Annotated in this window: 59 protein-coding genes (2 of these 59 cut by a window edge); 37 read left to right on the forward strand and 22 right to left on the reverse strand. The window is 64.3% G+C overall.

Translation table 11 applies throughout. The features are described from left to right. From FJW06_RS00525 to FJW06_RS00560, 8 genes are all read right to left on the reverse strand, one after another. Positions 1-1,875: the 5' portion of a Tex family protein gene (locus FJW06_RS00525; protein WP_140746366.1), read on the reverse strand. 444 nt of this gene lie to the left of the window's left edge; the window shows 1,875 of its 2,319 coding nt (coding positions 1-1,875); the start codon lies at positions 1,873-1,875; its stop codon lies beyond the left edge, outside the window. 121 nt (positions 1,876-1,996) lie between these two features. Next, positions 1,997-3,175, reverse strand: coding sequence for a serine hydrolase (locus FJW06_RS00530; protein WP_140746369.1), 1,179 nt, complete (start codon positions 3,173-3,175; stop codon positions 1,997-1,999). Between the two features lie 26 nt (positions 3,176-3,201). After that, positions 3,202-4,398, reverse strand: a complete 1,197-nt coding sequence (locus FJW06_RS00535) for a serine hydrolase (RefSeq protein WP_140746372.1) — start codon at positions 4,396-4,398, stop codon at positions 3,202-3,204. A gap of 124 nt (positions 4,399-4,522) precedes the next feature. Then, positions 4,523-5,551 (reverse strand): extracellular solute-binding protein, encoded by a 1,029-nt coding sequence (locus tag FJW06_RS00540; RefSeq protein ID WP_181178099.1) that lies wholly within the window; start codon positions 5,549-5,551, stop codon positions 4,523-4,525. Between the two features lie 45 nt (positions 5,552-5,596). Further along, positions 5,597-6,409 (reverse strand): ABC transporter permease, encoded by an 813-nt coding sequence (locus tag FJW06_RS00545; protein ID WP_140746375.1) that lies wholly within the window; start codon positions 6,407-6,409, stop codon positions 5,597-5,599. Beyond that, on the reverse strand, positions 6,402-7,349 hold the full coding sequence (locus FJW06_RS00550; RefSeq protein ID WP_140746378.1) for an ABC transporter permease: 948 nt from the start codon (positions 7,347-7,349) through the stop codon (positions 6,402-6,404). The genes FJW06_RS00545 and FJW06_RS00550 overlap by 8 nt, the downstream gene beginning before the upstream one ends. Continuing rightward, on the reverse strand, positions 7,349-8,452 hold the full coding sequence (locus FJW06_RS00555) for an ABC transporter ATP-binding protein (RefSeq protein ID WP_140746381.1): 1,104 nt from the start codon (positions 8,450-8,452) through the stop codon (positions 7,349-7,351). The genes FJW06_RS00550 and FJW06_RS00555 overlap by 1 nt, the downstream gene beginning before the upstream one ends. A gap of 139 nt (positions 8,453-8,591) precedes the next feature. Continuing rightward, positions 8,592-10,259, reverse strand: coding sequence for an amidohydrolase (locus FJW06_RS00560; protein ID WP_140746384.1), 1,668 nt, complete (start codon positions 10,257-10,259; stop codon positions 8,592-8,594). 147 nt (positions 10,260-10,406) lie between these two features. Between FJW06_RS00560 and FJW06_RS00565 the strand changes: the two genes are divergently transcribed. The 4 genes from FJW06_RS00565 to FJW06_RS00580 all read left to right on the forward strand — a co-directional run bounded on the left by FJW06_RS00565 (position 10,407) and on the right by FJW06_RS00580 (position 14,148). Continuing rightward, entirely contained in the window at positions 10,407-11,165 is a 759-nt protein-coding gene (locus FJW06_RS00565; protein ID WP_246674486.1) for a TetR/AcrR family transcriptional regulator, read from the forward strand. Positions 11,166-11,205: 40 nt separating this feature from the next. After that, positions 11,206-12,237, forward strand: coding sequence for a histone deacetylase family protein (locus FJW06_RS00570; RefSeq protein WP_140746387.1), 1,032 nt, complete (start codon positions 11,206-11,208; stop codon positions 12,235-12,237). Between the two features lie 433 nt (positions 12,238-12,670). Continuing rightward, the gene (locus FJW06_RS00575; RefSeq protein ID WP_140746390.1) at positions 12,671-13,381 is read left to right on the forward strand and encodes a helix-turn-helix transcriptional regulator; all 711 of its coding nucleotides are present in this window, start codon (positions 12,671-12,673) and stop codon (positions 13,379-13,381) included. A gap of 20 nt (positions 13,382-13,401) precedes the next feature. Further along, complete coding sequence (locus FJW06_RS00580; protein ID WP_246674487.1) at positions 13,402-14,148, forward strand: helix-turn-helix transcriptional regulator; 747 nt, start codon at positions 13,402-13,404, stop codon at positions 14,146-14,148. A 160-nt stretch (positions 14,149-14,308) separates the two neighbouring features. Here FJW06_RS00580 and FJW06_RS00585 read toward each other — a convergent pair whose 3' ends face one another. The 6 genes from FJW06_RS00585 to motA are packed head-to-tail and all read right to left on the reverse strand — an operon-like array spanning position 14,309 to position 19,193. After that, on the reverse strand, positions 14,309-14,746 hold the full coding sequence (locus FJW06_RS00585) for a hypothetical protein (protein WP_140746396.1): 438 nt from the start codon (positions 14,744-14,746) through the stop codon (positions 14,309-14,311). A 17-nt stretch (positions 14,747-14,763) separates the two neighbouring features. After that, a complete protein-coding gene (gene flhB / locus FJW06_RS00590) occupies positions 14,764-15,846 on the reverse strand; it encodes a flagellar biosynthesis protein FlhB (protein WP_140746399.1) in 1,083 nt (360 codons plus the stop codon). Positions 15,847-15,870: 24 nt separating this feature from the next. Beyond that, complete coding sequence (locus FJW06_RS00595) at positions 15,871-16,890, reverse strand: flagellar motor switch protein FliG (RefSeq protein ID WP_140746402.1); 1,020 nt, start codon at positions 16,888-16,890, stop codon at positions 15,871-15,873. Between the two features lie 43 nt (positions 16,891-16,933). Then, positions 16,934-17,314, reverse strand: coding sequence for a flagellar motor switch protein FliN (fliN, locus tag FJW06_RS00600; RefSeq protein ID WP_140746405.1), 381 nt, complete (start codon positions 17,312-17,314; stop codon positions 16,934-16,936). 30 nt (positions 17,315-17,344) lie between these two features. Then, positions 17,345-18,283 (reverse strand): FliM/FliN family flagellar motor switch protein, encoded by a 939-nt coding sequence (locus FJW06_RS00605; RefSeq protein WP_140746408.1) that lies wholly within the window; start codon positions 18,281-18,283, stop codon positions 17,345-17,347. Positions 18,284-18,317: 34 nt separating this feature from the next. Beyond that, complete coding sequence (motA, locus tag FJW06_RS00610; RefSeq protein ID WP_040989940.1) at positions 18,318-19,193, reverse strand: flagellar motor stator protein MotA; 876 nt, start codon at positions 19,191-19,193, stop codon at positions 18,318-18,320. Between the two features lie 148 nt (positions 19,194-19,341). On the opposite strand from motA, the gene FJW06_RS00615 reads away from it, so the two are divergent. The 33 genes from FJW06_RS00615 to FJW06_RS00775 all read left to right on the forward strand — a co-directional run bounded on the left by FJW06_RS00615 (position 19,342) and on the right by FJW06_RS00775 (position 49,666). Next, on the forward strand, positions 19,342-20,463 hold the full coding sequence (locus tag FJW06_RS00615) for a DUF1217 domain-containing protein (protein ID WP_140746411.1): 1,122 nt from the start codon (positions 19,342-19,344) through the stop codon (positions 20,461-20,463). 7 nt (positions 20,464-20,470) lie between these two features. Further along, positions 20,471-21,193, forward strand: a complete 723-nt coding sequence (gene flgF, locus FJW06_RS00620; protein WP_140746414.1) for a flagellar basal-body rod protein FlgF — start codon at positions 20,471-20,473, stop codon at positions 21,191-21,193. A gap of 4 nt (positions 21,194-21,197) precedes the next feature. Beyond that, positions 21,198-22,604 carry a flagellar protein export ATPase FliI gene (gene fliI, locus FJW06_RS00625; RefSeq protein WP_140746417.1) on the forward strand — a complete coding sequence of 469 codons (1,407 nt, stop codon included), beginning with the start codon at positions 21,198-21,200 and terminating at the stop codon, positions 22,602-22,604. Beyond that, positions 22,585-23,373 (forward strand): hypothetical protein, encoded by a 789-nt coding sequence (locus tag FJW06_RS00630; protein WP_140746420.1) that lies wholly within the window; start codon positions 22,585-22,587, stop codon positions 23,371-23,373. Before fliI ends, FJW06_RS00630 begins: the two co-directional genes overlap by 20 nt. Before the next feature lie 83 nt (positions 23,374-23,456). Next, a complete protein-coding gene (flgB, locus tag FJW06_RS00635; protein WP_140746423.1) occupies positions 23,457-23,837 on the forward strand; it encodes a flagellar basal body rod protein FlgB in 381 nt (126 codons plus the stop codon). A 2-nt stretch (positions 23,838-23,839) separates the two neighbouring features. After that, a complete protein-coding gene (flgC, locus tag FJW06_RS00640) occupies positions 23,840-24,256 on the forward strand; it encodes a flagellar basal body rod protein FlgC (RefSeq protein WP_140746426.1) in 417 nt (138 codons plus the stop codon). Beyond that, the gene (locus FJW06_RS00645) at positions 24,256-24,585 is read left to right on the forward strand and encodes a flagellar hook-basal body complex protein FliE (RefSeq protein ID WP_140746429.1); all 330 of its coding nucleotides are present in this window, start codon (positions 24,256-24,258) and stop codon (positions 24,583-24,585) included. Before flgC ends, FJW06_RS00645 begins: the two co-directional genes overlap by 1 nt. A gap of 7 nt (positions 24,586-24,592) precedes the next feature. Beyond that, on the forward strand, positions 24,593-25,381 hold the full coding sequence (gene flgG, locus FJW06_RS00650; RefSeq protein ID WP_140746432.1) for a flagellar basal-body rod protein FlgG: 789 nt from the start codon (positions 24,593-24,595) through the stop codon (positions 25,379-25,381). Between the two features lie 6 nt (positions 25,382-25,387). Further along, positions 25,388-25,909, forward strand: a complete 522-nt coding sequence (gene flgA / locus FJW06_RS00655) for a flagellar basal body P-ring formation chaperone FlgA (protein WP_181178100.1) — start codon at positions 25,388-25,390, stop codon at positions 25,907-25,909. Continuing rightward, complete coding sequence (locus FJW06_RS00660) at positions 25,906-27,147, forward strand: flagellar basal body P-ring protein FlgI (RefSeq protein WP_140746437.1); 1,242 nt, start codon at positions 25,906-25,908, stop codon at positions 27,145-27,147. Before flgA ends, FJW06_RS00660 begins: the two co-directional genes overlap by 4 nt. An 8-nt stretch (positions 27,148-27,155) precedes the next feature. Beyond that, positions 27,156-27,761 (forward strand): MotE family protein, encoded by a 606-nt coding sequence (locus FJW06_RS00665; RefSeq protein ID WP_140746440.1) that lies wholly within the window; start codon positions 27,156-27,158, stop codon positions 27,759-27,761. Then, positions 27,758-28,462, forward strand: coding sequence for a flagellar basal body L-ring protein FlgH (gene flgH / locus FJW06_RS00670; protein ID WP_140746443.1), 705 nt, complete (start codon positions 27,758-27,760; stop codon positions 28,460-28,462). The genes FJW06_RS00665 and flgH overlap by 4 nt, the downstream gene beginning before the upstream one ends. Positions 28,463-28,480: 18 nt before the next feature. Continuing rightward, positions 28,481-28,975, forward strand: coding sequence for a flagellar basal body-associated FliL family protein (locus FJW06_RS00675; protein WP_140746446.1), 495 nt, complete (start codon positions 28,481-28,483; stop codon positions 28,973-28,975). After that, positions 28,972-29,703, forward strand: a complete 732-nt coding sequence (fliP, locus tag FJW06_RS00680; RefSeq protein ID WP_140746449.1) for a flagellar type III secretion system pore protein FliP — start codon at positions 28,972-28,974, stop codon at positions 29,701-29,703. Before FJW06_RS00675 ends, fliP begins: the two co-directional genes overlap by 4 nt. 222 nt (positions 29,704-29,925) lie before the next feature. Beyond that, positions 29,926-30,921 carry a flagellin gene (locus FJW06_RS00685; protein ID WP_140746452.1) on the forward strand — a complete coding sequence of 332 codons (996 nt, stop codon included), beginning with the start codon at positions 29,926-29,928 and terminating at the stop codon, positions 30,919-30,921. Between the two features lie 365 nt (positions 30,922-31,286). Next, a complete protein-coding gene (locus FJW06_RS00690; RefSeq protein ID WP_140746455.1) occupies positions 31,287-32,357 on the forward strand; it encodes a flagellin in 1,071 nt (356 codons plus the stop codon). A gap of 181 nt (positions 32,358-32,538) precedes the next feature. Beyond that, on the forward strand, positions 32,539-34,200 hold the full coding sequence (gene fliF / locus FJW06_RS00695; RefSeq protein ID WP_140746458.1) for a flagellar basal-body MS-ring/collar protein FliF: 1,662 nt from the start codon (positions 32,539-32,541) through the stop codon (positions 34,198-34,200). 3 nt (positions 34,201-34,203) lie between these two features. Continuing rightward, entirely contained in the window at positions 34,204-34,830 is a 627-nt protein-coding gene (locus tag FJW06_RS00700) for a hypothetical protein (RefSeq protein ID WP_140746461.1), read from the forward strand. Then, a complete protein-coding gene (locus FJW06_RS00705; protein ID WP_140746464.1) occupies positions 34,827-36,242 on the forward strand; it encodes a MotB family protein in 1,416 nt (471 codons plus the stop codon). The genes FJW06_RS00700 and FJW06_RS00705 overlap by 4 nt, the downstream gene beginning before the upstream one ends. After that, complete coding sequence (locus FJW06_RS00710) at positions 36,239-37,672, forward strand: chemotaxis protein MotC (RefSeq protein WP_140746467.1); 1,434 nt, start codon at positions 36,239-36,241, stop codon at positions 37,670-37,672. Before FJW06_RS00705 ends, FJW06_RS00710 begins: the two co-directional genes overlap by 4 nt. Next, positions 37,669-39,036, forward strand: a complete 1,368-nt coding sequence (locus FJW06_RS00715) for a flagellar hook-length control protein FliK (RefSeq protein WP_140746470.1) — start codon at positions 37,669-37,671, stop codon at positions 39,034-39,036. Before FJW06_RS00710 ends, FJW06_RS00715 begins: the two co-directional genes overlap by 4 nt. Beyond that, a complete protein-coding gene (locus FJW06_RS00720; RefSeq protein WP_246674488.1) occupies positions 38,966-39,556 on the forward strand; it encodes a transglycosylase SLT domain-containing protein in 591 nt (196 codons plus the stop codon). Before FJW06_RS00715 ends, FJW06_RS00720 begins: the two co-directional genes overlap by 71 nt. Positions 39,557-39,778: 222 nt before the next feature. Next, complete coding sequence (locus tag FJW06_RS00725; RefSeq protein WP_140746473.1) at positions 39,779-40,447, forward strand: response regulator transcription factor; 669 nt, start codon at positions 39,779-39,781, stop codon at positions 40,445-40,447. Positions 40,448-40,539: 92 nt separating this feature from the next. Next, positions 40,540-41,796 (forward strand): flagellar hook protein FlgE, encoded by a 1,257-nt coding sequence (locus FJW06_RS00730; protein WP_140746476.1) that lies wholly within the window; start codon positions 40,540-40,542, stop codon positions 41,794-41,796. A gap of 29 nt (positions 41,797-41,825) precedes the next feature. Further along, positions 41,826-43,280, forward strand: a complete 1,455-nt coding sequence (gene flgK, locus FJW06_RS00735) for a flagellar hook-associated protein FlgK (RefSeq protein WP_140746479.1) — start codon at positions 41,826-41,828, stop codon at positions 43,278-43,280. Positions 43,281-43,284: 4 nt separating this feature from the next. Beyond that, positions 43,285-44,334: a flagellar hook-associated family protein gene (locus FJW06_RS00740; protein ID WP_140746481.1), complete on the forward strand. Its 1,050-nt coding sequence runs from the start codon at positions 43,285-43,287 to the stop codon at positions 44,332-44,334. A gap of 31 nt (positions 44,335-44,365) precedes the next feature. After that, positions 44,366-44,713 carry a flagellar biosynthesis regulator FlaF gene (gene flaF, locus FJW06_RS00745; protein WP_140746484.1) on the forward strand — a complete coding sequence of 116 codons (348 nt, stop codon included), beginning with the start codon at positions 44,366-44,368 and terminating at the stop codon, positions 44,711-44,713. Next, complete coding sequence (flbT, locus tag FJW06_RS00750; RefSeq protein ID WP_140746487.1) at positions 44,710-45,147, forward strand: flagellar biosynthesis repressor FlbT; 438 nt, start codon at positions 44,710-44,712, stop codon at positions 45,145-45,147. Before flaF ends, flbT begins: the two co-directional genes overlap by 4 nt. Before the next feature lies 1 nt (position 45,148). After that, complete coding sequence (gene flgD, locus FJW06_RS00755) at positions 45,149-45,556, forward strand: flagellar hook assembly protein FlgD (protein WP_027165132.1); 408 nt, start codon at positions 45,149-45,151, stop codon at positions 45,554-45,556. 23 nt (positions 45,557-45,579) lie between these two features. After that, positions 45,580-45,846 (forward strand): flagellar biosynthesis protein FliQ, encoded by a 267-nt coding sequence (gene fliQ, locus FJW06_RS00760; protein WP_140746490.1) that lies wholly within the window; start codon positions 45,580-45,582, stop codon positions 45,844-45,846. Between the two features lie 163 nt (positions 45,847-46,009). Continuing rightward, positions 46,010-47,329, forward strand: coding sequence for an asparagine synthase (glutamine-hydrolyzing) (asnB, locus tag FJW06_RS00765; RefSeq protein ID WP_140746493.1), 1,320 nt, complete (start codon positions 46,010-46,012; stop codon positions 47,327-47,329). After that, entirely contained in the window at positions 47,299-47,874 is a 576-nt protein-coding gene (locus FJW06_RS30760; RefSeq protein ID WP_140746496.1) for an asparagine synthase C-terminal domain-containing protein, read from the forward strand. The genes asnB and FJW06_RS30760 overlap by 31 nt, the downstream gene beginning before the upstream one ends. A 148-nt stretch (positions 47,875-48,022) precedes the next feature. Beyond that, complete coding sequence (locus FJW06_RS00775; protein ID WP_140746499.1) at positions 48,023-49,666, forward strand: MFS transporter; 1,644 nt, start codon at positions 48,023-48,025, stop codon at positions 49,664-49,666. Between the two features lie 59 nt (positions 49,667-49,725). On the opposite strand, the gene FJW06_RS00780 is transcribed toward FJW06_RS00775, so the two are convergent. From FJW06_RS00780 to FJW06_RS00815, 8 genes are all read right to left on the reverse strand, one after another. Beyond that, on the reverse strand, positions 49,726-50,094 hold the full coding sequence (locus FJW06_RS00780) for a cupin domain-containing protein (protein ID WP_140746502.1): 369 nt from the start codon (positions 50,092-50,094) through the stop codon (positions 49,726-49,728). 68 nt (positions 50,095-50,162) lie between these two features. After that, complete coding sequence (locus tag FJW06_RS00785; protein WP_140746505.1) at positions 50,163-51,548, reverse strand: FAD-binding oxidoreductase; 1,386 nt, start codon at positions 51,546-51,548, stop codon at positions 50,163-50,165. Positions 51,549-51,628: 80 nt separating this feature from the next. Continuing rightward, positions 51,629-52,741, reverse strand: a complete 1,113-nt coding sequence (locus FJW06_RS00790) for an ABC transporter ATP-binding protein (RefSeq protein ID WP_140746508.1) — start codon at positions 52,739-52,741, stop codon at positions 51,629-51,631. Continuing rightward, positions 52,738-53,535, reverse strand: coding sequence for an ABC transporter permease (locus FJW06_RS00795; RefSeq protein WP_140746511.1), 798 nt, complete (start codon positions 53,533-53,535; stop codon positions 52,738-52,740). Before FJW06_RS00795 ends, FJW06_RS00790 begins: the two co-directional genes overlap by 4 nt. After that, positions 53,535-54,404 carry an ABC transporter permease gene (locus FJW06_RS00800; protein WP_140746514.1) on the reverse strand — a complete coding sequence of 290 codons (870 nt, stop codon included), beginning with the start codon at positions 54,402-54,404 and terminating at the stop codon, positions 53,535-53,537. Before FJW06_RS00800 ends, FJW06_RS00795 begins: the two co-directional genes overlap by 1 nt. 24 nt (positions 54,405-54,428) lie before the next feature. Next, the gene (locus FJW06_RS00805; RefSeq protein WP_140746517.1) at positions 54,429-55,502 is read right to left on the reverse strand and encodes a PotD/PotF family extracellular solute-binding protein; all 1,074 of its coding nucleotides are present in this window, start codon (positions 55,500-55,502) and stop codon (positions 54,429-54,431) included. A gap of 38 nt (positions 55,503-55,540) precedes the next feature. Beyond that, on the reverse strand, positions 55,541-56,209 hold the full coding sequence (locus FJW06_RS00810; RefSeq protein WP_140746520.1) for an XRE family transcriptional regulator: 669 nt from the start codon (positions 56,207-56,209) through the stop codon (positions 55,541-55,543). 140 nt (positions 56,210-56,349) lie between these two features. After that, on the reverse strand, positions 56,350-57,201 hold the 3' end of the coding sequence (locus tag FJW06_RS00815) for a chloride channel protein (protein WP_140746523.1). Its footprint extends 930 nt past the window's final position; the window shows 852 of its 1,782 coding nt (coding positions 931-1,782); its start codon lies beyond the right edge, outside the window; its stop codon occupies positions 56,350-56,352.

The raw sequence follows: 57,201 nt of genomic DNA on the forward strand, positions 1-57,201 counted from the left end.
TTCCAGCTCCGAAATGATGTCGCGAACCGTCGGCAGGCCGAAACGCTCGTCGACGAAGACGCGCGGGTCAAGCGCCTTCAGCGCGGCGCTGTCGCCCATCAGCGCGCGCACGTCGCGGCCGCAAGCGGCGACGATTTTCTTCGCCACGCCATAGGCTTCCGGATGCACTGATGACGCATCGAGCGGCTCTGTCCCGTTCGGGATGCGCAGGAAGCCGGCGCTTTGCTCGAACGCGCGCGGCCCGAGCCGCGCCACCTTGAGCAGGTCCTTGCGGCTGGCAAACGGCCCGGCCGCATCGCGATGCGCGACGATCGCCTCGGCGAGCGACGGCCCCAGTCCCGACACGCGCGCCAAAAGCGGCGCCGAGGCCGTGTTGAGATCGACACCGACCGCGTTCACCGCATCCTCGACCACCGCTTCGAGCGAACGGCCGAGCCGGTACTGATCGACATCGTGCTGGTACTGGCCGACACCGATCGACTTCGGCTCGATCTTGACCAGCTCGGCCAGCGGATCCTGCAGCCGCCTGGCGATCGACACCGCCCCGCGCAGCGAGACATCGAGGTCCGGGAACTCGGCCGCCGCCGTCGCAGACGCCGAATAGACCGAGGCGCCCGCCTCGCTGACGATAACCTTGAGCGGCTTCGGCCCGGCGCCGGCCGGCAGGTCCGACAGCATGTCGGCCACCAGTTTCTCGGTCTCGCGGCTGCCGGTGCCGTTGCCGATCGAGATCAGCTCGACCTTATGCTGGCGGATGAGCGCCGCGAGTTCCGCCTGCGTGCCGCGCACGTCGTTCTTCGGCGGAAACGGATAGACGGTCGTCGTCGCCACCAGCTTGCCGGTACCATCGACCACAGCGACTTTGACGCCGGTGCGGATGCCGGGGTCTAGCCCCATGGTCGGCCTGGAACCGGCGGGCGCGGCCAACAGCAGGTCCTTCAGGTTGCGGGCAAAGACGTGGATCGCCTCTTCCTCAGCACGCTCGCGAAGATCGCGCATCAGGTCGAGCGTCAGATGCAGCGACAATTTGATCCGCCACGTCCAGCCCACCACCTCCATCAGCCATTTATCGCCGGGCAGCGTCGCACCAATCACATAAGCATTGGCGATCATGCGCTCCACCGGCTTCACCGGCGACTGATCGTCGGCATCCACCTCGATATCGAGCGACAGCACCTCTTCGTTGCGGCCGCGCAGCATGGCCAAGGCACGGTGGCTTGGCACGCCTGACCAGCGCTCGACATGGTCGAAATAGTCGGAGAATTTTGCGCCGGCCTCCTGCTTGCCGTCGACGGCTTTTGACCGCAGGAAGGCGCGTTCCTTCATATAGGCGCGCAGCTTGCCGATCAGGTCGGCATTCTCCGCGAACTGCTCCGACAGGATATCGCGCGCGCCTTCGAGCGCCGCCTTGGCATCCGCCACCTCTTCCGTGACATAGGCGAGAGCAAGTTCGGCCGGAACTTTCGAGCGATCGGCCAGGATCGCCTCGGCGAGCGGCCCAAGCCCGCGCTCCTTGGCGATCTCCGCCTTGGTGCGCCGCTTCGGCTTGTAGGGAAGGTAGATATCCTCGAGTTCCGCCTTTGTGGCGGCCGCCGCGATCTTGGCTTCCAACTCCTCGGTCAGCTTGCCCTGCTCGCGGATGGAGCTGACGATCGTCTCGCGCCGCGCATCGAGCTCGCGCAGATAGGCGAGCCGCTCGGAAAGGTCGCGCAACTGCGTGTCGTCGAGCCCGCCGGTGACCTCCTTGCGGTAACGCGCCACGAAAGGCACCGTCGCCCCCTCGTCCAGCAGCCCGATCGCCGCCACGGCCTGTTCCGGCCGCGCGCCGATCTCGGCCGCGATGATTGCTGCGATGCGCTTGATGTCCGATGCCATGCTGGTCCCTGCAGAAAAGAGCGGCGACCATAGGCCGGGAGAACCGCTACGCCAACCGCAACGGTTTCATCATGCGTCGAAGGTCCACAGAAAACAGCCCTTGGAACCGGCGCCAGCTAGCTCAGACCATGCCGCTCAGCGCCTCGAAGAACGCCACGAGGTCCCCATCCAGCTTGTCGTCCACCGGCTCCGGCTGCGACGACATCTTGGCGATGACCACTTCCGCCTTCGGATTGACGTAGAGCCACTGGCCGTGAATGCCGATGCCGCAGAAGGCGCCGCTGACGTGGCCGGTCTGGTACCATTTGTTGCGGTAGCGTCCCTTCGGAAACAAAAATACCATCGTGCCGCGCTGCCAGGCTTCATGGCTGCCGCCGGCGGCGACCGTGTCGTGCACCCAGGCTTCCGGAACGATGCGGCGGCCGTTCGCCGTGCCGCCCTGCCGCATCATTTCGCCGATGCGGGCAAGGTCGCGCGGCGTCATGGACATGCCGCCGGCCGTGCGCGCCGTGCCTTCCATGTCGACCGTCACCGACATGTCGCTCGCGGCGCCTAGCGGTAACCACAGTTTTTCGCGGAGCAATTCGCTGACGCGCATGCCCGACGCCCGCTCGACCAGGATGCCGAGCACGTCGGAATTGGGCGAGCGGTAGCGGTAGGTCTGGCCATGCGGCTCGGCGAGCCGCTGGATCGTCATCAGGAAGGCCGTGAGGCTCTCCGAGCCGCCGCCGGGATTCCACAGCGTCGAGCGGCGGTAGCGGGCGAAGGCGCTTTCCGGATCGAGATAGGCTTCCTCGAAATCGAGGCTGACCGTCATGTCGAGCACGTTGCGCACGCTCGCATCGCCATAGGCCGAGCCCTTGGCCTCGGGGATGTATTTCGTTACCGGGGCGTTGGGATCGAACACGCCTTCGCCTTCCAGTATGCCCGCGAGGATCGCCGTCACCGACTTGCTGATCGAAAATATGATGTGGCGGGAGCCGAACGGCATATGCGGCGCCGACCAGTCGCCGACAAGCTTGCCGGCCTTCAGGATCGTCAGCCCGTCCGTGTCGGAACGCTTCAGGAAACCCTCGACGGTCTCACTGCCGCCAGCGAACGAAACCTTCTCGTCGAGCAACGCGCCGAGCGATTTCGCCTGGCTCTCGCCGCCGGGCGCCGCCGCGACATGCGCGCTCGGCACCAGTTCGCCGACATTCTGGAACGACCATCGGTTGAACGGCGAAAGCCGCCAGGTTTCGAGCCACACATCCTTGCGGGCAAAGCCGTATCTGGCCTCGAAGGCGCTCTTGCCGGTCACGACATTCTCCGAATCTGTTTGCGGTTTCAGGCCAGCGCGGCGGCGATGGCATGCACCGCCTTCTGCGTCGCCACTGAATAGGCCAAGTTGAGGAAATCCGGATAGGTCGAAAGCTTCACCACGACCATCCTGTGCTCCCAGCTCATATGGATCAATTGGCCGAACACGCCGCGGCACATTAGCGAGCGTGAGCGAGAATCCTCGATCCAGAACTGGTTGCGGTAGCTGCCGTCCGGAAGGCTCGGGCTGAAATTCGGCCCATGCTTGCCGCTGCGCGTCGCCTCGATCCAGTCGGCCGGGATCACGCCGCCGCCATTGTCGAGGATCAGTTGCCCGAAGCGGCCATAGTCGCGCAGCGTCGCGTTGAAGCCGCCATCGGCCAGCGCATAGCCGGCGCTGTCTACGGTGAAGCAGGCGCTCTCGTCGGCGCCGAGCTTTTGCCAGAGCTCTTCCGAGACGAGCTGCGCCAGGCGCTTGCCGCTCACCCGCTCCATGATGAAGGCGAGTACGTCGGTCTCGATCGAACGGTATTCAAAGGCCTCGCCATGCGGGCGCACTTGGTCCTTCAGCCGCAGGATCAGCTCGAACAGGTGCGAGGGCCACGCAAAATCCGGATCGCTGCCTGGCGGGATCGGCTTCCAGCCGGTCGCGACATCGACTTGGCCGATCTCGGAATAGCGGTCGGTGTATTCCTCGGAAAAGCGCACGCCCGTCGTCATGTCGAGCACGTGCTGGACCGTGGCGCCGGCCCAGCCGGTCTCGCCGAGCTCCGGCAGGTAATCCGTCACCTGTCTGCCCGGATCGATCAGGCCGCGCCCGACCAGTATGCCGCACACCGATCCGGTCACCGATTTCGCCATCGACTGCGACAGATGCAGCGTGCGCTCGTCCATGCCGTTGAAATAGCGCTCATACGCAACCTTGCCGTTCTTCAGCACCAGGAAGCCGTCGGCATAGGTTTCGTCGAGCAAGCCGGCGAGCGTCGTCGGCTCACCGGTGCTGTCGACCACCGGCAGATCGTCGAGATCGACCTCCGCGCGCTCGAGGCGATGGCGGTGGCCGTTGCCGCGCCACACTTCGACCGTCGGCAGGAATTCGCGGATATGCTGGAAGGCCCAGCGATTCCATGGCGGCCTGTCCCAATCGAGCTTCGGCGGTACCAGCTTCGGCGGCGAGCCCTGCATGATCGGCGGCCGCGGATCGGAATTGCGATAGGACGACAAGATTTCCTCCCCGATGCATGCTGCTCAAAAGTGCGTGAGCGGTTTTTCGCAGAATGCATGCACAGAAACAGTCACAAGAAAGGGAGGCCGGAGCCTCCCCTCCTTTCATGCGTTTGCGCGAAGATTACTTGCGCAGATTGGTCCAGATTTTGTTGTAGATCTCCACCACTTCCGGCGGACAGGGCGGCACAAATTCGGGGGTAGGCGAACCCGCGGGCGGAGTGATCTCAGGCGAGTTGGCGAACTCCGGCGACAGGAACTTGTGGCTGCCCGCGATGCCGTTGTCATAGCCCGCGAATTCCGAGATCAGCGCCGCGTTTTCCGGAGCCATGATGAAGTCCTGGAACAGCTTGGCGTTCTCGAGATTTTTGGCGCCCTTCAGCACCGCGACATTGTCCATCCAGCCTTCAACGCCTTCCTTCGGATAGGCATATTTGATCGCCGGGATCTTCTGGCGCGAGCGATAGGCCGCGCCGTCCCACTGTTCGGTCACGATCACGTCACCGGAAGTGATCTTGGTGATGGTGTCGTAGCTGAAGGTCTTCCACGACGGCTTGGCGGCCATCAGGATGTCGTTGACCTTTTTCAGATTGGCCTTGTCGGCGCCGCACCGCGGCACGCCGGCATAGCGCTCGGCCGCATGCATGACGGTGTTGACGTCATCCAGCATGTTGATCTGGCCCTTCAACGCGTCCGGCGGGTCGAACAGGATCGCCAGCGTGTCGATGTTGCCTTTGAACTTGTCCATATTGACCGCGAACGTCGTCGTGCCGAACTGCCAGGGCACGGTGTAATGGCGGCCGTCGTCCCAATAGACGTTGAGGAAACGCGGATCGATGTTCTTGCCGTTCGGCATCGCATTGGGCTCGGTCTTCTCAAGCAGGCCCTCCTCGATCATGATCTTCACGGTGTAGTCGGACGGCACCACAATGTCATAGCCGGAATTGCCGGCGCGCACCTTGGACAGCATGGTTTCATTGGAATCGTAATCGTCCAGCGTCACCTTGATGTTGTACTGCTTCTCGAATTTGTCGATCAGCTTTGGGTTCGTATAGTCACCCCAATTGTAGATGTGCAGTTCACCGTCGGCGAGCGCCGGCACTGCCCACAGCAGAACGGCCGCGGAAACGGCCGCCATCAGTTTTCCAGACATTTCATATTCTCCTTGCCTTCCCATTGTTGTGTTGGAGCTCTCAAGTCATTTTGCGCGTCGCCGCGCGATCAGGAACGAGACCGAGACGAACAGGATCGACACCAGAAGCAGGATCGTGGAGATGGCGTTGATCTCCGGCGTCATCGGCCGCCGGATCTGGTTCCAGATATAGAGAGGCAGTGTCGTCTGGCCTGGGCCGGCGACGAGCTGCGTTATGGTGAAATCGTCGAAGGAGACGATGAAGGCCAGCGCCGCGCCCGACATGATGCCGGGGACCAAGAGCGGCAGAGTGATGCGCTTGAAGGCATTCCATGGCGTCGCGTAGAGATCGGCCGCCGCATATTCCAGTGTCAGGTCCATATCCTCGAGCCGTGCCCTGATCGGCATATAGGCGAAAGGGATGCAGAATACGGTGTGGGCGAGGATCAGATTGCCGATGCCAAAGTTCAGTCCGAACACGCCGGCGATCAGCGCGAAGAAGGAGAGCGTCGCCACCGCCGTGATGATCTCCGGCACCATCAGCGGCAGGTTGATGACCATGAAGGCCGCGGCGAGCCCTCGCCACGGCTTCACGCGCGTCATGCCGATCGCGGCAAGCGTCGCGCAGATGGTCGAAACGATCGTCGCGGTCACCGAGATGATCAGCGTGTTCTTCGCCGCGCTGTGGAACTCCTCGTTGAGGAATGCGCTGCCGTACCATTTGAGCGTGACGCCTTCCCAATGCGTGACCAGCGAGCCGCTGTTGAACGAGAAGATCATCAGGATCAGCACCGGTATATAGAGCACCAGCAGGCAGATGACCGCGATCGAGCGGAAGCCCGGCTGGTCCTTGATGTCCATGACACGGGGCTCAGCCATGCTGCACCTTCCCCGACGTGTTGCGGACATAGAAGAACAGCGCCACCAGCACCGCCGCCATCAGGATCAGCGCCTGCGCGCAGCCGAGCGGCCAGTTGCGGCCCGAACCGAATTGCTGCGCGATGAGGTCGCCGATCATCAGGTGCACGCCGCCGCCCAGGATCAGCGGCGTCACATAGGCGCCGAGCGCCGGGATGAAGACGAGCAGGCAGCCGGCGATGATGCCGGGCTTGGACAGCGGGATGATCACCCGCCACAGCACCTGCCGGCGCGTCGCGTAAAGATCGTAAGCTGCCTCGACCAGGCGGAAGTCGAGCTTTTCCAGGCTCGAATAGAGCGGCAGCACCATGAACGGCAGGAAGGCGTAGAGCAGGCCGAGTTGGATGGCGAAGTTGGTATAGAGCATTGTGATCGGCTTATCGATCACGCCGAGCGCAAGGAGCGCGTCGTTTATCAGCCCCTCGTCGCGGATGATGAACATGATCGCCAGCGTGCGGACCAGGAGGTTCGACCAGAACGGAATGGTGATCAGAAGCACCCACCAGTTGCGCTGCGCCGGCGGCCGCGTCGCCATGAAATAGGCGGTGGGGAAACCGAGCAGCAGGCAGATGATCGTCGTCACCACCGCGAACAGGAAGGAGCGTAGATAGATGATCAGGAAATCCGGCGTGAACTGCAGCGTGTCGTCGAAGATGTCGCGCTGGAACAGGAAGTTGAAATAGGCGTCGGTCGAGAACTGCCACTGCACGCCGCCATAGGGCGCGGCGACGAGGAATGAATAGACGCAGATGATGATCAGTGGCAGCACGCCGAAAACGCCGATGATGATCAGCGCCGGCAGCGAAAGCAGCCGGTTGCGCCGCGCACTGGTTTTCACCGCCTGGGCTTCGAACAAAGCGGCCTTGGAAAGCGTGGTCGGGGAGAGCGTGGCCGTTGTCATCAGTCTTTCAGGACGCGGGCGGCGTCCTCCTCGAACTGGACGCCGACTTTGATGCCGGTCTCGTAGGTCACCGCGCTCGAACGGCTGTTCTGGTGACGCACGATGAAATTCTCGCCGCCGCCGTCGAGCTTGACGTGGTAATGCGTGTCGGTGCCGAAATAGACGATGTTGGAGAGCGTGCCGGTGATCGTGCCCTTGGCCGGATCGGGAACCAGATCGGCATGCTCGGGACGCACCACCAGCGTCACCTCGCCGGTCGGATCGAAGCCTTCCGGATAGCCGGCGCTGATCGTGGCGCTGCTGGCGAACTTGACCGTCGCCACGCCGGCCTGTTTCGACACCACCGTGCCGGGCAGGAAATTCGTTTCACCGATGAAATCGGCGACGAAGCGTTCGGCCGGCCGGTCGTAGATGTCGCGCGGCGTGCCGACCTGCAGGATCTTGCCGGCCGACATCACCGCGATGCGGTCGGACATGGTCAGCGCTTCCTCCTGGTCGTGGGTGACGAAGATGAAGGTGATGCCGGTCTCGTTCTGCAGCCGCTTCAACTCGATCTGCATTTCCTTGCGCAGCTTGTAGTCCAGCGCCGACAACGGTTCGTCGAGCAGGAGCACCTTCGGCTGCGGCGCCAGCGCCCGGGCCAGTGCCACGCGCTGCTGCTGGCCGCCCGAAATCTGGCTGGTGCGTCGCGCCTTGAGCGCTTCCATCTTGACCAGCTTCAGCATCTGCGCGACGCGCGCCTCGATCTCGTCTTTCGGCTTGCCGAGCATCTCCAGTCCGAAGCCGATGTTCTGCGCCACCGTCATGTGCGGGAAGAGCGCATAGCTCTGGAAGACAGTGTTGACCGGGCGTTTGTAGGGTGGCAGCGGCGCAATGTCCTGGCCGTGCAGCAATATCTCTCCGGCGGTTGGGAAATCGAAGCCGGCAATCAACCTCAGCAGCGTCGTCTTTCCGCATCCGGACGGGCCGAGCAAAGTGAAAAACTCGTTCTCGCGGATCGACACCGAAACGGTGTCGAGAGCGGCTACCTGATTTTCGCCGGTACCAAAGACCTTGCGAACACCGCGAACTTCGATCGCGTTCTTACCCGGTTGTTCCGGCACGATTACCCCATTGAGAGCGCCTGCTCTTGTCGGCAGGTGTGTTCCTGTTTGATTGTCACCACAAGCTGGTCGGCTTGGCAACTGCGCAGCAGTGACTCGATCCGAGTCCCCGTTCAATTAAGCAATTCCTATGCCATCGTTAGGCTTGGTAGGTGATCCTCCCCCCACAGATGGTGGTCACCGGATGCACGGTGTGCAACGCTTCGGGCGCGGTCGCCTCGATATCTGCCGACAAGACGACGATGTCGGCGAGATACCCGGTTTTCAGGCGACCCTTGCGATGCTCGTTGAACTCCGCGTAAGCGCCCTCGACCGTATAGCCCTCGATCGCTTCCCGCAATGAGAAGCTCTGGTCCGGCATGCCTTCTGCCCAAGGTTTGCGCATCACTGCCGTCTGGATCGACAGGATCGGATCGACCGGCGAAACCGGCCAGTCGGACGCGAACACCACGCGCGCGCCGGCGTTCTTCAACGTGCGCCAGGCATAGCTCAACGGCCACTTGTCGCGGCCGATGCGCGAGATCGTCGGCTCCATCGGGAAGTTCAGCGCGCCCGGCGGATGCGCCGGCTGCATCGAGGCGAGCACGCCGAGCTCGGCGAAGCGCGGTACGTCGGAGGCCGTGATCACCTCGATATGCTCGATGCGGTGCCGGCTGTCGCGCCGGCCGTTCTTCCTCAGCGCCGCCTGGTAGCCGTCGAGCACCGCCCGCACGGCGCCGTCGCCGATCGAATGCACGGCGATCTGCAGCCCGCGCCTGTCGGCCTCGACCGCCACCTCGGCGAAATGCTCGGGTGAAAACAGCGGCTCGCCGCGCCATCCCGGCCGGTCGTCATAGTCGTCGACCATCACCGCCGTCCAGGAATCCAGAACGCCGTCATAGAAAACCTTGACCATGCCGGATGTCAGCCATTCGGAATTGTAGGTCGCGGCCATTCGCGAAGCTTTTTCCAGCATGTCCAGCTTCATGAAGTTCTTGAAGTGGAATGGGATCTTGGTGCGGCAGAGCAGCCGCCCCTCTTTCTCCAGACCGGCCAGCAGCTCGAGCTGATAGAGATTGCCGTCCATGTTCTGGATCGAGGTGATGCCGTGCTTGGCGCACCATTCAAGACCGCGGTGCATCAGGTCGCGATCGGCTGCCAGTTCCTTCGCCGAAGGATAAGGATCGGGCTCCGCGCCCTCCAGGCCAAGCCGTGTCCGGTTCGCTCCGTAATAGTCGAGAAGCGGCCCGAAGGCCTCGCCTTCGCGCAGCTCGCCGGCGGCGAGCCCGTCGGCGCCCATGACGATCTCGTTGCCTTGTCCGACCTCCCTGCCGTTGAGCAGCCCGGCCTCTTCCAGCGCCTTGGTGTTCGCCCACATCGTGTGATGGTCCGAAGCCGACATCGCGAAGGGACGGTCGGGAATGATACGGTCGAGATCGTGGCGCGTCACCGGCTCCGGCAGGATGGCGTAGTCGACCCCGGCGCCGATCAGCAGCCTGGCGTCTGGGCGCTTGGCCGCAAAATCCTGGATCGCGTCGCGCAGCGCGTCGAAGCCGTGCACGCCCGCCAGATGCAGGTTGTCGAGCTCGGCCGCGCCGCCGAACAGATGCATATGCGCTTCGATGAAGCCCGGCAGAACGGAGCCGCCCTGCGCATCGACGATCTTTGTCGTCGGACCTTTGAGCTCCTCGATGGAAGCGCGGCTGCCGATGGCGATAATGGCGCCGTCCTTGACGGCGACAGCTTCAGCGGCGGGATTGTCGTCGTCCATGGTCAGCACACGGCCGTTGACGACCACCAGATCCGCACCACCACCCGCAACCGACATCGCGACTCCACATTTTGCTGAAGAACCGACAGCGCCAAGGTCCAACGAGCTGCCGCTCCATCGGGCAGCGCCATGGGACAAAAGTCGGTGCCGGTGCGCCGTCTTCGAAATTCCCCTTGTTATCATTGAAGACAGCGTGGATAAAGAATGCGACTGTTTAGTCGCGTTTGTCAACAGCCGGAATTTGCAATGCATAGTGGACTGCACCGCGCGCCGATGGTGGGGTCGAGCGGGGAACGGGGGCAACGAGCAGTGAAGCGCAGTCTCGGCCGCAAGACCAAAATAGCGCTCGAACCGCGCAAGCAGCCGCGGCAGCAACGGTCAAGCAAGGTGGTCGACAGGATTCTCGACGCGGCCCTGATCCTGACGCGGGAGCAGGGAACCAGGACGCCGACGACGCTCGCCATCGCGCAGCGCGCGGGCCTGTCGGTCGGTTCGGTTTATCAGTACTTTCCCAACAAGGAAGCCATTCTTCTGGATCTCGCCCGGCGCTGGCTGTCGTCTTTTCCTCAGGTGATCCAGAAGCGTATCCACGCCCCCCGGCCAACCAACCGTGACGAGTTTCGGCGTGAAGTGCGCAAGCTCTTCATCGACACGTCAAGGCTCTATCTGGACAACGTCACGTTGATGCCGGTGATCGAGGCCATATCCGGCAACGCCGATCTGAGGCCGATCCAGGACGAATACGACAAAGAGATCATCGCCCTCTATGCTGCCTGGCTGCAGCATGTGAACCCGGCCCTTGAGGAAAGGACCGCCAAGCGATTGGGCCTGGTGATGATGGAGGTCGGGCACGCCTGCAGGCTTGTCGGACTGAAGCGGGATCGCAAGACATTCGACCTCATCGAGGACGATGTGGAAGCCATGTGGCTAGCTCTCGTAAACCCCTATCTCAACCTCGACTGATTTCGCATTTCCAACTGATCTCGCACTCCAGGGGAATTCCATGAAAACTGTCTTTTCACCTCTCCACGCCGGCCATTCAGGCCAGATGGAACTGGTCACGTCGGCAATCGTGCCGGGTTTCGAGAAACCGTCGCGGGCCGAATTCATCAAGGCGCGGGTAGAGAGCGAGAAGCTCGGGCCGATTATCGGTCCGGTCGAGCATGATCTTGCCGCCGCCAAGCGCGTCCATGAAGCTCACTACATCGATTTCCTGCCGACGGTGTGGCCGGAATGGGTGGCCGCCGGTTTCACCGGATCGGCCATGGGCTTCACCTGGCCGACACGCGGCCTGCGCGGCGACGTGCCGCCGAAGCGCATCGATGCCTTGCTCGGCTATTACTCCTTCGATGCCGGCGCAACCTTCGTCGAAGGCACATGGGCGGCGATCAAGTCCTCCTATGACGTCGCGCTGACGGCGGCGGCCCTGGTCAAGGGCGGCGAGCGCACCGCCTTCGCGCTCTGCCGTCCGCCAGGCCACCATGCGGGCGCTGCCTTCATGGGCGGCTATTGCTTCATCAACAACGCCGCCGTCGTCGCGCAATGGTTTCGCGACCAGGGCGCGAAGCGCGTTTCGATCCTCGATGTCGACTACCATCACGGCAACGGCACGCAGGAGATCTTCTATCGCCGCGGCGACGTTCAGGTGCTCAACCTGCATGGCGATCCGATGGTCGAGTATCCCTTCTTCCTCGGCCATGCCGACGAGCGCGGCGAAGGAGAAGGCGAAGGTTTCAACATCAATTACCCGATGCCCTTCGGCACCAACTGGGACGGCTGGGGCGCATCGCTGGAGGACGCCTGCGCCAGGCTCGCGGCCTATGCCCCAGACGTCGTCATCGTCTCGCTCGGCGTCGACACCTTCGAGAAGGACCCGATAAGCCAGTTCAAGCTGAAGAGCATCGACTATCCCAAGATCGGCCGCCGTATCGCCAGACTCGGCCTGCCGACGCTGTTCGTCATGGAAGGCGGCTACGCCGTCGAAGAGATCGGCATCAACGCCGTCGGCGTGCTGACCGGCTTCGAGGACCGCTGAGCCGCACCGAATGGACATGCGCCTCCGGGATGCACCGGGGGCGTATTTTTGCGCCCACGCCGCGAAATCGTCGGCTCAATTCAGCTTTGAAATCACCACCAAATAACGCGAAGACCGGCTGCTGAGTCGCAATGCGAGTCCACCGGATTCGATTTTGTCAAATCGCGTTTGATGTCGGATTCATCTGCGGGTAGATTACACCCGAATCAGCCGGTCCACGGGGGGCGCGGCGACCAACCCAAAGTCTCAAGTTCCGGCGCCAGGCCGGTACCAGACGCGGACGGTTTCGCGTTCCCTAGAGGGATTCGGCGCGATTGGGCGCCGTTCGCGCCCGCGAGTGTGTCTTCGTAAACGTGACGCGTTTCGGTCCGGCCGTTGGCTTCGCCAGCACCGGGCACAAGGATCGATTCCGGCAAGAACCCCAAGAATTAAAATGAGCAGTTCCGCCGCGCTTCTCCAACCCGATGCTTCAGGCTCGCGCCTGACGTCCCGCGGCGATCTCACCAGTTTCTTCATGCAGCTTGCCGCCGATATCGGCGCCGACAGCTATATGCTGGTCGCCATAGTGCACGACCAGGACCGCAACGATGCGCGCATCGTCTCCTCGAACTGGATATTCGACGGCATAGAGCTGATCGGCAAAAGGCTGATTGCCAATTTGGCACTGGGCCCCTTGACCGTGGCTCCGGGCGTGCGCCCGAGGCCGTTGGTGGCGGCGCACGCGCCCGACGCCGGCGCATTACTGACCGGCGAGGAAGCCCGCCTGCTCGACGTGCTCGGCCACGCCGAAATCTATTCGCTGCGGCTCAACGTCGGCCGGCAGCGCCTGTTCGTCCTGTTCTCGGCCGCAGAGGCGGGCAAGATCGACCTCACCGCCCTGATGAAGGCGCAGATCAAATGCTGCTATGCGCTTTCCAGCATTCCGCAGCTGATCGCGGCGGCATCCATGCAGGATCCGCTGTCGGACCGCGAGCGCGAATGCCTGTTCTGGGTCTCGGAAGGCAAGACCACCGACGAGGTCGCCGTCATCCTTGGTGTCTCGTCGAACACCGTCAACAGCTACATCACCCACGCCATCCAGAAGTTCGCGGCCTCGAACCGCGCGATGGCGATCGCAACGGCAATCAGGAGCGGCATCATTTGAGGCACGCACAAGTCAGAGAGGTGGCAGCCGCCCTTCTCAACGATCAGCGCAGTCCCTTCGGCGCCTTCCCGCTCGGCTCCGAGACCCATCACACCGCCACCATTCCCGACGCGGTGCGCCGATGCCGCTGGATCGCCGTCGATATCAACGCGTCGGCCTTCGGCCTCTATTTCGTCAATCCCTCGCCCGAGCGCGCGCGTCTCGTGGCGTGTTTCGATTCCGACTATCCCGGCACCGCAGTCGCGACCAAATTCATCTCCGGCGCCAACGGCGAGGATATGGTGCGCCACAGCCGCCTCTCGACGGCGCCGCGCTGGTGGACCGACGACGGCGCCGCCGGATCGCGGCAGGTCTTCCAGTCGCTCGCCTGGGCTGAGCCGACCGCGCCGCTGGCGCCCGGCACCAACGGCATCGCCTTTCCGGTGCATGCCGATCGCGGTCAATGCGGGCTGGTCGTCTTCCTCGGCACGGAGATCGCGCTGTCCGACGACACGCTTTGCGAGATCCACGCCCGCTCCTTCGAGCTCTTCGCGGCCGTCGCCCGCATTCGCCCCAGCGACACCGGCCGAATGCGGACGATCTCCAAGCGCGAGCTCGAATGCCTGAAGCTGACCGCCAACGGCAACACCAGCGAGGAGATCGCCAAGCTCCTCAAGCTGTCGGTGCATACCGCCAACCAGTATCTCACCCAGTCGACGCAGAAGCTCAACGCGGTCAACCGCAACCAGGCCGTCGCCAAGGCCCTGCGGCTCGGCCTGATCGAGTGACGTCACGCCGGCGGCGCTGAACGTGCCGCGGCTAAAGCATGTCACCCGAAAGTGGGAACCGGTTTCGGGGCAAAGACATGCGCAAATCAAAAGCCTAAAGCGCAGAGCGAATCTGAAAGATCGCGACGCGCTTTAGATCGGCTCGCCGCTTCTCAAATCATCAGGGAAATGCCAGCGGCTCGGTCCTGCGGATACGAGCCTCTTCGATCGCGCCCTCGAGCAAGGTCGTGTTGTGCTCCGGCGTCTCGCCGGGCTTCTCGAAGGACACGTAGTTGACCACCACGGACGCCGCGTGCTCGGTCAGCGTTAGCTGGAAATAGACGGTCACGCCGCGCGGCCGCAGTTCCAGATCGAGCACGATACGCGGGCTGCCGCTCCAGTCGACATGCGCCTCCGCGCCATGGCCGAGCCGCAGCGTTCCCGGCCGGAAGTAAAGCTCGACCGCCGAATCCACGAGATCCGACAGGCAGGCAAGATGCTCGAGCCGGATGAAGGCGATATAGTCGGCAACGTCGATGAGCCTCAATTCGCCCACCACGGCCTCGATGGCGCTGGCGACGATCAGCTCGCGGGAGTTGGCGTGTGGTTGCCGGTCCATGGATTAGCGGCGTCCGTTCATTGGGTTGCTTTTCGCGGTGCCTTCTTCGAGTAGACGATCCGCACCAACTCGGCGACCGCCTGGTAGAATTGCGACGGGATCACGCTATCAACCGAAACTTGCTTGTACATGGAGCGCGCAAGCGCGACGTCCTCGAAGATCGGGATGTTGTTCTCCCTGGCGATCTCGCGGATCTTGAGCGCCACCAGGTCCTGTCCCTTGGCCAGCACGATCGGCGCGGAATCCTCCTCGCGCACATATTTCAGCGCGATCGAATAGTGCGTCGGGTTGGCGATCACGAGCGTCGCGCGCGGCACGGCCGTCATCATGCGTCTGCGCGCCCGGTCGCGCGCCAGCGAGCGCAGCCGCGACTTGACGATCGGATCGCCCTCCGACTGCTTCAACTCGTCCTTGACCTCCTGCTTGGTCATGCGCAAGTCGCGCCGCCAGTGGAAGCGCGACCAGACGATGTCGGCCACCGCGATCAGTCCCATGACGAAGACGATCGCTGCAAGTATGTCGACGAAGATGCCGCGGATGACGAGGCCGAACGAGATCGGGTTGGTGATCATGCCGGCGAGCAGCTTGCGACGATCTTCCGAGAGCGTGAAGCACAGCACCGCGATGGCGAAGCCGAGCTTGGCCAGCGACTTCAGGAACTCGACCCAGCCCTGCATGCCGAACATCCGGCTCCAGCCCTTGGCGATCGAGATGCGCGAGAGCTGCGGCCTGATCCGTTCGCCGACGATTTGCGGCATGTTCTGGAAAACCGAGGCGCCGACGCCGGCGACCGTCAAGAGCACCAGCAGGCTGACGACGGCGCGGCCGATCTCGGTCATCACCTGCTTGTAGAGCGAGATGACGTCGGTCTCGGTGTCCATCGGCCAGGCTTCCGGCTTTTCAAGGAAGGTCGACAGGAACATGCCGAGATCGACGATCGCGTCCTTGGCGTAGAAAACGGCGAAAACCAGTATGGCGAGGAAGGAGGCAAAGATCGCGGTCTCGCGCGAATGGGGCAGCTTGCCCTGTTCGATCGTGTCGCGGATCTTTTTTTCTGTGGCTTCCTCGGTTTTGGAATCCTTGTCGACCGCTTCAGCCATGGCGCTCTGACCGGGTGGTCATCGTCAGGCGGCTTCGGCGGTGGCCTGCATCGAGGGCAGCTCGAAAGCTCCTTCGCGCGACAGCCGGATGGCGGCGACCGATATGTTCTTGCGCGCCGCCATGATGTCGGCAAGCGCAATGCCTTCCGATCCCTGTCCGAGTTCGGATTCAATCATGCGGCGGGAGCGCGCGCCGATCGCCGACAGCGCCGCTTCGGCGAGTTCCGGCGACGCGCCGCGCAGCGCCAGCGTGACGAGTTCGGTCGACAGTCCATCGAACAGCAGGACGCGGGCTTTTTGCGGCAGCAGCGGGAGATAGTCGAAGGCGAACAGCCGCGACTTGACGCCGGCGAGATCGGGCGTCCCGGCTTCCTCCAGGTCCTGCATGAGTTCGTCCAGTTCGGGCTTCGCCATTTCGTTGAGCATGCTGGCGACGCGCTCCTGGCCGGCCGTGGTGTCCCGGCTGGCCTTCTGCGACAGCACGCTCACGCGCAGCTGGTTTTCGACGATCCTGGACGCCGCGTCCGGGACATTGGCCATCGTCACCATGCGCTTGATGATCTGGCTGCGCAGCGGCTTTTCCATCGTCAGCAGCACGTTGGCGGCTATCTGCGGCGCAAGCTTCGACAGCACCATGGCCGATGTCTGCGGATGCTCGCCGGCAAGGAAGCTGCCGAGCCGCGACGGCTCGAGCTTCTCGAGGTCCGGCCATATCGGCGGAGGCCCTTCCATGACCGGCTGGAACTTCTTCTCGCCCATGATGGCGCTCATCTCCTCGGGCGACAGCGATTCGTTGAGGATCGTGTCCATCCGGTCGGCGGAATCGAGCAGGCCCGCGCCCTCGGTGAATTCGGCTTCGAACTCGGCGACGATGCGCTCCAGATCGGCTTGCGGAATGGTGCGCAAGAGACGCGCGCCCTCGATCAGCGCCTTCAGCTCGTCCTGCTTGAAGAATTTGAGCAGGCGGCTGGCCGCGGGCTTGCCCATGGCCACCAGTATGGCAGCCGCTTTTTGCGGACGTGTCAGCGCCAATGCCGTCGTCATGCGTGTTGCCCTCGCTGCCGATTGATCCGCCCGCCGGTCATTGTCAGGCGCTCTTCGTCGCGTCGATGATCTCGGTGAGCCGGATGCCGAAGCGCGTCGGATCGCTTTCCAGCACCGTGATCTCACCGCGCGCTATTCTGCGGCCGTTGACGACGACGTCGACCGGCTCGCCGATACGGCGATTGAGCGCGACCGTGGAACCCTTCTGCAGCGCCATCAGCTCCGAGACCGGCATCTCCGTGCTGCCGAGGATGATCTGCACGTCGACCGGAATGGTCATGATAATGGAGGAATTGACGCCCGACTGGAGAGCGGCGTCCGGGCGCTTTTCTTCTTCCCGCAGCACGCCCCGCAGTTCCTCGATGGCGCGGTCGAGTTGCTCGTCGGGCTGATCGGGTTCGGCTTCCACCTTGGTTTTTGCCATCTGTCGTCTCCATGAATCCCGCGCCCGGCATCAGCCCGGCATCAGCCCGTCGATGAAATCCTGCCCGGCATCATGCGGATGGCTGATGCGGACGGTGTAGTTCTGCCCCAACTTGCCGAACTCGCAGACAAACAGCGTTTTATCGCGGGCGCTGAGCCTGGCGTTGAGCTGGGCGTTTTCCTCCAATTCGATCACCTGGCCGGGCTCGAATGCCGTAAGGTCACCCAGCGTCAGGCGGGCGAGAGGCATCGTCGCTTCGAGCCGGACGGTCGAGCGCATCACCTCTTCGGAGAAGCGGGCCCGCCAGTCGAATTCAGTGGTCTCGCCATGCTCGCCCGTATCGACGTCGCCGCTGCGCGAGGAAAGCAGCAGGCGCTGCGGGATCATCACCGTGAGCATGCCGCTGTCGGACGGCGTCGACAGGCCATAGACGATGCGCACGGCGGCGCCGTCGCGCAACACGCGCCGCCTCGCCTCGTTGCCGGACATTGCTTTCGGCACGGGCAGGCGCAGGTCGAGCGAACGTTTGCCGGATCCGTTGAGAGCCGTCGCGACCTCCTGGAACACGGTGGTCGCCACATCGGCCTCGATCTGCGACAGGTCGCGCTCGATCGGCGCCACCGGCTGGTCCGGATCGCCGCCGAACAGCGCGCTCACCATGACGGCGATTGCTTGCGCATCCATCACCAGCGTCATGGCGTCGGCCGAGGCCGGCGAGGACACGACGGTCAGCGCGAAGGCATCGCCGGCGCGTGAACGCGCTTCGGGAACGCGGCCGACCTCCACCGCTTGCAGATCGACGGTCACCGGCGCGCCGAGTTCCGCGGCAAGCGCCTTCTGCAGCAACGGCAGCGCCCGCTCGGCCATGCCGCGGCCGACGCCGATCACCTGCGCCGCCTCGCCGCTGTCGCCGACGAGCCGCTCGATGATCAAGGCCCGCGTTTCTGACGGACTGGCCGGGCTGGTCATGACGGCAGGCGGCCCTGTCTCGGATGCTGCATGCTCAGGCCGCCTTCTTCTCGGCGGTGCCGGCGCTCATGGTGCTCTGCTCCACCGCATCGATCGTCGGACGTTCGTAGGAGGATATGGTCTTGCGGCCGAATTCGATCGCCACCTGCGGCAGGGCGCCGTTCATATACGCAAGCAGCGTCTGCTTGACGATGATGTAGAGGCGGTTCCTCTTTTCGCGCACCGTCTTGATTTTGGTGGCGACCGGACCGACCACCGCATAGGATAGGAAGATGCCCAGAAAGGTTCCGACGAGCGCGGCGCCGATCAGGCCGCCGAGTATTTCCGGCGACTGGTCCAGCGCGCCCATCGCCTTAACCACGCCGAGCACGGCTGCCACGATGCCCAGCGCCGGCAGGCCGTCGCCGACCGCGACCATCGCGTGATAGGCCTTCAGCTTGTCGGTGCGGATCGTCTGGATCTCTTCGTCCATCAGCGCTTCGATCTCATGCGAGCGGGCATTGCCGATGATGATGATGCGGCAGTAGTCGCAGATGAAGTTCGTCAGGTCATGGTTCTTGAGCACGGTCGGGAAGGCCTGGAAGATCGCCGATTCTTCCGGATTGTCGATATGCGCCTCGACCTCGCTGCGTGACTTCGAGCGCAGCTCGCGCATCAGGCTGTGCAGCACGCCCAGCGTCTCGAGATAGTCGCGCTCCTTCGGCACCGCCTGCTTGAAAGCTTCCAGGATGCCTTTGCCGGTGTCCTTGACCGTCTTCATCGGGTTGGCGACGAGGAAGGTGCCGAGCGCGGCGCCGCAGATGACCACCGCTTCCCACGGCTGCAGCAATACATGCAGATGCCCGCCCATGGCCATGAAGCCGCCGAGAACGCAGCCGAGCGTCACCACAAGTCCGATCAGAATGCCCACGACAGGTCCTTCCGCATGTCACGTCGTGGATCAGGGATAGTCTCCGTGCCTTGTGTGAGGCTTGAATCGAAGGCAGCGGACGCCATTCAGCTTCGCGCAAGGAAGTGACGTTATTGTGTGGGGATAGCTTCGGCGGGAGGCATGCCCTTTGCTCAGTACCTACATCAGCTATCAGTTGGTCGCCAAAGACATCCCCAAGTCTATCGCCCGCATCGAGCAGCAGCCGACGGTAGATCGCGACACGCAATACTATCTGGCCAACATTACCAAGGTGAAATCGATCGACGATTTCGTCAACAACGACCGCCTGTTCAAATATGCCATGAAGGCCTACGGCCTGGAGAACATGGACTACGCCAAGGCCTTCATGGTCAAGGCGCTGAAGGAAGGCGTCTCGGACCCCGGCAGCTTCGCCAACAAGCTGACCGACAAGCGCTACGCCCAGTTCGTCGCTGCCTTCAACTTCGCGGCCGATGGCGCCAATGCGACGGTGTACAACCCGACACAGCAGCAGGTTACCGCGAATTACGCCACACAGGCAGAGATCGCAGGCCTGGATCCGGATTCGGATTATGTGAAAGGCGAGACGACCTACTATCTCGCCAACATCACCAAGGTGAAATCGATCGACGACCTGATGTCGAACGACCGGCTCTACACCTACGCGCTGGCCGCGTTCGGCCTGGATTCGGCCACCGAGGACAAGGATCTGATCAAATCCGTCCTGCAAGGCGGGGTGAAGGACCCCGATAGTGTCGCCAACCAGCAAACCAACAAGGCCTATGCCGGGCTCGCCGCCGCTTTCAACTTCGCGCAGTACGGCGATACGACCACCACCCGCGTCACGGCGCAGCAGCCGACCGTCGACATGTATCTGCGCCAGACATTGGAGGAGGATGCCGGCCAGACCAATGAAGGCGTGCGGCTGGCGCTCTATTTCCAGCGCAAGGCGCCCGACATCACCAGCTGGTACGACGTGCTCGCAGATACCGCTTTGGCCAGCGTGGTGCGCACCGCGCTCGGTCTGCCCGATTCCTTCGCCACCGCCGACATCGACAAGCAGGCGCAGCTCTTCGAGCAGAAGCTCGACATCAAGGACTTCACCGACCCCGAGAAGCTCGGCAAGTTCCTGACCCGCTTCACCAGCATGTACGAGATCGCCCACCCCACCTCGACGGCGGTGACGTCGGTCAGCGTGCTCTTCGCGCAGCCGACCACCATAGGCATCTCCACCGATCTGATGATGGCCATGCAGCAGTTGAAGTTCTGAGAAGATCATGCAGGATAGCCTTTACGTCGCCCTTTCCTCTCAGATCGCGCTCGAGCGCCGTCTCGATACCATCGCCGACAACGTCGCCAACGCCTCGACCATCGGCTTTCGCGCCACCGGCGTGAAGTTCGAGGACGTGGTCTCTGGCACCGGGCCGAAATCGGTCTCCTTCGCCTCCTCCGGCAAGACTTATCTTTCCGGCGCGCATGGCGCGCTGACCGAAACCCGCAACCCGTTCGATTTCGCCATCCAGGGCGACGCCTGGTTCGCCATCGAGACTCCCGCCGGCACGGTGATGACGCGTGACGGCCGCTTCTCCATGAACGAGAACGGCGAATTGATGTCGATCGAAGGCTATCCGGTGCTGGACGGCGGCGGCGCTCCCATCCAGCTCGATCCCCGCAACGGCCCGCCCAAGGCAGGCGCCGACGGCTCGCTCAGGCAGAACGACCAGCTGGTCGGCGCCATCGGCCTCTACAATTTCGACCCCGGCGAGAATTTCGTCCGCTACGGCAATTCGGGCATCGTTCCAGCGCGCACGCCCGAACCCGTCGCCGATCGTTCGGACGTCGGTGTCGCTCAAGGGTTTCTGGAAGAGTCGAACGTCAACCCGGTGCTGGAAATGACCCGGCTGATCCAGGTGCAGCGCGCTTTCGAGAACACGGCGGCGCTGATGCGGCAGACCGATTCCTCCACCGACGACGCGATCAAGACGCTCGGCTCGAAGTGACGGCATGACGACCGGCTCGGCCCTGTTGCGCGCTTCCGAGAGCCCGGCGGACACCGGACGGGTCGACAGGCTGGCCGCGCTCGAACGCGTCTGGCGGCGGTTCGACGATCCGCAGGCGCTGCTTGCGCGCGGCGGCCGCATCGTCGAGATATCGCCGACGCATTACAAGGTTCGCGGCCTGTCCGGGATTGCCAGGCTCGGCGACATCGTCGAGCAGCGCGGCAAGGCCGGCGCGCGACGCGGCGAGATCGTCAAGATCGGCAGCGACGAGGTGGTCGTCGCGCCCTTCGAGCGCAGCGCCGATGCCGGCATCGGCGACGCCGTCTTTCGCCGCGGCCCTCTCGCGGTCACCCCGCATGTTTCCTGGCGCGGGCGCGCCATCGACGCCTTGACCCGCGTCATCGACGGCGGCCGGCCGCTGATCAGGGCGAATGCGGCGGATGCAGTGCATGGTGCGACGCCCGGCGCCCTGGCGCGCCAGCGCGTCGGCACCGGCTTTCTGACCGGCGTCAGGGTGATCGACATCTTCACCCCGCTCTGTTTCGGCCAGCGACTCGGCATTTTCGCCGGTTCCGGCGTCGGCAAGTCGACGTTGCTTGCCATGCTCGCCGGCGCCGAGGCCTTCGACACGGTGGTCGTGGCGCTGATCGGCGAGCGCGGCCGCGAGGTGCGCGAGTTTCTCGAGGACACGATCGGCGCCGAGAGCATGGCCAAGACCATCGCCGTCGTCGCCACCAGCGACGAGAGCGCCATGATGCGCCGGCGCGCGCCCGACACCGCCATGTGCGTGGCCGAACATTTCCGCGACCAGGGCCATCGCGTGCTCCTGGTGCTGGATTCCATCACCCGCTTCGCGCATGCGCTGCGCGAGGTGGCGACCGGAACGGGCGAGCCGCCGGTCGCGCGCGGCTATCCGGCTTCGGTCTTCACCGACCTGCCGAAATTGCTCGAACGCGCCGGGCCGGGCGTAGAGGGCAAAGGCTCGATCACCGCCATCATCTCCGTGCTGGTCGACGGTGACGACCACAATGATCCCGTCGCCGATTCGGTGCGCGGCATCCTCGACGGCCACGTGGTGCTCGACCGCTCGCTTGCCGAGCAGGGCCATTATCCGCCGGTCAATCCGCTGTCGTCGATCTCACGCCTTGCCGATAAGGCCTGGAGCCCCGAGCAGCGCATGCTCGTGACGAAGCTGAAATCGATGATCGCGCGCTTTGAGGATACGCGCGACATCCGCCTGCTGGGCGCTTACCAGAGCGGCGCCGACGCCGAGCTCGACAATGCGGTACGTCAGGTGCCGTTGATCTACGAGGCGCTCACGCAATCGCCGAGGGACCGCGCATCGGCCGATCCGTTCGCCGACCTCGCCCGCCATCTCAAGGGGAAGCTGAATGGCGATCAAGGAGACTGAGCTCCAATATACCGAGCGCATGTTGCGCGACAGGCTTGCTGAGGCCGAGGCGGCGGAGAAAGCCGAGGCCGACGTGGCAAGAAGCGCCAAGGACAAGCCCGCGCATGCCAAGACACAGATGACAGCGGCTCTCCTGACCAGAGCCGAAAGGTCCCATCCGCCGCGGACATCCGCCCTCGGGACCGCCGATGTCGCGCAGGCCAGCCGCGATTCCTTGCTCGACGGGCTCTTTCCCCGCACTGAATGGCCGCAGCCGCCGAAAGCCCAGTTCCCGCGCCTCGCCAATACGAGCGCCGACCGCCGCAGCGATTTCGTCATCGCCGCGCTCGGCATCACGCTCGGCCTGATCTGCGCGTTGTTCCCCTGGTACATCTTCTTCAACCAGGAGCAGTTCGGCGTCCAGACGATCAAGTTTGGCGGCAGCGGCAGCAATGCCGGACGCAAGGGTGGCGGCGGCGTGGCCGAACGCAGCGGGCCGCTGACGGCCAAGGACATCCCCAATACCGATATCGACCTCTTTGCCACCGGAACGGTGGAGGACGATCCCGCGCCGCTGCCCGCCGACCAGCCCTTCCCTGCCGCCGCCTCGGAATTCAGGATGGTGCATGTCGCCAACGGCCGCGCCATGATCGAGGACGATGCCGGTCTGTGGCTCGTCCAGCGCGGCTCGGTGCTGCCCGATTCCAGCCGCGTCGCCGCGATCGAGCAGCGCGGCGGCAAATGGGTGATCGTTACCAGCACCGACAAGGTGATCTCGCTCTCGAAGTAAGCAAGTCGGGCCATGTGGCCCCCGCGCAAGGTCCGCGCAAGACTGGCCGCCTAGTCTTGTGCGTACTTGCCCGGGAGATTCCCATGGAACCGGTAAATCTTTTCGATCTCGCCACGCGGCAGTCGCAATGGCTGGCCGTGCGCCAGTCGGCGATTGCCTCCAACGTCGCCAATGCCAACACGCCGGGCTACACGGCCAATGACGTCGAGCCCTTCGAAAAAGTGCTCGACCGGACCGCCGTGACGCTTGCCGCCACGCAGGCCGGCCACCTCGGCGCCGAAACGGCCAATGCCGGCTTCAACGTCAAGCCCGAGGATCCCGACGGCGCAATCATGCCGTCGAAGAACACCGTGGTTCTCGAACAGGAGCTCATGAAGGCCGGCGAGGTCCGCCGCTCCTTCGAGCTCAACACGGCGATCGTCAAGGCCTTCCATTCGATGATGACGATGGTGGTGAAGAGCTGACCATGGACGCCCTCACCGCAGCCCTCAAAGTCGCGGCCTCCGGCCTTGGCGCCCAGTCGGAGCGCCTGCGCGTGGTCTCGGAAAACCTTGCCAACGCCCAGTCGACTGGCAGCACGCCGGGCGCCGATCCCTATCGCCGCAAGACGATCACCTTCCAATCCGAGGTCGACCGCGCGACCGGCGGCTCGCTGGTGGAAGTCAGCGCGATCTCCCGCGATCCTTCGGACTTCCCGATCGAATTCCAGCCCGGCAACGAAGCCGCCGATGCCAAAGGGTATGTCAAGATGCCCAACGTCAACACATTGGTCGAAATGGCCGACATGAGCGAGGCGAACCGCTCCTATGAAGCCAACCTGCAGGTCATCAAGCAGGCTCGCGATCTGATTTCCATGACCATCGACCTGATGAGGAACCAGTAATGATCGGCGGTATCGGGGCAATACAATTCAAGACGGCGGTTAACGGAGCGGAGCAGGCGTCACCAAACCTCCTGCAGGGCGGCGTCGGAACGCAGGCCGGCGAAAGCATCGGCAGCAGCTTCGCCGAAGTCCTCAGCCAGGCGGCGACGAAAACCGTCAACACGCTGCAGGGTGCCGAGCAGATGTCGATACAGGCACTGAAGGGCGACGCCGACACCCGCCAAGTGGTCGATGCGGTGCTGAGCGCTCAACAGGCGCTGCAGACCACCATCGCCATCCGCGACAAGGTCGTGTCTGCCTATCTCGAAATCAGTCGCATGAGTATCTAGGACCGTCATGAAAGCCCTTGCCATCGCCGCCACCGGCATGAACGCCCAGCAGACCAACCTGGAAGTCATCGCCAACAACATCGCCAACATCAACACCACCGGCTACAAGCGGGCGCGGGCCGAATTCTCCGACCTGCTCTACCAGGTCGACCGCACGCAGGGCGTGCCCAACCGCTCCAACACCTCGCTGGTGCCTGAAGGCGTCTCGATCGGTCTCGGCGTCAAGACGACGGCCGTGCGCAACGTCCACACCCAGGGCGAGCTGGCCAGCACGGGCAACAGTTTCGACCTGGCCTTGACCGGCAGGGGCTGGTTCCAGATCCAGGGCGCCGACGGCGGCACGCTCTACTCGCGCGCCGGCGCCTTCAATACCAACGCCACCGGGCAGTTGGTGACCGTCGACGGCGCCGAGGTCATTCCGGCCATCACCGTGCCGACCAACGCGGTCGAAGTCATCGTCAACAAGACCGGCCAGGTCTTTGCCCGCTTGGACGGTCAGACGAATTTGCAGCTGCTCGGCCAGCTTCAGATCGCCAACTTCGCCAACGAGGCGGGCCTGGCGCCGCTCGGCGACAATCTCTTCCAGGAAACGGCCGCCTCGGGTCCGGCCAATGTCGGCGTGCCCGGCGATCCGGGCTTCGCCACGATCCAGCAGGGCTATCTGGAATCCTCCAACGTCGATCCGGTCAAGGAAATCACCGAGCTGATCTCGGCGCAGCGCGCCTATGAAATGAACTCCAAGGTCATCCAGGCCGCAGACGACATGGCCTCGGTGGTCTCCAAGAACATCAGGTAACGGATGATGGCCGGGCCGATCTCCTTCGCACTCCGTCGCGTCGCGCTGGCCACCGTCCTGGTGGCCGCCGGCATGCCGGCTTTCGCGCAGGACGCGACCGGCCAGTCGGCGAACCAGATCGCCGCCGGCCAGTCCGTCGGGGAGGCCGTCCTGATCCCCAACCGGGTCATCTATCCCGGCGAGACCATCGAGCCCGCCTCGCTCAAGCAGGTGACGCTCATCCCCGGCAAGCACAAGCCCGACGGCATGGCGACGCGCTCCGAGGAGCTTCAGGGCAAGGTCGCCAAGCGCACGCTTCTGCCTGGACGCTACATTCCGGTCACGGCAATTCGCGACGCCTGGCTGGTCGAGCAGGGCGCTTCGGTGCAGGTCTATTTCACCGCCGGCGCGCTCACCATTTCCGCGACCGGGGTCACGCTGCAGCCAGGCGCTGCCGGCGACCAGATCAAGATCCGCAACATCGACAGCGGCAAGATCATCTCGGGCACCGTGATGGCCGACGGCACCATCAAGGTCGGCGCTTCGTGATGCGCGCCTTTGTCCTTCTGCTCGCGGCGGCCATCGGTATTCAGCCGGCTTTGGCGGATGGCCTGACGCCCAAGGCCAAGCGCGAGCTCGCGCAGCAGAATGGCGGCGTCTACGACGATCCCGAATATGATCCGGCCACCACCCAGCGCATGTTCCGGGTCTCGACCGGTCCAAGCACGCTGCCGCCCGGCCAGGTCGCCGCGCGCATCAAGGACATCGCCCAGCTGCAGAGCGCGCGCGACAACCAGCTTGTCGGCTATGGCCTGGTCATCGGCCTCGCCGGCACCGGCGACAGCCTGCGTAACTCGCCCTTCACCGAGCAGTCGATCCGCGCCATGCTGGAGAATCTCGGCATCGCCACCGAGGGCGGCAGCGCGCGCGCCAAAAACGTCGCCGCCGTCATCGTCACCGCCAACATGCCGCCCTTCGTCCAGTCGGGCGCCCGCATCGACATCGACGTCTCCTCGATGGGCGACGCCACCTCGCTCGCCGGCGGCACGCTGGTGATGACGCCGCTGAAGGCGGCCGACGGTGAGATCTATGCCGTGGGGCAAGGCTCGGTGATCGTCGGCGGCTTTACCGCCCAGGGCCAGGCCCAGCAGCTGACGCAGGGCGTACCGACCGCCGGCCGCGTCCCCAACGGCGCCATCGTCGAACGCGCGGTACCGGCCGAGTTCGACGACCAGGGCGTGCTGACGCTGCAACTGCGCAATCCCGATTTCTCGACCGCCATCCGCATCGCCGACGCGATCAACGATTACACCTCGCAGCGCTTCGGCATGCGTGTCGCCGCCGAGCGCGATGCGCGCACAGTGCAGATCAGGCGGCCGAAGAACACCTCCGCCGCGCGCTTCTATGCCGAGATCGAGAATCTGGTCGTGGAATCGGATGCCCCTGCCCGCGTCGTCATCGACGAGCGCACCGGCACCATCGTCATCGGCAACAATGTGAGGATTTCGCGCGTGGCGATCAGTCACGGCACGCTCACCGTGCGCATCACGGAGGCGCCGAGAGTGGTCCAGCCCGAACCGTTCTCGAGAGGCGAGACCGCAGTCGAGCCTTTCACCGCCATCCAGGCCTCGCGGCCCGACGCGCGCGTCGCCGTGCTCGACGGTCCCGATCTCGAAACGCTTGTCTCCGGCCTCAATCGTCTCGGCGTGAAGCCCGACGGCATCATCGCCATCCTGCAAGGCATCAAATCGGCCGGCGCCTTGCAGGCCGATCTGGTTCTCCAATAGGGACGCCGATGATTGCGCTTCTTCCCTCGAAAACACGCCGCCCCCTCGCAATGATCGCCGCTGCGGCGGCGGCCACGCTTCTCGGCGGCGCGTCCGTCCGCGCCGAGGAAGTCCGGCAGGTCCTGCCTGGAGGGCAGGCCCCGGCCCAACCGGCCGAACTTACGCGCGAGAAGGAGCCGGCCCAGCCGGCTGCGCTCGCAGGCGGCAAGACGCCGGACGAAAGCGAAGTCCAGCGCTTCTGCTCCAACATTGCGGACGCCGCGCGCGACCGCCGCTACGCGCTTCAGGCCGAGGAATTGAAGCAGCTGCAGGCCGGCATCGACGAGCGCATGAAAGCGTTGGAGGCAAAAAAGGCCGAATACGAGGAATGGCTGAAGCGCCGTGAAGTGTTCCTGGCGCGCGCAGAGGACGGCGTCGTCAAGATCTATGCCGGCATGAAGCCCGACGCCGCCGCCGAACGTCTGGCGATGGTCAATGCCGAGCTCGCGGCGGCCATCCTGATGAAGCTCGATTCGCGCAAGGCCGGCGTCATCCTCAACGAAATGGACCAGAAGGCGGCGGCGACGCTCACCGGCATCATGGCCAGCGCGGCGCGAAGGGTTGATCCGTCATGAAGTCGAAGTTCTTTGTCCTGGTCGCGATAGCGGCGCTGTCCGGCTGCGGCACCAATTTCAAGGAGATCGGCAGGGAACCCGCTCTATCGCCGGTCGGCTCCGGCATTGGTGAAGGCGGTTCCGGTCCCTACAGCTATCCCGAGCCGCCGGCCTCGCGGCCAAAGAAGTTCTCGCTGTGGGATGACCGCCAGAGCCGGCTCTTCACCGACCCGCGCGCGCTGCGCGCCGGCGACATCCTTACCGTCAACATCAAGCTCAACGACAAGGCCAATTTCAAGAACCAGAACGATCGCAGCCGCACCGCCGCGCGCAAGCTCGGCTATGACATCACGCTCGGATGGGATGGCAAAAGCACCAGCGGCAAGGGCGACGCCGGCCTGAGTTCCAGTACCGAGACCAATGCCGATGGCGAGATCAAGCGCTCGGAGGACATCGAGCTCAATGTCGCCGCCGTCGTCACCGAGGTGCTGCCCAACGGAAATCTGATGATCAGGGGCTCGCAGGAAGTGCGCGTCAACTACGAGCTTCGTGTGCTGACCATCGCAGGCATGGTTCGTCCGTCCGACATCGGCGCCGAGAACACCATCCCTTACGAGCGCATCGCCGAGGCGCGCATCTCCTATGGCGGTCGAGGCCGAGTGAGCGAGGTCCAGCAGCCGGCCTATGGCCAGCAGGTCCTCGACCAGGTTCTTCCTTTCTAGGGCCGGGAGAGCGCTGCCGTGGCGAATGTCGAGCGGGTTCAGCCCAAGAAGGGACCTTCCCTGGTGATCCAGCTCGCCATGCTCCTGGTCATGACGTGCGCGGCCATCGGCTTGGGTTGGGTCTCCGGCGGCTATCTCAAGCAAGGCGAAACGCCGGCGCCGGTGCCCGCGGCGCCGGAAAACGCCGGCACCGCGGAAAAACCCGCAGACGGCGGCAAGGCGGCTGCCGGGCCGACGCTGGTGCAACTGGCGCCGATCACTACCAATCTCGCCTCGCCGTCGGACGTCTGGATCCGGCTAGAGGTGTCGCTACTTTACGATGCCCCCCAGCCCACGGAAATGACCGAGCAGGTCCATCAGGATCTGCTCGCTTTCGTGCGCACGCTCAAGCTGCACCAGATCGAAGGCGCCAGCGGCTACCAGCATCTCAAGGCCGATCTCGATGAGCGCGCGGCGCTGCGTGCCGGCGGTCACGTCAAACAGGTTCTCGTCAGGACGATGCTGCTCGAATGAGAAAATTCCTCATAGCCACGGCGCTCATCGTCGTCACCACCTCCGTCGCCGCGGCCCAGCAGCTCGATCTCGGCGGCATCGGCAAGGCCGACGGCACGACCGTCGGCTACCTGATCCAGATGTTCGGTCTGCTCACCGTGCTTTCGGTCGCGCCGGGCCTTCTGATCATGGTGACGAGCTTCACCCGCTTCGTCATCGCCTTCTCGATCCTGCGCGCCGGCATCGGCCTGCAGTCGACGCCGGCAAACCTGATCCTGATCTCGCTGTCGCTGTTCATGACCTTCTATGTCATGGCGCCGACCTTCGACCAGGCCTGGAACACCGGCGTGAAGCCGCTGATGGACAACCAGATCACCCAAGGCGAGGCGTTCGAGAAGATCTCTGGTCCGTTCCGCGACTTCATGCTGCACAATGTGCGCGACAAGGATTTCGACCTCTTCGCCGACCTCGCCCGCGAGCGCGGCCAGACCGTTTCGCGCGGGACCGTCGACCTGCGCATCCTGGTGCCGGCCTTCATGATCTCGGAAATCCGGCGCGGCTTCGAGATCGGCTTCCTGATCGTCCTGCCCTTCCTCGTCATTGACCTCATCGTCGCCACGGTGACCATGGCCATGGGCATGATGATGCTGCCGCCGACGGTGGTGTCGCTGCCGTTCAAGATCTTGTTCTTCGTTTTGATCGACGGCTGGAACCTTCTGGTCGGCAGCCTGGTGCGATCCTTCACCTGACGCACCCGGCCCGGGTGCCGAAACAGCGCCCCACTGCATTGAATTTTACGCAATATATTTTCGATTAACCGTCCGATTTAGCTCTTTGGTAGCAACTTGCCGCCATAGTCGCTCGCAGATGGCGGGTGACCCAACTCAGCGGTCATTGGCATGATGCCGCACCGTCATACCGGACATGCCGGTATGTCACAAAAATCCGTGTAAAAACAAGGTACGAGTACCATGGCCAGTATCATGACCAACGCCTCGGCGTTGACCGCTCTGCAGAGCTTGAACGCCACCCAGAAGAACCTCGACACCACCCAGGCCCGCATCTCGACGGGCTATCGCGTCTCCCAGGCTTCGGACAACGCCGCTTACTGGTCGATCGCCACCACGATGCGTTCCGACAACCAGGCCATGTCCACCGTTTCTGACGCGCTCGGCCTCGGCGCCTCGAAGGTCGACACCGCCTATACCGGCATGGACAGCGCGATCTCGACCATCAACCAGATCCAGCAGAAGCTGACCGCTTCCTACGGCCAGACCGATGCTTCGAAGGAAAAGACCCAGGTCGAAATCGCTGCTCTTCAGAATCAGTTGAAGGCCTATGCCGACGGCGCCACCTTCTCCGGCACCAACATGCTGTCGGTCAACAGCGGCGCCACCGCCACCAGTGCAGCCGACGTGAAGATCGTTTCGGCCTTCAACCGCGACGCCAGCGGCTCGGTTTCGATCTCGACGATCGACGTCAATGTGGAAAGCATCAAGCTCTATGAGGCTGGCACCGCGGCGGGTGTGTCGAAGGGTATTCTCGACGCCGACCGCGCCGGCGCGACCGGCGCTGTCACCACCACCGTGCAAAACCCGACCCTCGGTGCGGCATCGGCGGCGGGCGACACCTATTCGGTGGCCACCATGAAGATCTTCTCTGGCACCACCGCGGCCAGCGATACCCAGATCGCGGATATGATGAAGGTCGTCGACGCTGCGCTCAAGGACATGACGAACGCCGCCACCAAGCTCGGCGCCGCCAAGAGCTCGATCGACCTGCAGAAGACCTTCACCTCGAGCCTGATGGACTCCATCGATCGCGGCGTCGGCCAGCTCGTCGATGCCGACATGAACAAGGAATCGACCCGCCTCCAGGCGCTGCAGGTACAGCAGCAGCTCGGCGTCCAGGCGCTGTCGATCGCCAACGGCTCGTCGCAGTCGATCCTGTCGCTCTTCCGCGGCTGATCGTTCTATACCGACCAGGCCAAAGCATCGGGCCGCGCCAAAAGCGCGGCCCGATTTTTTTTGGAGCGGTTCGCCATTTACGGAAACGGTGAACCGCTCCATCTCTATTTGCTTTGAAGCAATTCCGGACGGAAAACCGTTTCACACTTTTCCTGGAATTGCTTTGCTCAAGGTCCGCGCAACCTTCGCCTCTTAACTTCTCGGAAGCCTACTTTTAACAGGCCATTAACCATATCGCGCTAGGTATGGTTAACCAATGACATACGACAGGTTGTCGACTCGGCCCGACCGGCACGATCGCAACCGATGGGCAGGTCGGGCCCCGGCCTGCGTGGCATGCCGGCTTTTGAGAAGGAGCGAGTTTCTTGGCGAGCATCATGACGAACGCTGCGGCGTTGACTGCACTTCAAAGCCTCAACGCCACCAACAAATCGCTCGAGCAGACGCAGGCCCGGATCTCGACCGGCTACCGGGTCTCCGAGGCCTCCGACAACGCCGCCTACTGGTCGATCGCCACCACGATGCGCTCCGACAACTCGGCGCTGTCGACCGTGCAGGACGCGCTCGGCCTCGGCGCCTCGAAGGTCGACACCGCCTATACCGGCATGAACAACGTCCTTTCGACGATCGGCCAGATCAAGACCAAGCTTTTGTCGGCCGTCGGCCAGTCGGATGCCAACAAGGCCAAGACGCAGACCGAAATCACCACGCTGCAGGCGCAGATGAAATCCTTCGCCGACGCCGCCACCTTCTCCGGCTCGAATTATCTCTCGGTGACGTCGACGCAGGTCGCGGCCGCCAATGACGGCGTCCAACCGGACGCCAAGATCGTCTCCTCGTTCAATCGCTCCTCGTCGGGCGCCATCTCGCTTGGAACGATCGACATCAATGTCGAGAGCACCAAGCTGTTCGATTCCGGCCTCTCCACCGCCGTCAAGAACCAGGGCATTCTCGACCGCAAGACGTCGATCTATTCCACAGCTGCGGACCAGTCGGCGTATGACGCCGCCTACGCTGCCTCGATCGCCGCCGGCAGCACCGACATCGCCGCCAACACCGCCGGCCAGACTGCGGTGACGGGCACGCCTGTCAAGATCGACAACGTCTCCGCCTTCAATCTCGACATCACGGCGACGGGCGTGACCGACGACATCATCACCCAGATGGTCACCAAGATCGACAACGTGATGAGTCAGCTTACCGACGCCGCCACCGTGCTCGGCGCCGCCAAGAGCTCGATCGACTTGCAGAAGACCTTCACGCAGAGCCTTATGGACTCCATCGATCGCGGCGTCGGCCAGCTCGTCGATGCCGACATGAACAAGGAATCGACCCGCCTGCAGGCGCTACAGGTCCAGCAGCAGCTAGGCATCCAGTCACTGTCGATCGCCAACAGCTCCTCGCAGTCGATCCTGCAGCTGTTCAAGAACGGCTAAGCCGCCTGATCACCATCGACCGACGGAAAGGCCGCGTCCGAAGCGCGGCCTTTTGCGTTAGTGGGAGGGAAATTGCGCATTCTGCATCTTGCCGGCTCTTTGGCGGGCGCACCCTATCATCCTCGCACAAGCTTCGCGGTCTAGTCTTCCGGCGGGCAGTCATGCTGGGAGCGGTTGAATCGTGCCGGAACAGATCCAGAGCATCATCGCGAATTTGAAGAGCTTCGGCGTGAGGCGTCTGGCGCTCATGGGCGGCATCGCGGCCCTGGTCATGGCCGTCATCGGCATCGCTTCCGTCTATCTCAACCGCCCGGCCTACGAGACGCTCTATGTCGGCCTCGAGCGTTCCGACGTCAACCAGATCGGCCTGGTGCTGGCCGATGCCGGCATCGGCTTCGATGTCGGCTCCGACGGCACCTCCGTGCTGGTGCCGGCCGGCACCACCGCGCAGGCGCGCATGCTGCTTGCCGAGAAAGGACTGCCGACCAGCGCCAATGCCGGCTACGAGCTGTTCGACAATGTGGGCTCGCTCGGCCTCACCTCCTTCATGCAGCAGATCACCCGCGTGCGGGCTCTGGAAGGCGAGATCGCTCGCACCATCCAGTCGATCTCCGGCGTCAAGGCGGCGCGCGTCCACATCGTCATGTCCGAGCGCGCCAATTTCCGGCGCGACGAGCAGCAGCCCTCCGCCTCGGTGGTCATCCGCTATGCCGGCAACGATGCCGAGAAAAGCGCCATGTCGATCCGCCACCTCGTCGCCGCGGCCGTTCCGGGCCTCTCGGCCGACAAGGTCACGGTGCTCGATTCCAACGGCAATCTTTTGGCCGCCGGCGACGACCCATCCAACACCAGCGCGGCGCGCACGCTCGGCGTCGAGCAGACGGTCGAGGCGCAGATCGGCGACAACATACGCCGCGCGCTCACTCCCTATCTCGGCCCGGACAATTTCCGCGCCAGCGTCAAGGCCGACGTCAACACCGACAGCCGCCAGACCGAGGAGACGATCTTCGATCCGAACTCGCGCGTCGAGCGTTCGGTGCAATCGGTGAAGACCAACGAGGCGAGCAACCAGAAGCAGGCTTCGACCCCGACCAGCGTCGAGCAGAACCTGCCCGAGACGCAGACCACCACCACGGAGGGACCGCAATCCTCCTCGCAGAACGACCGCAAGGAAGAGATCACCAACTATGAGATCAACTCGAAGAAGATCGCGACCGTTTCGAACGGCTACACGGTCAACAAGATGTCGATCGCGGTCGTCGTCAACCAGGATCGTCTGAAGACCATCCTCGGCAAGGACGCCACCCCGGAGCAGATCGCCAAGCGCGTCGCCGATATCCAGAAGATGGTCGCCTCGGCGACCGGCTTCGACGACAAGCGCGGCGACGTCATCAACGTGTCGGCGGTCGAGTTCATCAACGGCCTCGACGGCGAGCCGATCGAGCAGCCGGGCATCCTCGCCCCAATCGGCACCTATACCGGCACGCTGATCAATGCCGGCGCCTTCATCGTCGTCGTCTTCCTGGTGGCCTTCTTCGGCCTGAAGCCGATGGCCGCCGCGCTGACGGCGTCGGCGAAGCCCGCGGCCATTGCCGGACCGAGCTTCGACGACGTGCAGCGTTCCTTGCCGACGCCCGATGCTCCCGTCGCCGCGATCACCGCCGAAACTCCGGCCGGCACGCTCCCCGGCGCACGCGCCGGCGGCGCGACACCGCTCGACGACCTGCGCCAGAAGATCCGGCCGGCGCCGCAGGAGCGACTTGCCCGCATGGTCGACCTCAACGAGGAGCGCACCGCGCAGATCTTGCGCAAATGGGCTGCCGCCCCGGAAGCCGTGGGGTAGGCCATGGCTTCGGCAGCCCTCTTCGATCTCCTGCCCGATTTCGGGTTGCGGACCTCGGCAGCTAGCCAGGCGCCGAAGGATCGCGACGTCCAACATAGTCCGGCCGCGCCGCCGCCGCAGGCCGATATCGGCGCGCTGATCGCCGAGGCTGTGGCCGAGGCAGAGGCGGCGCTCGAGGCACGCCTCGCGCTTTCACATCAGGCCGCGCTCGACGCCGAGCGCCAGGCCAATAACGAAGCCGCGAAAGCATTCCTCGAAAGCTTCGGCGGCGATCTCGGCACGGCCGTAGCCACGCGCGTCGAGGCCATGGAGCGGCGTGTTGCCGAGCTTGCCGGCGCGACGGTCGCCCGCATCGTCAGCGGCCTTCTCAGCGACGACCTGCAGCAACGGTCGCTGCAGGCTCTGTCGCAAGCCATCAGCGCCGCGGTCGCCGACAGCGAGGCCGTGCGCATCGGTGTCCGGGGCCCGCTCTCGCTGTTCGAGCCGCTGAAAGAGGCGCTCGGATCCCGCGCCGCCAATCTCGACTTCACTGAGGCCCCGGGCTTCGACCTGACCGTCACCATCGACGAAACTGTGTTCGAGACACGTGTCGCCGAGTGGTCGGCGTCGTTATCGGAGGTCCTGTCATGAGCGCCGTCGACCACGCCGACCCCCGGCACGAGATCATCATCGTCAAGCGTAATTACGACGGTCATGACGACGCTCACCATGGTGGCGTGTGGAAGATCGCTTTCGCGGACTTCATGACGGCGATGATGTGCTTCTTCCTCGTCATGTGGCTGATCAACGCCGCCAATGAGCAGACCAAGGCTGCCGTCGCCAGCTATTTCAATCCGGTCGAGCTGATCGACCGCAACTCCAGCCGCAAGGGCCTGGAAGACCTCGGTGACGGCCCGAGCAAGGTTGGGCTGACCGCGGACAACCCACAGCAGGGCGCGACCAAGGCGGGCGATGACGGCAAGGGCGGCGCCGGCTCCTCCGAACGCCGCCAGACGAAGGACGGGGCGCAGGATGCCCAGTTGTCCGATGAGAAGCTGTTTGCCGATCCCTACGCGGTGCTGGCGGAGATCGCCGCCGATACGGGAGTGATGCAGAATATCAGCGCCAAGGGCGAAGGCGGCGCCCAGACGGCCGGTCCGGCGACCGGCGCCTCCGGCGGCGAATCCTACCGCGATCCGTTCGCGCCGGATTTCTGGTCGCAGCAGGTGGCGGCGCCTGGCGCCGAAGCCACCGCCGAACGCGCCAAGATCGAAGGCGATCCGGCCAAGCCCGGCGAGAAAGTCGCCACCGTCGCGGTGCCGAAGGTGAAGGCCGTTCCGGCTGCACCTCCGCTCACGGCCGCGCCGCTGGAACCGCCGGCGACTCCGGGCACCGACGCCAGGAGCGGGCAAAAAACGTCGCCGGGCAAAGCGGAGAAGCCGTCGACCGAAGCGTCCGGGAGCGACAAGGCACAGGGTCAGAAAGGGCAAGCCGACAAGCGCGAGGCAATGGCCGGCGAGGCTAAAGCCGAGGCGGCGGAGGCGGAAAAGGCCGAACAAGAGCAGACCACCGATAAGGGCGACAAGACGCCGAGCAAAGCCGCCCTCCAGGAAGCGGCTGATATCAAGAAGGAACTCGCCAAGGCATTCTTGCCCGGCGAGAGGCTCGCCGACGGCGTCTCGGTAGAGGCGACAGACAAGGGCGTCGTCATTTCGATCACTGATCAGCTCGATTTCGGCATGTTCGAGATCGGCTCGGCCATGCCGCGCCGCGAGCTGGTTCTGGCGATGGAAAAGATCGGCCACATCATCAACCAGAAGAAGGGCACCATCACCATCAGCGGCCACACCGACGCGCGGCCGTTCCGCAGCGACACTTACGACAACTGGCGGCTGTCCACCGCGCGCGCTCATTCGGCCTACTACATGCTGGTGCGCGGCGGCGTCGATGAAAGCCGCATTACCGAGGTCGCGGGCTTCGCCGACCGGCAGCCCAAGATCGCCTCCGATCCGATGGCGGCCGCGAACCGCCGCATTGAGATCCTGATGACGGCCGGCGGATGAAAGGCAGGAGCGTCATCGGCGGCGCGATAGCGCTGCTATTGTTAGCGGCGGGGGTGCCATCGGCGGCCTTCGCACAGGACACGCTGCAGCCCTATCAACTGGTGCGTTCGCTGCAACTGATCCAGGATCGCATAGCCGGCGGCGATCATGCCGCGCTGCCGATGCAGGCGAAGCTCCTCGAAATGGTCGACGCCCGGCTGCGCGACGCCAACGCCGAGGATTTCAAGGAGCCGAAGAATTTCCGTGCCTTGCTGGTCTACGGCATGAGCGGCGGCAATCCGGTGACGGTCGCGGCGGCGGCTTCGCGCGCGATTACCGACGCGCAAAGCCTCGCCATCGCCAAGGGCGTCGTCGCCTATCTAAACGGCCGGCCGGCCGAGGCGATCGAAACGCTGAAGCCGATCGATCCGATGAGCGTGCCCGCCGATATCGGCGCTTTCCTGGCCCTGGTCAAAGGCTCGCTGCTTGCGACCGATGACCCGGCAGCAGCGCTGACGCTGCTCGACGTAGCGCGCCTTCTCAGCCCCGGCACGCTCGTCGAGGAGGCTGCACTGCGCCGCTCTGTCGGCATCGCGGCCGCACGGGGCGACGCCGCCCGCTTCGCGCTGGCCTCGACCCAGTATGTCGCGTCCTATCTCTATTCGCCCTACGCCAGCCAGTTTGCCGATGCCTTCGTTTCCGGCGTCATCACGCTTCACATGGCGATCAGCCAGGACAAGATCGCCGACATCACCTCGATGATGGATCCCGAGCGCGAGAAGGTGATCTACCTGCGCATCGCGCGGCACGCCGCGATCGACGGCATGACGGAGCTCTCGGCTTTCGCCTCAGCCAAGGCGGAGCGGGGCCGCAACGGCAACCAGGATGACCCGCGCACCCAGCTCTATTCGGGCCTTTCCACCATGACATCGGCCAGTGTCGATGAAGTGCGCGCCAAGCTCGGCAAGATCGACCGCAGCCAGCTTTCGCAAGGCGACCGCGATCTGCTCGACGCGGCGCAGGCGGTCGCAGGCGAAGTTGTGGCGCCAGTGAAAGCGGCCGCGAAAGCCGACGCTGCGCCGGCAACCGCCGCAAAAGGCGAGGACGCGAAATCCGCGGCTGAGACGTCGGCCGATCCGACCGATGCGGACCTGCCTCCGGTGGAAGGAGCGATGCCCGACCAGCCTGCGGTCGCGGCGAGCGGTTCGACGGTCGCGTCAAGTGATCCGGGGAAAGACGCGCCCGCGGCTCCGCCGCCACCCGCCCCGCAGCCGGCGCAAACAACGGCTGAAACGCCGGCGGCCGTCCGCGCGCCGACTGCCGCCCAGCCGGTGGTGCAGGCATCCGCGCCGGCGATGCCCGATCCGCAAGACCCGATCGATGCGGCGGTGACCAGCACGCGCCGTCAGCTCGACCAGATCGACCAACTCCTCGGAGCAGCTCCCAAATGACCAGCGTCAGCCAGACCTTGCCGGGCTTCGCTTCGACCCAGTCGCAGCCCCGGCAGCACGCCGCCGACGGTAAGGACAAGGACCAGAATTTCGGCGAGATAGTGCAAGGCGCGGAAAAGCCCGACCGGCCGCGGAGCGGACATGCCTCCGGACCGGCAACGCCGGACGCACATCCCGCAAGGCGCTCATCTGCCATAGGCAAAGGCGAGCCCGACCTGGCGCCGGGTGGAAAATCCGCCCAGTCGAAAGCGACCACAGGAAAGGCCGCGAAAAGCAGTGCCCAGATCGAGGACACAAAGCCAGGGCTGGATGAAGATACCACAGCGCAAACCAGCAATTCCGCGCCGCTGCAGGGCCGTTTGCCGCTCCTGATGGCGCTGAGCGACATGAAGCATTTCGCGCAGTCCTCGAGCGCCGGCGGCAATGGTCCCGCCGACGGTGAAGATGGCGCCGGCGGGCATGGAACGCCGCAATTGCCGCTGCGCCCGGGCAAACGCGCGGCGGTCGACGGCTCCGGCGGGCCGCAGTCGCGATCCGTCCGTTTGGCCGCGGCTGAGGACCACGGGCCTGACTTAGGGCAGAAGCCGGTGAAGGCTGACGGGGCACTCGACATGCCTGGCCACAGCGATGCCAAGATCGTGCCGGCGCAAGGCAACGAACCGCAGGCCGACAACCCGGTACCGCCGCAAGGCTGGCGGCCTGCTTCCGCCTCCAAGGCCTTGCAACAATCGCAGTCGACCACGCAGCAGCCACCGGGCAAGCCGTCTTCGTCCGCCGCACGCATGGAAGTCGTCAGCCAGCAGAGCTTCCCGGCGCCGGCGCAGAACCCGATCGGCCAGACGGCATCGGCGCTGGTTGAGGCGCTTGCCTCCGACAAGGGCGTCCAGCACGCCTTCGCGGGCGCCTCGGCAGGCTGGCAGACGACTAATTCTGTTGCCGTTCCGACACACGTGCTGAAGATCGAGCTCCACCCTTCGGAGCTAGGATCGGTCACCGCTAGCCTGCGGCTCTCGGGCGAGCAACTTTCGATTGAGATGAAGCCCGAGACACACGAGGCCTACCGCCGTCTCACCGCCGACAGCGATGCCATCGTCAAATCCATGCGCAGCCTTGGCTTCGATGTCGACAAGGTGACGATCTTGCAACCCTCGATAGCAGTACATGCGGCCGGCCGCGCCGACGCGACCAGCGCCATGCCGATGTCGACTGGCCGCGACCAGCCTTCGTTCCAGCCCGGGAACTCTGGCGGCAACAGCGCGGGGGGCGACCGGCAACCGGAAAGGAACGATGGCAATGGCGCGCAGGAATTCGCTCGTGCCGCTTCGCCTCTTCGCGAGCGTGCTGACGACGATATGTATATCTAGCTTCGCCGTCGGAGCGGCCGGTGCCGCCGCCAATCCCTGCGAGCCTGAGATCCTGCGCGCCGCCGACCGCTACGGCGTGCCGGCCGGCATTCTTTACGCGGTCGGCCTGACAGAGACCGGAAAGAAGGGAAGCCTTCAGCCTAATGCCTTGAATATAGAAGGGAAAGCTGTCTTCCCGCGCAGCCGCGCCGAGGCTCTGGCGACCTTCGAGAATGCCCGTCGTGAAGGCAAGGTACTGATCGACCTGGGCTGCATGCAGATCAACCACCGTTATCATGGCGATCATTTCCGCAGCGTCGAGGACATGCTCGACCCGCATCAGAATGTCGACTACGCGGCGCGCTTCCTGGCAAGCCTGCATGCCAGGCACATGACCTGGTCGATGGCCGTCGCCCGCTATCATGCCGGCCCCGACAACGACCCGGCGCAGAAGGTCTATGTCTGCCGTGTCATCGCCAACATGGTCGCCACCGGCTTCGGCAAATGGACGCCGAATGCCAGCACTTTCTGCAATCAATAGTTGCCAACTCTCAAACGTCGATCGACCGTCGCCGGCATACGCGCTGGTGCCAATATCGTCGGCCGACAGTTCGGCGCGAATAACCTGCACAGCCGCCTTTATTACGGTCTCCAAAAAAACTCCCAAGAAAATAGCTACAAGAAATGATGGTTTTTCAGGATTCGCCGGGCCGGGTACCCCTTTCCGCACGGGGCAAGTGAATTTGATTCGGAGGGTGGGCCGATGATCGTGATCGTTGACGAGCGAGAGCTCGTGACAGAGGGCTACTCTTCACTTTTCGATCGCGAGGGAGTGGCCACGGCCGGCTTTGCGCCAGGCGAATTCGGCGAGTGGGTGAGTTCCGCCGCCGATACTGATCTCAGATCCGTCAGGGCCTTTCTGATCGGGGACTGCCGCGACGGCGCAATATCGCCGCGCCAGATCCGCGACCGCACCGGCGCGCCGGTGATCGCGCTCAGCGAACAGCACTCGCTCGAACATACGTTGCGGCTGTTCGAAAGCGGCGTCGACGACGTCGTTCGCAAACCTGTCCATATTCGCGAGATTCTCGCCCGCATCACCGCCATCCGCCGCCGCGGCTCCGAAGAAGCCGCCTACACCGAAGTCGGCGCGATGCGCATCTTCATGGACGGCCGCGATCCGGAGATCGACGGCGAGCCGCTGCCGCTGCCGCGCCGCGAGCGGCGCATCCTGGAATATCTGGCTAGCAACCGCGGCCGGCGCGTGACCAAGACCCAGGTCTTCAACGCCATCTACGGCATCTTCGACGAAGAGGTCGAGGAGAATGTGGTGGAGAGCCACATCTCGAAGCTGCGCAAGAAGCTGCGTGAGAAGCTCGGCCACGACCCGATCGATTCCAAGAGGTTCCTCGGCTATCGGCTGGTGTTTTGATGGCCCCGAAAATGCATGTCCCGCGCCAGCCTCGCGCAAGACACGAGGCCTAGTTTCATGGCCTGCTACCAAGGCACTGCGGAGATCCATCGATGAGCCTCTACGGAATGATGCGGACCGGCGTTTCCGGTATGAACGCGCAGGCCAACCGCCTCTCCGCGGTGGCCGACAACATCGCCAACTCCGACACCACTGGCTACAAGCGCTCTTCGGCCGAGTTCTCGTCCCTGATCATGCCCGGCACCGGGGGCGCCTATAATTCCGGCGGCGTGACCACCACAATCCGCTCCGCTGTCAGCACGCAGGGCGTCATGACATACACCACCTCGGTGTCCGACCTTGCCGTCAACGGCGACGGCTTCTTCGTCGTCCAGGATGCCAGCGGCACGCCCTATCTCACCCGCGCCGGCTCCTTCGTTCCGGACGCGCAAGGCCGGCTAGTCAATGCCGCGGGCTACCAGCTTATGGCCTACAGCTATGCCAATGGCGAGCCGTCGGCGACTGCCAACGGCTTCGAAGGCCTGGTGCCGGTGCAGATCTCCGACCAGGAAATGACGGCGACGCCGAGCACGGAAGGAACCTTCAGCGGCAACCTGCCTGCGGGCGCTACCCCGGTCGCGGCCGGCAGCCTGCCCTCCACCAATAGCGCTTCGGCCCAGTACACGTCGAAGACCTCGCTGGTCGCCTATGACAATCTTGGCAACAAGAAGCTGCTCGACGTCTATTTCACCAACACCGGCGCCGGCACCTGGGAAGTCTCCGTCTTCGATCAGTCGAAGGCGACGCCCGGCACCTCCTTCCCCTACACCGGCGGGGCATTGGCATCGACGAACCTCACCTTCGACACCACCACGGGCAAGCTCACCGGCGCGACCGACAGCATCTCCTTCACCGTGCCGGGCGGCTCGACGCTGGACCTCGATCTCTCAAAGGTGACCCAGCTCGGCACCGGCTTCACGGTCGCCGACGCCAAGGTCAATGGCAACGCGCCGAGTTCCATCCAGAAGGTGCAGATCGGTCAGGACGGCGTGATCTACGCGCAGTTCGAGGACGGCTCGACCAAGGCGCTCTACAAGATCCCGCTGGCCGACGTTCAGAGCCCCGACAACCTCACCGCGATGCCCGGTAACGTCTATGTGCAGAGCACCGACTCCGGCGCCGTCCGCATCGGCTTTGCCAATGAAGGCAAGCTCGGCTCCATCGTCTCCGGCGCGCTTGAAAACTCCAATGTCGATATTGCCGAGGAACTGACCAACATGATTGCGGCGCAGCGCAGCTACACCGCCAATTCCAAGGTTTTCCAGACCGGTTCGGACCTGATGGACGTCCTCGTCAACCTGAAGAGATAAACGACGGGCGCCGCCCGTGAAAGATCAGCATGTCGCTTTCCTCCGCTCTAAGCATTGCCCAGTCGGCGCTTCTGGCCACGTCCAAGCAAACCAGCGTCGTGTCGCGCAATGTGGCCGATGCGTCGAACCCGGACTACACCCGCCGCATCGCCGTGGTGACCAGCACGGCGCCGGGCGCCAGGGCGGTGGAGATCCAGCGCACCGCCAATGATCTCCTGTTCCGGCAGAATCTCTCGGCGCTGTCGGCATGGAGCGGCCAGAGCGCGCTTTACGACGGCATGGATCAGCTCGACCTGTCGGTCAACGGGGTCGACAATGCGTCCTCCCCCTCCACCGCGATCGCCAACCTGCAAAAGGCCTTGCAGCTCTACGCCACCACGCCGTCGAACCAGAACCTTGGAACCAGCGTCGTCGATGCTGCCAAGCAGGTGGTGAATTCGCTGAACAACGGCACCAAGGCGATCCAGGATTTCCGCACCCAGGCGGACAGCCAGATCGCCACCGCCGTCGACGATCTCAACTCGCTGCTCAGCCAGTTTCAGGACGCCAACAAGGCGGTCATCTCGGGCACCCGTTCCGGCACCGACGTTTCCGACGCGCTCGACCAGCGCGACGCTATTTTGAAGAAGATATCGGAATATGTCCCGGTCTCGACCTTCACGCGTGGCGACAATGACATGGTCATCACCACCAAGGACGGCGCGACGCTGTTCGAGACAGTGCCGCGCTCGGTGACTTTCACGCCATCGGCCGCCTATTCGGCCGGCACGCCCGGCAACACCATCTACATCGACAACGTGCCGGTCTCGGCCGGCACCGGCGACAACACCACCGCCGACGGCAAGCTTGCGGGACTTCTGAAGCTGCGCGACGGCGTCGCCTCGACCATGCAGAGCCAGCTCGACGAGATCGCGCGCGGTCTCATTACGGCATTTGCCGAAACTTCGTCGTCGCAGCCCAATGCGACCGGCCTGTTCACATGGTCGGGCGCTCCGGCCATTCCGGCCGCCGGCACGCTGGTCGACGGACTCGCCGGCACGATCAGCGTCAACGCCGCCTTCGATCCGAGCGCCGGCGGCAATCCCGCGCTGTTGCGCGACGGCGGCGCCAACGGTGCGGCCTATGTCGCCAACACCGGCGGCGGCGCATCCTATGCGGACCTTCTGATCGGCTACTCCAACAAGCTCGATCAGCCGATGGCCTTCGACAACTCGGCCGGCATCACCGTCAGCTCCGGCGTATCCGACTATGCGGCCAATGCGATCGGCTGGTTCGAAGGTGTGCGCCAGCAGGCCTCGACCAATGCCGACAGCAAGCAGGCTCTGGCGGCGCGCACGGCCGAGGCGCTGTCCAATGACACTGGGGTCAATGTCGACCAGGAGATGTCCCTGCTCCTCGACCTCGAGCACACCTATCAGGCCTCGGCGCATATGATGAAGACGGTAAGCGACATGCTGGACGCCCTGATGAGCGCGGTGGGATAAACTCATGAAAGCGACAGGCGTTTCCTCGGCTGCCATTTCCAACGCGCTGCGCTACCAGCAGGTGAAAATGCAGGCCGATCTCGTCAAGGCGACGAAGGAATCACAGACCGGCACGGTCGCCGATGTCGGCCTGGCGCTTGGCAGCCGTACGACCCAGGCCGTCACCTTCCAGCGCGATCTCGACCGGCTGAACGGCATCGTCGATTCCAACGCGCTCGTCGCGGCGCGCCTGACCTCGACTCAGGATTCGCTCGGCCAGGTCGCCGACACCGCGCAGAGCTTCCTGTCGGCACTGACCAGCGGCGTCTCGGGCGATTCCTCGGCCAGTATCCTGCAGACCGCCGGCGCCTCGGCGCTGCAGCAGATGACGGGTATTCTCAACACCAGCGTCAACGGCGAATATCTGTTTGCCGGAACCAACACCGACGTCAAGCCGATCGACGATTTCAATGCCGCCGGCTCGCCGGCCAAGGCGGCCTTCGATGCCGCCTTTTGGAGCTATTTCGGTTTCACCCAGACCGACCCGGCGGCGGCCAACATCACCGCCGCGCAGATGGACGACTTCATCACCACGAAGGTCGAGCCGCAATTCCTGGGCACCGGCTGGCAGACCAACTGGTCGAACGCCACCGACGACCAGATCACCAGCCGCATCTCCCTCAACGAGACCACCCAGACCTCGATCAGCGCCAACGAGCAAGGTATCCGCAAGCTCGCCATGGCGGCTGCCATAGTCAGCAGCCTGGTCAATGGCAATATCAGCGAGGCCGCCCAGAACGCCATCGTCAGCCGCGCCCAGACGCTGGTCGGCGAAGCTATCGGCGGCATTACTCAGATACGAGCCGAGACCGGCATTGCCCAGCAGCGCGTGTCCGATGCCAGCGACCGCATGAAGACCCAGGTCGACCTCTTCGAGAAGCACATCGTCGATCTCGAGGGCGTCGATCCGTCGGAGGCCGCGACCCGCGTCGCCGACCTGACGCAGCATATCGAGACATCCTTCGCTTTGACCGCGCGTCTGCAGCAGCTCAGTCTGCTCAACTATCTGACTTGAACACGTAAACCGGAACGCCAGAGCGCCGACGATGTATCAATTCTCATACGCCGACATCCAGACCGACTCCGTCGCCGATGCCAAAGACCGGGAGCGGCAACTGCTCACCCGCTCGATCGACATGCTGGCAGCGGCAGCCGCCGTCGGCACCGATTCCATGGAAGCGGTCGAGGCGCTGCACTTCACCAACCGCGTCTGGACCGCCTTCGTCGAGGATCTCGGCTCCAGCGACAACGCGCTCCCCAAGGAGCTGCGCGCCAATTTGATCTCCATCGGCCTGTGGCTGCTGCGCGAGACCGAGGACATCCGCCAGGGCCGCACCAACAATTTCGAAGGTTTGATCGAGGTTTCCCAGATCATCCGAGACGGCATCCAATGACCAACACGCTGAAGATATCGCTGAAGCCGAACGAGAAGATCTATATCAACGGCGCGGTCATCCGCGTCGACCGCAAGGTTACCATCGAGCTGATGAACGATGTACAGTTCCTGCTCGAAAGCCATGTGATCCAGGCGGACCAGGCTTCTACGCCGCTCAGGCAGCTTTATTTCATCGTGCAGATCATGCTGATCAATCCGGCGGGCGCCGCGGAGGCGCGCGACATGTTCCGCCGCTCGCTGCCGATGCTGATCGCAAGCTTCGACAACCAGGACATCTGCAACAGCCTGAAGCAGATCGACCGCATGGTCGGCGAGGACGATATCTATGAGGCGCTAAAAGCGATCCGCGCGCTCTATCCGCTCGAGCGCAAGGCGCTCGAAGACAATGACGACATTCCCGAAACGCGGCGCGCGCTGGCTGTAGGAGCATAAGATGGCCGTCGACATGACGACAACGATCCCGGTTGGCGCCAACCAGGCCAGCCAGCAGACTTCGAAGACGGCGGTGGACTACCAGTCGTTCCTAAAGCTGCTGATCGCCGAGATGAAGAACCAGGATCCGACCAAGCCGATGGATTCGACGCAATATGTCGCGCAACTCGCCACCTTCTCGCAGGTCGAGCAGTCGGTGCAGACCAACACCAAGCTCGACCAGATCATGCAGTCCTCGGCATTATCGCAGGCCGACGCGCTGATCGGCCGCTCGATCACCTCGGCCGACGGCAAGACCACCGGCACCGTGGCTTCGGTGACGCTCTCCAGCAGCGGCCTGATCGCCGTGCTGCAGGACGGCACCCAGGTCCCGGTCGGCGCCGGCGTGTCGATCAAGCCGGCCGCCTAACCGGTTTCGCGCAGAGCCAGCCGATGAATGAGGCCGATGCCCTCGATATCGTCCAGTACGCGGTGTGGACGGTTCTGACCGCGTCTGCCCCAGTGGTGCTCGTAGCGATGGTGGTCGGCATCGGCATCGCGCTGATCCAGGCGCTGACCCAAATCCAGGAAATCACGCTGACTTTCGTTCCGAAGATCATCGCCATCATGCTTGTGGTGGCGCTGACCGGCCCGTTCATCGGCAGCCAGATCTCGGCCTTCACCAACGTCATCTTCGAGCGTATCGAACACGGCTTCTGACGCGAAGCCGCGGCGAGCGTCTGGCGGTCCGCTTGCAAGCCGCTGGATCCCTTGCGGTGGCCTTCGTTGCAGCTAGAGTGTAGGCGCGCCGGCATCGGTCGACGCCATTGTCTCAGGCGATTTTTCAGGAAGCGATGCATCAGGCAAGAACAGCCGGCGGGCCATGTGCGGAATAGCCGGCGTCTGGCGAAAGCGCGATCCGATCGGCAGCGGCGATCTTTCCGATGTCGCAAGCATGATGCGGGCGTTGGCGCATCGCGGTCCCGACGATCACGGCAACTGGAACAATGCGCGCCTGGCGCTCGGCCACCGCCGGCTGACCATCATCGACCCGTCGCCCGCCGCGCGCGAGCCGATGCTGACCGCCTCCGGCGACGGCGTGCTGTGCTACAATGGCGAGGTCTATAATTTTCGCGCGCTGCGCAAGACGCTGGAAGCGGAAGGCCTGACATTCCGCACGGTGTGCGACACCGAGGTGGTGCTGCAGGCCCTGCATCACTGGGGACCGCAAAAGGCGGTGCCGCTGTTCGACGGCATGTTCTCCTTCGCCTATTTCGATGCCCGCGACGGCGCCCTTTGGCTTGCCAGGGACAGGCTGGGCATAAAGCCGATGTCGGTCGCCGACACCGCAGACCGCGTGCTGTTCGCCTCCGAGGACAAGTCGATCCTCGGCTGCCGTGATTTTTCGCGCCGGATCGACACGCGCGAGCTGACGCTGCGGCTCGCCTGGCAGAGCCGCGATTCGAGCTACAGCGTCTTCGACGGCATCGAGCGGCTGCCGCCGGCCGGCATTTGGAAGATCACCGGAGAAGGCATCGAGAAGCATCGCTTCTGGCACGTTCTCGACGTCATCGACACCGCACGTATCATCGGCGACAAGACGTCAGACGCCGAATATAAGGCGACGCTTGAGAAGCTGCTGGAGGAAAGCGTCGAGCTGCATTGCATCGCCGACACCAGCCTTGCGACCGCCTGCAGCGGTGGCGTCGATTCCGGCCTGATCACCGCGCTTGCCAAACGCTACAGGCCGGAGCTGCACGGCTATGTCGTCGACCCGAAGCTCGGCCGCAGCGAGGCGCCGGACGCCGAGCGGACCGGCCGCCATGTCGGTGTCGGGCTGCGCCGGGTGCCCTTGGACAAAAACCGGTTCTTCGAGCTCTGGCCGCGCGCGGTCTGGCATCTCGAAACCGACGGCTGGCATGCCAGTCACGCGGCGCTGCTGGCGCTTGCCGAACAGTGCCGCGCCGACGGCGTCAAAGTGCTGTCACCGGCGAGGGTTCCGACGAACTCTTCGGCGGCTACAAATGGCAGGCGTCGACGACCAGGCTCTGGCGCCAGTCCTGGCTACAGCGCCTGTTCCGCTCGAAGGCCAGGCGTGACCGCAAATTCGCTGAATTGCGCCGCACCCCGTTCCGCAACTCGATCGGTCGCGGCTCGCCCTCGGACCGCGCCGTGGCGCTCAGGGCCCTGTCGCCCGAACTGAACTTCCTGCAGACAAAGCTGTTCGACAGGCTGGAAGGCGTCAGGCCGCCTGGCGACCGCGCTTTCCTGGCCGCCTGCTTCTACGATCTCTACTCGCATCTGCAGGACCTGCTGCACAGGCACGATCGGCTAAGCATGGCGGCGTCCGTCGAGCTCAGGGTGCCGTTCCTCGAGAGCCGGCTCATCGACTTCGCCCTTCATCTGCCGCGCAGGCAGAAATATCGCGACAGAACCGGCAAGTGGCTGCTGAAGAAGGTCGCCGAACGCCATCTGCCGCGCGAAAACATTCATGCGGCGAAGAACGGCTTCGAGATGGCCGACGCCTTTTCGGCCGGCACGCAAGGGCTGCTGCGCGGCGGTCTGCTGCGCGACGCGATGAGATGGTCTTCTTCCGAATTGGACGACCTGATCGACATGGCAAGAAGCCAGGAAACGTCGCGTCTGCGTCTCGTCGGCATGGAAATGCTGCTCCGGTTATACATGAATGGCGAGACGACAGGCGCGTTGACCGAGGCCCTGCATGCCGAGGCGAAAGGCGCGAAATAACCAAAAGTTGGTCCAGACGGCCGAGATGCTTGGTTTAAAGCTTCGCCGACGCATTTTCGCCTTTGCCATCCTATTTTTGGGTCGCACTCTTTGGCGAGTCGCCCCCCCGCGGGCACGGCGAGCCTCTATAGCGGACGAAGGCGCAACCATGATCGACGACGAGCCGGAAAGCGAACGCGTCTCCGCGCTGGCTCCGTTCCGGCACGGCATCTTCCGCGCCGTCTGGTCGGCCAGCCTGGTGTCGAATTTCGGCGGCCTGATCCAGGGCGTCGGCGCCGCCTGGATGATGACCACGATCGCCACCTCGCCCTATCAGGTGGCGCTGGTCCAGTCCTCGACAACCTTGCCGATCATGCTGTTCGCGCTCGTCGCCGGCGCCATCGCCGACAGCTTCAACCGCCGCAAGGTGATGCTGGTGGCGCAGACCTTCATGCTGGTCGTCTCGGCGCTACTCACCCTGTTCACCTGGCAAGGCTGGATGACGCCGTGGACGCTGCTTGCCTTCACCTTCCTGATCGATAGCGGCACGGCGTTGAACAGCCCGTCATGGCAGGCCTCGGTCGGCGACATGGTGCCGCGCGCCAAGGTGCCGGCGGCGGTCGCGCTGAATTCGCTGGGCTTCAACATCACCCGCAGCGTCGGCCCGGCCATCGGCGGCGTCATCGTCGCTGCCGCGGGTGCCGCGGCCGCCTTCGCCGCCAACGCGGTCAGCTATGTCGGCCTGATCGTCGTGCTCGCCCGCTGGAAGCCGGCGCTGCCCGAGCAAACCCTGCCGCGCGAATCGCTGGGCGCCGCGATGGGCGCCGGCCTGCGCTACGTCGCCATGTCGCCCAACATCGCCAAGGTACTGGTCCGCGGCTCCGCCTTCGGCTTCAGCGCCGGCGCGGTGCTGGCGCTCCTGCCGCTGGTGGCGCGCGACGTGGTCAAGGGTGATGCGCTGACCTACGGCATCATGCTCGGCGCCTTCGGCATCGGCGCGGTCGGCGGCGCACTGATCAGCGTGCGGCTTAGGCAGCTGCTGTCGAGCGAAGTGATGGTGCGCATGGCCTTCTGCGGTTTCGCGCTTTGCGCCCTCAACGCCGCAGTCAGCCGCAATGGCTGGCAGACGTCCGCGGGCCTGTTGATCGGCGGCGCCTGCTGGGTGATCGCGCTCTCTCACTTCAACGTCACGGTGCAGATGTCGACGCCGCGCTGGGTGGTCGGCCGCGTTCTGTCGATCTACCAGACGGCGACCTTCGGCGGCATCGCGCTGGGCAGCTGGATCTGGGGCGTCGTCGCCGACGCGCATGGCGCCGAGATTGCGCTGATCGCGGCGGCGATCGCCATGCTTGCCGGCGCAGCCATCGGCCTGGTCCTGCCCTTGCCGAAGCAGACGGTGCTCAACCTCGATCCGCTCAACCGCTTCAAGGAACCGATGCTGGCGCTCGACGTCAAGCCGCGCAGCGGCCCGATCGCCGTCATGATCGAGTACATCATCCGTGAGGAGGACGTGCCGGAATTTCTGGCGACCATGGCCGAGCGCGGCCGCATCCGCCGCCGTGACGGTGCCCGAAACTGGACGCTTGCGCGGGATCTCGAAAATCCGTCGGTGTGGATCGAGCATTACCACACGCCGACCTGGGTCGAGTATATCCGCCACAACCGGCGCGCCACCCACGCCGACGCCGTGGTCGGCGAGCGCATCCGCGCGCTGCACAGCGGCGAGAACCCGCCGCGCGTGCGCCGCATGATCGAGCGCCCGACCACCGCGGGCACGACGCTTGTCTCGCCGAAAGGGCCGATCGATCACTGATTATAAGTCGCCCGAAGCGCAACGCTTCAGGCGAACGGCATTCCTCAAGGAATAGGCGCTCAGCCGGCGCTCTGGATCATGTAGAGCTTGCGGGTGGTCTCGTGGATACGCCACTCGCCCTTCCACCCCTGCGGCAGGACGAGAAGGTCGCCCGGCCCCAATGCGCGCATCTCGCCGTCGGCGCGGCCCACTTCCACGCGACCGGAGATGATGTGGCAAATCTCGGACGAGTTCGTGCGGTCGGCGGTAAAGCGGCCGGGGGTGCATTCCCAGATTCCGATGTCGACGCTGCCATCCGGCGATCGGAAGAAGGATCGCGCAGCCTCCAGCTGATCCCCTTCGATCGAGGTCGGCTTCGGTGAGAAGGCGCCGATGTCGGCCTTGGCGAGGTCGTGAAAAGTCGAAAGATCGATCAAGCTGGTCTCCATAAATCAGGGCAACTCCGGCGGTCTGGAATTGCGCGAAAACGAAACAGTTGGAACGGTCCTGCGAACCGCTAATGGCCGGTGATGCCGTCGGCGAGAGCGGCCAGTTTCGAGGTGTGATTGAGCCCAGCGGCCTCGCGGTTATCGGCGATGCGGTAGAGCTGGTACATCGAATGGACGCCCAACCAGCGGAATGGCTCCGGCTCCCAGGGCCGCACCTTGCGGTTGACCCACGGCAGCCGCGTCAGTTCGGTGTTCTCGCCAAGCACCAGATCGGCGAGCGTGCGCCCGGAGAGATTGGAGCTCGACACGCCGAGCCCGACATAGCCGCCGGCCCAGCCAATGCGTGTCCTGGGGTCAAGGCCGACGGTCGTGCACCAGTCGCGCGGCACGCCGAGCACACCGCACCAGGCGTGGTCGATGCGGCTCCCCGCTGTCTGCGGCAACAGCGTCGTGAGGATCGTATGCAGCTGGTCGATCGTCGCCTGCTGCGTCTGGCCATTGACGTCGGTGCGCGAACCGTAGCGGTAGGGCACGCCGCGCCCGCCCATGGTAATGCGCCCCTCGCGCGTGCGCTGGGCATAGCAATAGGCATGCGCGGCATTGCCGAGCAGCTCGTGCCCCTCCCAGCCGATCTTGCGCCAAAGCTCTTCCGACAGCGGCTCGGTGACGATCTGCGCGCTGTTGAGCGCCAGCCACGTCCGCTCCTCGCCCGGAATGCCGGCGGTGAACCCTTCCGTCGCCCGGATGACGGTTTCGGCCCGCACCGTGCCGCGGTCCGTGGTCACGACGCCCTTGGCAATGGCAGTCACCGTCGTCTTCTCGCAGATCGAAACGCCGAGACGCTCGACCGCCGCCGCGAGCCCGCGCACCAGCTTGGCCGGCTGCACGCGCGCCTGGCCGTGGATGACGAAGCCGCCCATGACATTCCGGATGTTGATGCGCGCTCGTGTCGCCTCGGCGTCGAGCAGCTCGATGCGTTCGGGATCGGCGTCCCAGGAGCGGATCGTCTCACATTCCTCGCGCACGCGTTCCAGCTGCGCCGGATTGGTGGCGACCGTCAGATTGTCGACGCGGCGGATATCGGCATCGATGCCCTCTTCTGTCGCCACCCGGATCACCTCGTCGACGCAGCCTGCCATCGCCTTCTGCATGGCGGTGACGCCTTGCCGGGTCGAGGTCTTGAGATATTTCTCGCGCGACCAGCCGAAGCCGCCAGACAGCCAGCCGCCATTCCGCCCCGAGGCGCCGAAGCCGGCGAACTCGCGCTCGAGCAGCACGATGCGCAGCGAAGGCCTGGCCTTCTTAAGGTAATAGGCCGTCCAAAGCCCGGTATAGCCGGCGCCGACGATCGCGACATCCGCCTCGGTGTCGCCGGGCAAAGGCGGACGCGGCGCGGGGATATGGCCCAAATCCGCATACCAGAACGAGATATCGCCGTTGCGCTTGACTTGCATGGGATGGTTTCCGCCAGAGCAATTCCAGGAAAAGTGTGAAACGGTTTTCCGTCCGGAATTGCGTTAAAACAATGAGGTGATCAGGTGAGTGTTGTGTCGGCCGTGCTGTCGTCGGGCAGGAGTTTCGCATCGGCGCCGTCGAAGCACAGCTCGATCTTCTCACCGAGGCTAAAACTTTCGCCGGCGAGCGGCGAACGCACGATTGCGATCGAGCCGTCGCCGAGCTTCACTTCATATTTCGAGCCCGAACCGAGGTAGATCGCCTCGGCGATCGTTCCCGACAGCCGGTTCGTGCCGCCGGCATCCTGCCCCGGCCGGCGGATGGCGAGTTTCTCCGGCCGCAGCAGCATGACCGGATTGGCTTCGCCCGCGAGCCGGCGCGGTGCGCTGACCGTCTCGCCGGCGATGGTCAGCGCCGTGCTTGTGCCGTCGCTCTTCACCTCGCCGCGCAGAACGGTGGAATCGCCGATGAAGCGGCCGACGAACAAAGTCGCCGGTTCGTCATAGAGCTGGCGGCCGGTGCCGACCTGCTCGATGCGGCCGCGGTTGAAAACGGCGATCCGGTCCGACAGCACCAGAGCTTCTTCCTGGTCGTGCGTGACATAGACGAAGGTGGTGCCGAGCTCGCGATGGATGCGCTTGATCTCGAGCTGCAGCCATTCGCGCAGCTTCTTGTCGAGCGCGCCGAGCGGCTCGTCCATCAAGAGCAGCGGCGGATCGAAGACGATGGCGCGCGCCAGCGCGACACGCTGCTGCTGCCCGCCGGACAATTCGCTCGGATAGCGATGCGCGAAGTCGCCCATCTTGACCATGTCGAGCGCTCTCGCGACGCGTTTCTTGCGCTCGTCCTGGGCGATGCCGCGCAACGTCAGCGGATAGGCGACGTTGCGCCCGACTGTCATGTGCGGGAACAGCGCGTAATGCTGGAAGACGACGCCGATATTGCGCTTATGCGCCGGCACGCCGACCACGCTTTTCCCCCCGACCAGAAGCTGGCCGCTGGTCACGTCGGTGAAGCCGGCGACCACGTTGAGCGTCGTCGTCTTGCCCGAGCCGCTCGGCCCGAGCAGCGTCATGAACTCGCCGGGCTCGATCCTGAGCGAGACGCCGTCCAGCGCCTTGAAGGCGCCATAGGCCTTGCTGACCGTATCGAGGTCGATCGCGGCGCCGCGATTTTCCGCTCTCGGGTTCATAGGCGACCCTTCCGCTCGCGGCCAAGGAGGAGCATGCCGCCGCCGATCAGGATCGTGGTGGCGCATAACAGGATGGTGCCGACGGCCGCGACCGTCGGATCGGCATCGCGCGTGATCGAGGAAAATATCTGCACCGGCAACGTCTTGAGATAGGGGTTGGTGATGAACAGCGACACCACGATCTCGTCGAAGGACGTGGCGAAGGCGAACAGCAGGCCCGACAGGATGCCGGGCAGGATCAGCGGCAGCGTCACTGTGCGGAACGTGGTCAGCGCGCCAGCGCCGAGACTTGCCGCCGCCGTCTCAAGCCGCCTGTCGAACACTTCGAGATTGGCCGAGACCGCGATCAGCACGAAGGGCAGCGCGAGGATGGTGTGCGCAAGCACGAAGCCCGTCAGTGTGCCGACGAGTTGCGCGTCGAGATAGACGGCATAAATGCCGATGGCCAGAACCACGCCCGGCACCACCATCGGCGTCAGCATCAGCATGCGCAAGAGATTGGCCGGCCGCGCCTTCATCCGGTCGAGACCGAAGGCGGCGAGCGTGCCGAGCACCGTCGCCAGCACCGCCACCAGCGAGGCGACCTTGAGCGAGTTGAGGAAGCTGGTCGACCATTCCGGATTGGTGGCGAAGTTCTGGTACCATTGCCAGGAAAAGCCCTGCGGCGGGAAGGCGAGCGACTTGTTCTCGTTGAACGACATCGGCACGACGACCAGCGTCGGCGCCACAAGCCAGATCGCCACCAACAGGCAGACGAGGCCGAGGATGAGGCGGGTGAGCGGCTTCATCTCCATCAGCGTCGCCCCGCCTCGCGATGCCTGGACCGCATGACCGGCGCCGCCAGTGCCAGCAAGACGAAGGTCGCGACCAGGAGCACCACGCCCATGGCACCGCCGCGCCCCCATTGCAGCAAGCTCAGCACCTGCGTCTGCACCAGCGTCGACAGCATGGTCGATCGCGGTCCGCCGAGCAGCGCCGGCGTGATGTAGAAACCCAGCGCCAGGATGAAGACGATGATCGCGCCGGCATAGACGCCCGGCAGCGACAGCGGCAGATAGACGGTGAAGAAAGCGCGCGACGGCCGCGCGCCCAGGCTTCGCGCCGCCTGCACCAGTCTGAGATCTATACCCTTCATCACCGAATAGAGCGGCAGGATCATGAAGGGTAAAAGCACCTGCGCCATGCCGATCACCACGCCCGTCTGGGTGCGGATCAGCCGGACGCCGTCGAAACCGGCTGATCTCAGCAGCGAATTGATGACGCCCGAATCCTGCAGCAGGATTACCCAGGAGAGCGTGCGCACCACGCCGCTCACCCAGAACGGGATCAAGACGCAAAGCACCAGGATAAGCCGCACGCGCGGCCCTACCGCGGTCATCAGATAGGCGTAAGGATAAGCGCAGAGCACGCAGACCACAGTCACCCATGCCGAGATGGTGAAGGTGCGCTGGAGCACCGTCAGGTTGACTGGCGCGCCGAAGAACCAGGCGTAGTTCTGCAGGCCCCATTGCGGCTCCGACAGGCTGCGCAGCACGATGGTCAGCAGCGGATAGCCGATCACGGTCACCAGCAGCAGGAGCGCCGGCAGCGTGAGCGCGTACGGCCGCCATGCCCAGCGCGCCCGTTGCGGGGCGGAAGGCGTCGTCGGTTCGAGCGCGCTCACGTGCTTTGCCTCCCGTTCAGCCGGTCAGTTGCCGGCCATCAGCGCGGCCCACTTCTCCTGCGCCACCGCGAAGTTCGGCACCCAGAACTTGAAGTTCTGCTTGTAGCCCTGCTTCTGGCGCTCCGGCGTGTTGGTCAGGAAGGCGGAGACGGAAGCGTCCACCTTGGGCTGCGCCTCGCTGTTGATCGGCGTGTAGGACGTCTTCTCGGTCAGGATCTCCTGGGCATTCTTGCCGAGATAGGCGTTGAGCAGCGCGTAAGCGGCATCCGTGTCCTTTACGCCGACCGGGATCGTCATCTGGTCCATCACCACCAGCCAATCCTGCCATGCCGGCGCGTATTTTGCGCCGTTCTTCACCGCGGTCATGGCGCGGCCGGTCCACATCATCAGCATGTCGGCCTCGCCGGATTCGGCGAGCTGCTGCGATTCAGCGCCCGTCTTCCAGAAGATGGTGTCGGGACCGAGCTTGCGGACCACGTCGATGGCCTTGTCGATATCGGCCACGGTCATCGCCTTCGGATCGCCGCCGGCATATTTGAAGGCCTGTTCGAGCAGGCCACCGGTCGGGCTGCCCGAACCGTCGACTCCGCGCACGCCGGGGAATTTCTGCGTATCGAAGAAGTCCGCCCAGCTCTTGGGTGGATTATCCTTGTACTTCTCCTTGTTGTACATCAGCACGACGCCGTAGTTCATCGCCGGCACCGAGCATTCGCCGACTTGGCCTTCCGGGATCTTCGAGACGTCGAGCTTGGTCAGGTCGAGCTTCTGGAACAGCTTGCCGCAATAGACGTAAGGCGGCAGGTCGTCCGTATCGACGACGTCCCATGTGACATTGCCGGATTCGACCTGCGCTTGCAGCTTGGCAATTTCCGTCGGACCATCATTGAGCAGCTTGACGCCGGACTTGTCGACGAACTCCTTCAGCGCCGCCACCTGGCCATCCTGGTAGATGCCGCCATAGGAGACGAAGGTCAGGGTCTTGCCTTTGAGCGAGCCTTCCTTCACCTCGCCAGCCACGGGCTTGTCCTGCGCAAAGGCCGCGCCGGTCAGAACCCCAAGCGCCAGGACGGCGCCAATGCCATATCTCGATTTCAGCATAACGATAACTCTCCCATTCATGCCCGCGGTTTGGTCGTTTACCTGGCGGCGGGCGGTTTCCAGGTCGTGTATTGATCGAGCTCGGCGCGCGGCGAGGTCGGCGGCGCGATGACCCACATCACTTCGGCCCGGCCACTACCGATGTTCTCGGTGCGATGCGGTGTAGATGTCCTGTATTCGACGCTGTCGCCCTCTTCGAGCACATGGCGCGTCTCGCCCAGGAAGACCTCGACGACGCCGCGCAGCACGATCAGCATCTCATGCGCGTCGCCATGTGTGTATTGGTCGGGGCCCGTCGAGCCGCCGATCTCGAACTCGCCGACATAGACCTCCATGTCGCTGAGCGGCGGCCGCGAAAGCAGCATCTTGCGGCAGCCGTCGCTGGGCGGCAGGCTTGGGCGCTCGCTGCGCCTGAGCACGCCGTGGTGATCTTGAGCCGTGCTCTCCGCGAAGAGCAGCGCGACGCTAACGCCGAGCGCCGAAGCCATCTGGTTGAGCGACGCCGTGCTGGCGCCAGTCAGGCCGCGTTCGAGTTGACTGATGAAGCTGGCACTGGTGCCGGTCGCCTCGGCGAGGTCGCGCAAGGAAAGCCGGCGGGCAAGGCGAAGGTCCTTGAGGCGCATACCCAGCACTTCTTGGGCGGCTGTCACAACCAAACCGTTCTTGTTCCCGTTTGAAGCCTGGCCCTTATCGGAAACCTTGGGCATCTCGTTTGTTCTCCACTGCACAGTTTGTACAGTGACACTGTACAATTAGCAAGCAGCGAGCATCCGGCCAAAACCAGCCTTCAGCTGGGCCAGTTGACCGAACGATCGATAAATAGTTCTTCGTACGGCAGTAAAGTGGGTCAGCCTTCGCCCGACAGGTCGCGGCGCGCCTTGTCGAGCTCTTCGGCATAGCGGCGCATCAGATGGCTTTCGGTGAGCAGGCCGAGAACGATGCGCTCGTCGAAGTCCTCGACCACCGCCAGCTCTTCCGCTCCGGTGCGCTGGAAGGTCTCGGCCGCAGTCTGGACGTTCATCGACGGCACTAGTACCGCATCCTTGAACTGGGCCAGCGCGCTCACCGGCGTGTCGTCGTCGGAGCGATCGCTGTGCAGTACCGGCACCAGCAGCATGCCGACATATTGGTCGGCCTGCTCGACGGCGATGACGCGCTGTCCCGAGCCGAGCGGGACCTCCTTGCGGAATTCGGCAAGCGTGGTCGAGGCGGGGATGGTACGGACGTCCTTGCGCATCATCGTGCCGACGGTGAGGCTGCGCATCCAGCCGACGTCATGCGCGCTGCGGATGGTCTCGCCGCGCAGATGGAAGCGCCAGGTCGAGAAGGAGTAGCCGAAGGTCTCGCGCACTAGGATCGCCGACATGATCGAGGCCGCCAGCACCACGCCGGTGAGCGTCAGGTCGCGGGTCGATTCCAGCGCCAGGAACGTCATGGTCAGCGGACCGCCGACGACGCCGACCGCGAGCGAGGTCATGCCGACGACGGCCGCGACCGCCGGGTCGATGCCGGCCGACGGCGCGGTCATCGCCATGACACCGGCGAAGACCTTGCCGAGCAGCGCTCCCAAGAACAGCGAGGCGAAGAACAGGCCGCCGCGGAAGCCGGAGCCGAGCGAGATGGCCGAGGCCGCCAGCTTCAACACGAAGACGCTCGCCACCACCGGCAGCGCGTAGTTCATGGCGAATTCGCGGTGCAG

This window comes from Mesorhizobium sp. B4-1-3 (assembly GCF_006439355.1).
Taxonomy (GTDB): Bacteria; Pseudomonadota; Alphaproteobacteria; order Rhizobiales; family Rhizobiaceae; genus Mesorhizobium.

Coding starts and splice junctions, on each gene's coding strand:
- FJW06_RS00550 (WP_140746378.1), bottom strand. CDS start 7,349: ATGACAACGGCCACGCTCTCCCCGACCACGCTTTCCAAGGCCGCTTTG.
- flgD (WP_027165132.1), top strand. CDS start 45,149: ATGGCCGTCGACATGACGACAACGATCCCGGTTGGCGCCAACCAGGCC.
- FJW06_RS00565 (WP_246674486.1), top strand. CDS start 10,407: ATGCGACTGTTTAGTCGCGTTTGTCAACAGCCGGAATTTGCAATGCAT.
- FJW06_RS00710 (WP_140746467.1), top strand. CDS start 36,239: ATGAAAGGCAGGAGCGTCATCGGCGGCGCGATAGCGCTGCTATTGTTA.
- flgC (WP_140746426.1), top strand. CDS start 23,840: ATGGACGCCCTCACCGCAGCCCTCAAAGTCGCGGCCTCCGGCCTTGGC.
- flgA (WP_181178100.1), top strand. CDS start 25,388: ATGGCCGGGCCGATCTCCTTCGCACTCCGTCGCGTCGCGCTGGCCACC.
- FJW06_RS00700 (WP_140746461.1), top strand. CDS start 34,204: ATGGCTTCGGCAGCCCTCTTCGATCTCCTGCCCGATTTCGGGTTGCGG.
- flhB (WP_140746399.1), bottom strand. CDS start 15,846: ATGGCTGAAGCGGTCGACAAGGATTCCAAAACCGAGGAAGCCACAGAA.
- FJW06_RS00715 (WP_140746470.1), top strand. CDS start 37,669: ATGACCAGCGTCAGCCAGACCTTGCCGGGCTTCGCTTCGACCCAGTCG.
- FJW06_RS00585 (WP_140746396.1), bottom strand. CDS start 14,746: ATGGACCGGCAACCACACGCCAACTCCCGCGAGCTGATCGTCGCCAGC.
- FJW06_RS00685 (WP_140746452.1), top strand. CDS start 29,926: ATGGCCAGTATCATGACCAACGCCTCGGCGTTGACCGCTCTGCAGAGC.
- FJW06_RS00785 (WP_140746505.1), bottom strand. CDS start 51,548: ATGCAAGTCAAGCGCAACGGCGATATCTCGTTCTGGTATGCGGATTTG.
- FJW06_RS00595 (WP_140746402.1), bottom strand. CDS start 16,890: ATGACGACGGCATTGGCGCTGACACGTCCGCAAAAAGCGGCTGCCATA.
- fliN (WP_140746405.1), bottom strand. CDS start 17,314: ATGGCAAAAACCAAGGTGGAAGCCGAACCCGATCAGCCCGACGAGCAA.
- FJW06_RS00720 (WP_246674488.1), top strand. CDS start 38,966: ATGGCGCGCAGGAATTCGCTCGTGCCGCTTCGCCTCTTCGCGAGCGTG.
- FJW06_RS00575 (WP_140746390.1), top strand. CDS start 12,671: ATGAGCAGTTCCGCCGCGCTTCTCCAACCCGATGCTTCAGGCTCGCGC.
- FJW06_RS00810 (WP_140746520.1), bottom strand. CDS start 56,209: ATGCCCAAGGTTTCCGATAAGGGCCAGGCTTCAAACGGGAACAAGAAC.
- flaF (WP_140746484.1), top strand. CDS start 44,366: ATGTATCAATTCTCATACGCCGACATCCAGACCGACTCCGTCGCCGAT.
- flgB (WP_140746423.1), top strand. CDS start 23,457: ATGGAACCGGTAAATCTTTTCGATCTCGCCACGCGGCAGTCGCAATGG.
- fliI (WP_140746417.1), top strand. CDS start 21,198: ATGACGACCGGCTCGGCCCTGTTGCGCGCTTCCGAGAGCCCGGCGGAC.
- FJW06_RS00725 (WP_140746473.1), top strand. CDS start 39,779: ATGATCGTGATCGTTGACGAGCGAGAGCTCGTGACAGAGGGCTACTCT.
- FJW06_RS00780 (WP_140746502.1), bottom strand. CDS start 50,094: ATGGAGACCAGCTTGATCGATCTTTCGACTTTTCACGACCTCGCCAAG.
- flgF (WP_140746414.1), top strand. CDS start 20,471: ATGCAGGATAGCCTTTACGTCGCCCTTTCCTCTCAGATCGCGCTCGAG.
- flgG (WP_140746432.1), top strand. CDS start 24,593: ATGAAAGCCCTTGCCATCGCCGCCACCGGCATGAACGCCCAGCAGACC.
- FJW06_RS00775 (WP_140746499.1), top strand. CDS start 48,023: ATGATCGACGACGAGCCGGAAAGCGAACGCGTCTCCGCGCTGGCTCCG.
- FJW06_RS00740 (WP_140746481.1), top strand. CDS start 43,285: ATGAAAGCGACAGGCGTTTCCTCGGCTGCCATTTCCAACGCGCTGCGC.
- FJW06_RS00790 (WP_140746508.1), bottom strand. CDS start 52,741: ATGAACCCGAGAGCGGAAAATCGCGGCGCCGCGATCGACCTCGATACG.
- FJW06_RS00795 (WP_140746511.1), bottom strand. CDS start 53,535: ATGGAGATGAAGCCGCTCACCCGCCTCATCCTCGGCCTCGTCTGCCTG.
- flgK (WP_140746479.1), top strand. CDS start 41,826: ATGTCGCTTTCCTCCGCTCTAAGCATTGCCCAGTCGGCGCTTCTGGCC.
- FJW06_RS00605 (WP_140746408.1), bottom strand. CDS start 18,283: ATGACCAGCCCGGCCAGTCCGTCAGAAACGCGGGCCTTGATCATCGAG.
- FJW06_RS00540 (WP_181178099.1), bottom strand. CDS start 5,551: ATGTCTGGAAAACTGATGGCGGCCGTTTCCGCGGCCGTTCTGCTGTGG.
- FJW06_RS00665 (WP_140746440.1), top strand. CDS start 27,156: ATGATTGCGCTTCTTCCCTCGAAAACACGCCGCCCCCTCGCAATGATC.
- FJW06_RS00645 (WP_140746429.1), top strand. CDS start 24,256: ATGATCGGCGGTATCGGGGCAATACAATTCAAGACGGCGGTTAACGGA.
- fliP (WP_140746449.1), top strand. CDS start 28,972: ATGAGAAAATTCCTCATAGCCACGGCGCTCATCGTCGTCACCACCTCC.
- FJW06_RS00805 (WP_140746517.1), bottom strand. CDS start 55,502: ATGCTGAAATCGAGATATGGCATTGGCGCCGTCCTGGCGCTTGGGGTT.
- FJW06_RS00630 (WP_140746420.1), top strand. CDS start 22,585: ATGGCGATCAAGGAGACTGAGCTCCAATATACCGAGCGCATGTTGCGC.
- flbT (WP_140746487.1), top strand. CDS start 44,710: ATGACCAACACGCTGAAGATATCGCTGAAGCCGAACGAGAAGATCTAT.
- flgH (WP_140746443.1), top strand. CDS start 27,758: ATGAAGTCGAAGTTCTTTGTCCTGGTCGCGATAGCGGCGCTGTCCGGC.
- FJW06_RS00705 (WP_140746464.1), top strand. CDS start 34,827: ATGAGCGCCGTCGACCACGCCGACCCCCGGCACGAGATCATCATCGTC.
- FJW06_RS00570 (WP_140746387.1), top strand. CDS start 11,206: ATGAAAACTGTCTTTTCACCTCTCCACGCCGGCCATTCAGGCCAGATG.
- FJW06_RS00730 (WP_140746476.1), top strand. CDS start 40,540: ATGAGCCTCTACGGAATGATGCGGACCGGCGTTTCCGGTATGAACGCG.
- FJW06_RS00545 (WP_140746375.1), bottom strand. CDS start 6,409: ATGGCTGAGCCCCGTGTCATGGACATCAAGGACCAGCCGGGCTTCCGC.
- asnB (WP_140746493.1), top strand. CDS start 46,010: ATGTGCGGAATAGCCGGCGTCTGGCGAAAGCGCGATCCGATCGGCAGC.
- FJW06_RS00560 (WP_140746384.1), bottom strand. CDS start 10,259: ATGTCGGTTGCGGGTGGTGGTGCGGATCTGGTGGTCGTCAACGGCCGT.
- fliQ (WP_140746490.1), top strand. CDS start 45,580: ATGAATGAGGCCGATGCCCTCGATATCGTCCAGTACGCGGTGTGGACG.